Annotated in this window: 54 protein-coding genes (1 of these 54 cut by a window edge); 28 read left to right on the top strand and 26 right to left on the bottom strand. The window is 70.5% G+C overall.

What is annotated here, in order from left to right:
* Together HN013_RS08675 and HN013_RS08670 are read right to left on the bottom strand one after the other, a co-directional pair.
* A protein-coding gene (locus tag HN013_RS08675; protein ID WP_171164790.1) for a DUF5326 family protein crosses the window boundary here: on the bottom strand, positions 1-59 show its 5' portion. The gene continues 163 nt to the left of window position 1, outside the view; the window shows 59 of its 222 coding nt (coding positions 1-59); it begins with the start codon at positions 57-59; the stop codon falls past the left edge of the window.
* A gap of 319 nt (positions 60-378) precedes the next feature.
* Complete coding sequence (locus HN013_RS08670) at positions 379-696, bottom strand: cupin domain-containing protein (protein WP_171164788.1); 318 nt, start codon at positions 694-696, stop codon at positions 379-381.
* 81 nt (positions 697-777) lie between these two features.
* On the opposite strand from HN013_RS08670, the gene HN013_RS08665 reads away from it, so the two are divergent.
* Positions 778-1,158, top strand: coding sequence for a phage holin family protein (locus HN013_RS08665; RefSeq protein WP_171164787.1), 381 nt, complete (start codon positions 778-780; stop codon positions 1,156-1,158).
* 33 nt (positions 1,159-1,191) lie between these two features.
* Here the strand turns inward: HN013_RS08665 and HN013_RS08660 are convergent, their stop codons facing one another.
* Positions 1,192-1,458: a hypothetical protein gene (locus HN013_RS08660; protein ID WP_171164785.1), complete on the bottom strand. Its 267-nt coding sequence runs from the start codon at positions 1,456-1,458 to the stop codon at positions 1,192-1,194.
* 522 nt (positions 1,459-1,980) lie between these two features.
* Here HN013_RS08660 and HN013_RS08655 point away from each other — a divergent pair.
* Positions 1,981-2,877, top strand: coding sequence for a LysR family transcriptional regulator (locus HN013_RS08655; RefSeq protein ID WP_171164783.1), 897 nt, complete (start codon positions 1,981-1,983; stop codon positions 2,875-2,877).
* 42 nt (positions 2,878-2,919) lie between these two features.
* A complete protein-coding gene (locus HN013_RS08650; RefSeq protein ID WP_171164781.1) occupies positions 2,920-3,438 on the top strand; it encodes an NUDIX domain-containing protein in 519 nt (172 codons plus the stop codon).
* Between the two features lie 75 nt (positions 3,439-3,513).
* On the opposite strand, the gene HN013_RS33630 is transcribed toward HN013_RS08650, so the two are convergent.
* The 4 genes from HN013_RS33630 to HN013_RS08630 all read right to left on the bottom strand — a co-directional run bounded on the left by HN013_RS33630 (position 3,514) and on the right by HN013_RS08630 (position 8,565).
* The gene (locus HN013_RS33630) at positions 3,514-4,254 is read right to left on the bottom strand and encodes a pyridoxamine 5'-phosphate oxidase family protein (RefSeq protein ID WP_171164779.1); all 741 of its coding nucleotides are present in this window, start codon (positions 4,252-4,254) and stop codon (positions 3,514-3,516) included.
* Positions 4,255-4,270: 16 nt separating this feature from the next.
* The gene (locus tag HN013_RS08640; RefSeq protein ID WP_249374838.1) at positions 4,271-5,863 is read right to left on the bottom strand and encodes a globin domain-containing protein; all 1,593 of its coding nucleotides are present in this window, start codon (positions 5,861-5,863) and stop codon (positions 4,271-4,273) included.
* A 690-nt stretch (positions 5,864-6,553) separates the two neighbouring features.
* Positions 6,554-7,192, bottom strand: coding sequence for an HAD family phosphatase (locus tag HN013_RS08635; protein WP_171164775.1), 639 nt, complete (start codon positions 7,190-7,192; stop codon positions 6,554-6,556).
* Positions 7,193-7,332: 140 nt separating this feature from the next.
* Positions 7,333-8,565, bottom strand: coding sequence for an MFS transporter (locus HN013_RS08630; RefSeq protein WP_171164773.1), 1,233 nt, complete (start codon positions 8,563-8,565; stop codon positions 7,333-7,335).
* A 244-nt stretch (positions 8,566-8,809) separates the two neighbouring features.
* Between HN013_RS08630 and HN013_RS08625 the strand changes: the two genes are divergently transcribed.
* Both HN013_RS08625 and HN013_RS08620 read left to right on the top strand, forming a co-directional pair.
* On the top strand, positions 8,810-9,271 hold the full coding sequence (locus HN013_RS08625; RefSeq protein WP_171164771.1) for a MarR family winged helix-turn-helix transcriptional regulator: 462 nt from the start codon (positions 8,810-8,812) through the stop codon (positions 9,269-9,271).
* Positions 9,272-9,302: 31 nt separating this feature from the next.
* Positions 9,303-9,758 carry a GNAT family N-acetyltransferase gene (locus HN013_RS08620; RefSeq protein WP_171164769.1) on the top strand — a complete coding sequence of 152 codons (456 nt, stop codon included), beginning with the start codon at positions 9,303-9,305 and terminating at the stop codon, positions 9,756-9,758.
* An 80-nt stretch (positions 9,759-9,838) separates the two neighbouring features.
* Here the strand turns inward: HN013_RS08620 and HN013_RS08615 are convergent, their stop codons facing one another.
* The 3 genes from HN013_RS08615 to HN013_RS08605 form a co-directional block, all read right to left on the bottom strand.
* Positions 9,839-10,603, bottom strand: a complete 765-nt coding sequence (locus tag HN013_RS08615; RefSeq protein WP_171164767.1) for a TetR/AcrR family transcriptional regulator — start codon at positions 10,601-10,603, stop codon at positions 9,839-9,841.
* A 170-nt stretch (positions 10,604-10,773) separates the two neighbouring features.
* Positions 10,774-11,901: an aminotransferase class V-fold PLP-dependent enzyme gene (locus HN013_RS08610; protein ID WP_171164765.1), complete on the bottom strand. Its 1,128-nt coding sequence runs from the start codon at positions 11,899-11,901 to the stop codon at positions 10,774-10,776.
* A 164-nt stretch (positions 11,902-12,065) separates the two neighbouring features.
* On the bottom strand, positions 12,066-13,466 hold the full coding sequence (locus HN013_RS08605; protein WP_249374837.1) for a serine hydrolase: 1,401 nt from the start codon (positions 13,464-13,466) through the stop codon (positions 12,066-12,068).
* 142 nt (positions 13,467-13,608) lie between these two features.
* Between HN013_RS08605 and HN013_RS08600 the strand changes: the two genes are divergently transcribed.
* Both HN013_RS08600 and trxA read left to right on the top strand, forming a co-directional pair.
* A complete protein-coding gene (locus HN013_RS08600) occupies positions 13,609-14,043 on the top strand; it encodes a MerR family transcriptional regulator (protein ID WP_171164763.1) in 435 nt (144 codons plus the stop codon).
* A gap of 76 nt (positions 14,044-14,119) precedes the next feature.
* Entirely contained in the window at positions 14,120-14,485 is a 366-nt protein-coding gene (trxA, locus tag HN013_RS08595) for a thioredoxin (protein ID WP_171164761.1), read from the top strand.
* A gap of 60 nt (positions 14,486-14,545) precedes the next feature.
* Here trxA and HN013_RS08590 read toward each other — a convergent pair whose 3' ends face one another.
* A complete protein-coding gene (locus tag HN013_RS08590) occupies positions 14,546-15,982 on the bottom strand; it encodes a PLP-dependent aminotransferase family protein (RefSeq protein WP_171164759.1) in 1,437 nt (478 codons plus the stop codon).
* 74 nt (positions 15,983-16,056) lie between these two features.
* Between HN013_RS08590 and HN013_RS08585 the strand changes: the two genes are divergently transcribed.
* Positions 16,057-16,482, top strand: a complete 426-nt coding sequence (locus tag HN013_RS08585) for a carboxymuconolactone decarboxylase family protein (RefSeq protein WP_171164911.1) — start codon at positions 16,057-16,059, stop codon at positions 16,480-16,482.
* 166 nt (positions 16,483-16,648) lie between these two features.
* Positions 16,649-17,848 (top strand): MFS transporter, encoded by a 1,200-nt coding sequence (locus tag HN013_RS08580; protein WP_171164757.1) that lies wholly within the window; start codon positions 16,649-16,651, stop codon positions 17,846-17,848.
* Between the two features lie 31 nt (positions 17,849-17,879).
* Here HN013_RS08580 and HN013_RS08575 read toward each other — a convergent pair whose 3' ends face one another.
* Complete coding sequence (locus HN013_RS08575; RefSeq protein ID WP_171164910.1) at positions 17,880-18,302, bottom strand: MarR family winged helix-turn-helix transcriptional regulator; 423 nt, start codon at positions 18,300-18,302, stop codon at positions 17,880-17,882.
* Positions 18,303-18,492: 190 nt separating this feature from the next.
* Here HN013_RS08575 and HN013_RS08570 point away from each other — a divergent pair, with 190 nt between their 5' ends.
* Positions 18,493-18,870 (top strand): cupin domain-containing protein, encoded by a 378-nt coding sequence (locus tag HN013_RS08570; RefSeq protein ID WP_171164755.1) that lies wholly within the window; start codon positions 18,493-18,495, stop codon positions 18,868-18,870.
* 94 nt (positions 18,871-18,964) lie between these two features.
* Positions 18,965-19,309, top strand: a complete 345-nt coding sequence (locus tag HN013_RS08565; protein WP_171164752.1) for a glyoxalase superfamily protein — start codon at positions 18,965-18,967, stop codon at positions 19,307-19,309.
* A 166-nt stretch (positions 19,310-19,475) separates the two neighbouring features.
* Here HN013_RS08565 and HN013_RS08560 read toward each other — a convergent pair whose 3' ends face one another.
* The gene (locus HN013_RS08560) at positions 19,476-20,087 is read right to left on the bottom strand and encodes a TetR/AcrR family transcriptional regulator (protein ID WP_171164750.1); all 612 of its coding nucleotides are present in this window, start codon (positions 20,085-20,087) and stop codon (positions 19,476-19,478) included.
* A gap of 161 nt (positions 20,088-20,248) precedes the next feature.
* Between HN013_RS08560 and HN013_RS08555 the strand changes: the two genes are divergently transcribed.
* Positions 20,249-21,193: a beta-ketoacyl-ACP synthase III gene (locus HN013_RS08555; protein ID WP_171164748.1), complete on the top strand. Its 945-nt coding sequence runs from the start codon at positions 20,249-20,251 to the stop codon at positions 21,191-21,193.
* 88 nt (positions 21,194-21,281) lie between these two features.
* On the opposite strand, the gene HN013_RS08550 is transcribed toward HN013_RS08555, so the two are convergent.
* Positions 21,282-21,788, bottom strand: coding sequence for a MarR family winged helix-turn-helix transcriptional regulator (locus HN013_RS08550; RefSeq protein ID WP_171164746.1), 507 nt, complete (start codon positions 21,786-21,788; stop codon positions 21,282-21,284).
* An 87-nt stretch (positions 21,789-21,875) separates the two neighbouring features.
* On the opposite strand from HN013_RS08550, the gene HN013_RS08545 reads away from it, so the two are divergent.
* Both HN013_RS08545 and HN013_RS08540 read left to right on the top strand, forming a co-directional pair.
* Positions 21,876-22,763 (top strand): EamA family transporter, encoded by an 888-nt coding sequence (locus HN013_RS08545; RefSeq protein WP_171164744.1) that lies wholly within the window; start codon positions 21,876-21,878, stop codon positions 22,761-22,763.
* Between the two features lie 17 nt (positions 22,764-22,780).
* Positions 22,781-23,425, top strand: coding sequence for an NAD(P)-dependent oxidoreductase (locus HN013_RS08540; protein WP_171164742.1), 645 nt, complete (start codon positions 22,781-22,783; stop codon positions 23,423-23,425).
* Here HN013_RS08540 and HN013_RS08535 read toward each other — a convergent pair.
* Positions 23,419-23,796, bottom strand: coding sequence for a hypothetical protein (locus HN013_RS08535; RefSeq protein ID WP_171164740.1), 378 nt, complete (start codon positions 23,794-23,796; stop codon positions 23,419-23,421). The genes HN013_RS08540 and HN013_RS08535 overlap by 7 nt on opposite strands.
* Positions 23,797-24,125: 329 nt before the next feature.
* Here HN013_RS08535 and HN013_RS08530 point away from each other — a divergent pair, with 329 nt between their 5' ends.
* Entirely contained in the window at positions 24,126-24,539 is a 414-nt protein-coding gene (locus HN013_RS08530) for a hypothetical protein (RefSeq protein ID WP_171164738.1), read from the top strand.
* On the opposite strand, the gene HN013_RS08525 is transcribed toward HN013_RS08530, so the two are convergent.
* Positions 24,540-25,136, bottom strand: coding sequence for a helix-turn-helix domain-containing protein (locus tag HN013_RS08525; RefSeq protein ID WP_171164736.1), 597 nt, complete (start codon positions 25,134-25,136; stop codon positions 24,540-24,542).
* A 74-nt stretch (positions 25,137-25,210) separates the two neighbouring features.
* On the opposite strand from HN013_RS08525, the gene def reads away from it, so the two are divergent.
* Positions 25,211-25,873, top strand: coding sequence for a peptide deformylase (def, locus tag HN013_RS08520; protein ID WP_171164734.1), 663 nt, complete (start codon positions 25,211-25,213; stop codon positions 25,871-25,873).
* Positions 25,874-25,882: 9 nt separating this feature from the next.
* On the opposite strand, the gene HN013_RS08515 is transcribed toward def, so the two are convergent.
* On the bottom strand, positions 25,883-26,236 hold the full coding sequence (locus HN013_RS08515) for a VOC family protein (RefSeq protein ID WP_171164732.1): 354 nt from the start codon (positions 26,234-26,236) through the stop codon (positions 25,883-25,885).
* Between the two features lie 193 nt (positions 26,237-26,429).
* Between HN013_RS08515 and HN013_RS08510 the strand changes: the two genes are divergently transcribed.
* Together HN013_RS08510 and HN013_RS32830 are read left to right on the top strand one after the other, a co-directional pair.
* Positions 26,430-27,074, top strand: coding sequence for a hypothetical protein (locus tag HN013_RS08510; RefSeq protein WP_171164730.1), 645 nt, complete (start codon positions 26,430-26,432; stop codon positions 27,072-27,074).
* A gap of 342 nt (positions 27,075-27,416) precedes the next feature.
* Positions 27,417-27,776, top strand: coding sequence for a hypothetical protein (locus tag HN013_RS32830; protein WP_249374835.1), 360 nt, complete (start codon positions 27,417-27,419; stop codon positions 27,774-27,776).
* A 1,358-nt stretch (positions 27,777-29,134) separates the two neighbouring features.
* On the opposite strand, the gene HN013_RS08500 is transcribed toward HN013_RS32830, so the two are convergent.
* Positions 29,135-30,340, bottom strand: a complete 1,206-nt coding sequence (locus HN013_RS08500) for an MFS transporter (RefSeq protein WP_171164728.1) — start codon at positions 30,338-30,340, stop codon at positions 29,135-29,137.
* Positions 30,341-30,432: 92 nt separating this feature from the next.
* Here HN013_RS08500 and HN013_RS08495 point away from each other — a divergent pair, with 92 nt between their 5' ends.
* The gene (locus HN013_RS08495; protein ID WP_171164726.1) at positions 30,433-30,804 is read left to right on the top strand and encodes a MerR family transcriptional regulator; all 372 of its coding nucleotides are present in this window, start codon (positions 30,433-30,435) and stop codon (positions 30,802-30,804) included.
* 811 nt (positions 30,805-31,615) lie between these two features.
* Here the strand turns inward: HN013_RS08495 and dnaB are convergent.
* The gene (dnaB, locus tag HN013_RS08490) at positions 31,616-34,312 is read right to left on the bottom strand and encodes a replicative DNA helicase (RefSeq protein ID WP_212764134.1); all 2,697 of its coding nucleotides are present in this window, start codon (positions 34,310-34,312) and stop codon (positions 31,616-31,618) included.
* Positions 34,313-34,834: 522 nt separating this feature from the next.
* Between dnaB and HN013_RS08485 the strand changes: the two genes are divergently transcribed.
* Positions 34,835-36,175, top strand: a complete 1,341-nt coding sequence (locus tag HN013_RS08485; protein ID WP_171164724.1) for an MATE family efflux transporter — start codon at positions 34,835-34,837, stop codon at positions 36,173-36,175.
* Between the two features lie 210 nt (positions 36,176-36,385).
* Here HN013_RS08485 and rplI read toward each other — a convergent pair whose 3' ends face one another.
* The 4 genes from rplI to rpsF all read right to left on the bottom strand — a co-directional run bounded on the left by rplI (position 36,386) and on the right by rpsF (position 38,128).
* Positions 36,386-36,832 (bottom strand): 50S ribosomal protein L9, encoded by a 447-nt coding sequence (gene rplI / locus HN013_RS08480; RefSeq protein ID WP_171164722.1) that lies wholly within the window; start codon positions 36,830-36,832, stop codon positions 36,386-36,388.
* Positions 36,833-36,850: 18 nt separating this feature from the next.
* Entirely contained in the window at positions 36,851-37,087 is a 237-nt protein-coding gene (gene rpsR, locus HN013_RS08475; protein WP_004950692.1) for a 30S ribosomal protein S18, read from the bottom strand.
* An 81-nt stretch (positions 37,088-37,168) separates the two neighbouring features.
* The gene (locus HN013_RS08470; RefSeq protein WP_171164720.1) at positions 37,169-37,756 is read right to left on the bottom strand and encodes a single-stranded DNA-binding protein; all 588 of its coding nucleotides are present in this window, start codon (positions 37,754-37,756) and stop codon (positions 37,169-37,171) included.
* 81 nt (positions 37,757-37,837) lie between these two features.
* The gene (gene rpsF, locus HN013_RS08465; protein WP_004950685.1) at positions 37,838-38,128 is read right to left on the bottom strand and encodes a 30S ribosomal protein S6; all 291 of its coding nucleotides are present in this window, start codon (positions 38,126-38,128) and stop codon (positions 37,838-37,840) included.
* Between the two features lie 303 nt (positions 38,129-38,431).
* On the opposite strand from rpsF, the gene HN013_RS08460 reads away from it, so the two are divergent.
* From HN013_RS08460 to HN013_RS08450, 3 genes are all read left to right on the top strand, one after another.
* Positions 38,432-38,770, top strand: a complete 339-nt coding sequence (locus tag HN013_RS08460) for a hypothetical protein (RefSeq protein WP_171164718.1) — start codon at positions 38,432-38,434, stop codon at positions 38,768-38,770.
* A gap of 101 nt (positions 38,771-38,871) precedes the next feature.
* Complete coding sequence (locus HN013_RS08455) at positions 38,872-39,990, top strand: peptidoglycan bridge formation glycyltransferase FemA/FemB family protein (RefSeq protein ID WP_171164715.1); 1,119 nt, start codon at positions 38,872-38,874, stop codon at positions 39,988-39,990.
* Positions 39,991-40,047: 57 nt separating this feature from the next.
* Positions 40,048-41,079, top strand: coding sequence for an alanine racemase (locus HN013_RS08450; protein ID WP_171164706.1), 1,032 nt, complete (start codon positions 40,048-40,050; stop codon positions 41,077-41,079).
* Between the two features lie 33 nt (positions 41,080-41,112).
* Here HN013_RS08450 and HN013_RS08445 read toward each other — a convergent pair whose 3' ends face one another.
* Positions 41,113-42,603: a glycosyltransferase family 87 protein gene (locus HN013_RS08445; RefSeq protein WP_171164704.1), complete on the bottom strand. Its 1,491-nt coding sequence runs from the start codon at positions 42,601-42,603 to the stop codon at positions 41,113-41,115.
* 144 nt (positions 42,604-42,747) lie between these two features.
* Entirely contained in the window at positions 42,748-45,408 is a 2,661-nt protein-coding gene (locus tag HN013_RS08440) for a transglycosylase domain-containing protein (RefSeq protein WP_171164702.1), read from the bottom strand.
* Between the two features lie 385 nt (positions 45,409-45,793).
* Between HN013_RS08440 and HN013_RS08435 the strand changes: the two genes are divergently transcribed.
* The 3 genes from HN013_RS08435 (at position 45,794) to HN013_RS08425 (ending at position 48,920) form a co-directional block, all read left to right on the top strand.
* Entirely contained in the window at positions 45,794-46,387 is a 594-nt protein-coding gene (locus tag HN013_RS08435) for a PadR family transcriptional regulator (protein WP_171164700.1), read from the top strand.
* A gap of 49 nt (positions 46,388-46,436) precedes the next feature.
* The gene (locus tag HN013_RS08430) at positions 46,437-47,519 is read left to right on the top strand and encodes an inositol-3-phosphate synthase (RefSeq protein ID WP_171164699.1); all 1,083 of its coding nucleotides are present in this window, start codon (positions 46,437-46,439) and stop codon (positions 47,517-47,519) included.
* Positions 47,520-47,588: 69 nt separating this feature from the next.
* Complete coding sequence (locus tag HN013_RS08425) at positions 47,589-48,920, top strand: MFS transporter (protein WP_171164697.1); 1,332 nt, start codon at positions 47,589-47,591, stop codon at positions 48,918-48,920.
* 18 nt (positions 48,921-48,938) lie between these two features.
* On the opposite strand, the gene HN013_RS08420 is transcribed toward HN013_RS08425, so the two are convergent.
* A complete protein-coding gene (locus tag HN013_RS08420) occupies positions 48,939-50,408 on the bottom strand; it encodes a CCA tRNA nucleotidyltransferase (RefSeq protein ID WP_171164695.1) in 1,470 nt (489 codons plus the stop codon).
* A gap of 208 nt (positions 50,409-50,616) precedes the next feature.
* Between HN013_RS08420 and HN013_RS08415 the strand changes: the two genes are divergently transcribed.
* The gene (locus HN013_RS08415) at positions 50,617-52,935 is read left to right on the top strand and encodes a DUF6049 family protein (RefSeq protein WP_398978863.1); all 2,319 of its coding nucleotides are present in this window, start codon (positions 50,617-50,619) and stop codon (positions 52,933-52,935) included.
* Between the two features lie 46 nt (positions 52,936-52,981).
* Entirely contained in the window at positions 52,982-55,186 is a 2,205-nt protein-coding gene (murJ, locus tag HN013_RS08410; RefSeq protein WP_171164692.1) for a murein biosynthesis integral membrane protein MurJ, read from the top strand.
* Positions 55,187-55,237 lie beyond the last annotated feature (51 nt).

Raw genomic sequence — 55,237 nt, 5'->3', positions numbered from 1 at the left:
GGCAGGGCGATCCACTTCACCCACCACGGCAGTCCCGCGAGTATCCCCTTCTGAGCCATGTCGTTCCCTGCTCTCCGCTTCGCGCGTCGTTGTCGGATCACGGCCGCCGTGCCACGCCGCCGTCCACAGCGCGAGCGGCTGGCGGGTCGTGTGCCACCGGTGTCACCGGCCGTCCGGAGCGGTCACCCCGGCCTGCTTCGATGCTAGGGCGGTCCGGGGGTCGCATGGGGGCCGCGGAGCCCCTGTACGTCCCTGAACCTTCCCCTACGGGATGGGAGGGCGGAACCCTGAGCCTTCCGGACTCTCGGCTCTCCGGAACCGGCTCCCGGGGCCTCAGTTCCCGAGCCCTCGGCTCCTGGACCCTCAGCTCCCGGGCTCTCAGCTCTCCGGCGGGGAGAAGACGACCAGGACCCTGAGGTCCTCGCTGATGTGGTGGAAACGGTGGGCCGCACCGGCCGGGACGTAGACGACGCTGCCGCGTCCGACCTCCGTCGTCTCGTCCCCGACGGTGATCGACGCCCGGCCGCTCACCACCAGGTACACCTCATCCTGGGCATGCGGCCCCTGCGGGTCGGTGTCCCCCGCGTCGAGCGCGTAGAGGCCGACCGACATGTTCCGCTCACGGAGGAACTGGAGGTACGCCCCGTTGTTGGCGGCCCGCTCCGCCTCCAGTTCGTCCAGCCGGAACGCCTTCATCCGTTGTCTCCTCCTCCGGGCGCCGGCCGTGCCGCCGATCGCCGATCACACCTGTCGGTCCCGTCTGCCACGATCTCACGTATGAAGAATTTCGTAGTCAAGACGATCGCCAATGCGGCGGCCCTCGCAGTCGCGATCTGGCTGCTCAAGGGCATCACCCTGGCCGGTGAGACGACCGCGGCCAAGGCGATCACGCTGCTCGTCGTGGCGCTCCTGTTCGGCCTGGTCAACTTTGTCGTCAAGCCGCTCGTCAAACTGCTGTCGTTCCCGCTCTTCATCCTCACGCTCGGCCTGATCACCCTGGTGATCAACGCGTTGATGCTGCTGCTGACCAGCTGGCTCGCCGACCGCCTCGACCTCGCCTTCCACGTGGCGGGCTTCGGCGCGGCCCTGGTGGGCGGCGTGATCATCTCGATCGTGGCGTGGGCGATGCACGTGATCCTGCCGGACGACAAGGACTGACGGGCTCCCGGGCAGGACATGGGCCCGGACGCGTCACCTGCCGTCCGGCGGCAGGTCGTACCCGACCGTGTTGGCGGCCAGCTCCTCCGGGGTGATCTCCGTCGCCCAGCCCTCCGGCGGCTCCTGGTACGGACTGCACGCCCCGCAGGCGGCGCAGGTCCAGCGGCCGTGGATGCCGTGCACGATGGCACCGCAGCCGGCGCAGGTATCCGTGGTGTAGTACGGCGGTTCACCGGGCAGGGCCGGTGACCGCCATGGGTACGGAGGTTCCGGGGAGGCGCCGGCGGAGAACTCTTCCATGCGCCCCAGACTGCCACGGGCGCACCCCGGCGCACACCTTGTCGGCGAGACGGCCAGGGGCCGCGGAAGGCGGATCGGAGGGGGAGTCCTCCTGCCCCTCTTTCCCCAAAAGCCCGATTCTTTCCTCGAAAACCCAAAAGCCCGAAAGCCCGAAGACCCGGCAACCAAAGGGAACGGTCGACAAGAAGACCTCACGGACCGGGTCAATCATCGACAAAGGGACGTAACGCCAAGGAGGTTCCGGACCCGGCGGAAGAAGAAGGAAGAAGTCGATACCGGTGACAGCTCCGCCACAGGCCCCGGAAACCCCCGCCGAGCAGGCGGTTGAAGCAGCTCAGGGCAGCATGAGGCGGCTCAAGCCTCCCCCCTCATGGCTTGAGCCGCCGCGGCCCCGCACGAGGAAGGACCGCGCGACCAAGGCTAGTTGACTCTACGTCAGTGTCCAATCACCCTGGCGACACAGCCCTATCGACTTATTTATAGTTGCTCTACGGTCGGTGGCGGACCACCCGGGGAGACGGCATGGATCTGACCCTGTTGCGCACCTTCGTCACCGTCCACAGGGCGGGTTCCTTCACCCGGGCCGCCGCGCTCCTCGGCCTCTCCCAGCCCGCGGTCACCGGCCAGATACGCTCGCTGGAACGCCGGCTCGGGCACCCCCTCTTCCTCCGCCGGGCGCGCGGCGTCACGCCCACGACGCTCGGCGACGAACTGGCCCACCGCATCGCCCCGCACGTCGACGCCCTGCTGGAGATCACCGAATCCGGGCTGGACGATCAGTGGTCGCACCGCACCCTGCACCTCGCCGGGCCCCCGGAGTTCACCGCGTTACGCGTCCTGCCCGCCCTCAGCCCGCTGATCATCCAGGGCCTCACCGTGCGCGCCGCCCAGGGCATGTCCGAACCGCTCTTCGAGGGGCTGTCCGCCGGCCACCACGAGCTCGCCATCACGACGTCCCGCCCCCGGGGCCGCCTGCTGTCCGCCACGCCCCTCTGCGACGAGGAGCACGTGCTGATCGGCGCGCCCCGCTGGGCCGCCCGGCTCGGTGGGGCGGCCGTGGTCCGCGACAAGGGGGTCACCGTCCTGGAGCATCTGCCGGTGGTCGAGGTGGACGAGAGCCTGCCGTTCGTCACCCGCTACTGGGCCACCGTCTTCGACAGCAAACCGGTGGCCATCGGAGCCGTGATCGCCCCCGATCTGCGGGCGGTGCTGTCCTGCGTGGCGGCGGGCGCGGGCATCGCGGTGCTGCCCCGCTACCTCTGCGAGGACGCGCTCGACACGGGTGAGGTCGTCGCCCTCCTCAATCCGCCCGTTCCCCCGCTGCGCACCTACTTCCTGGTGATCCGCGCCGGCACGCTGGCCCACCCCCACCTGTCCCGCGCACACGAGTGGCTGCTGCGCGCCGCCGTTTCCTGGTGAGGAAGGGGTTTCGCAACGGCCGTGGCGCGGCAGATGTCGCTTATGACCGTACGACCGGTGGTCAAACGCACCGCCCGTGCCATCCTGCTCGAAGGCGACCCGCACTCCGGCGACCTCCGTCTGATCCTCATCAAGCGCACCAAGCCCGGCCAGGCCCCCTACTGGATCACCCCCGGCGGAGGCGTGGAGCCCGGCGACGAGACCGTGATCGCCGCACTCCACCGCGAGGTCGACGAGGAGCTGGGCGCGAAAGTCGTCGACGTCGTCCCGGCGTTCGTCGACACGGTGGTGCACTCCCCCGACCCCGACGACCCCGACGACATGACCGTGCCCGGGGGCGTGAAGATCCAGCACTTCTTCGTCTGCCGGCTGGCGTCGATGGACCTCTCCCTGCGGCACGGGCCGGAGGTCGACGAACCGCGCGGCACCTACGAGGTGGTCCGGGTGCCCTTCACCGCGGAGGGCATCACGTCGGTGGAGGTCGTGCCGCCGTCACTGCGGGCCTACCTCAGCGCGAACGTCGAGGGGGTACGGGGCCTGCTGGCCGACGACCTCGGATGAGGCGCGAGGCGCTTTCCGGGGAGGGGAGGGCAGGGGAGGGGAGAGCAGGGTCAGGGTCCGGCCCGGGCAAACCCCTCAGGGGCGGTCGGCCGACACCCCGAAGAAGTCCCCGCCCGGGCGGCGGCCGTCGCCCGGACCGGGAGCGCCGCCGGGCCGGTCCGCCCGGTCCCGGCCGTCCGCTCCCTGCCCGCCCCGCTCCCTGCTCAGCCGGGGAATGTGCTTGGAGCAGTGGATGTACGCCTCCTCGACGGTGACCTCCACCCAGACCCCCGCCCGACGGCCGGGTACCTGCTCAACGGGCAGACCGGGGTGGGTGGTTCGTATGGCGGCGTCCTCCACCACTCTGGCGCGCCCGTTGACGTGGAGCCCCACGCGGTCACGGAAGAAGTCGACGAGCAGGATGCCGACGTGCGGGTTCTCCTCGATGTTGCCCAGGCTGGCGAGGACCCCGTTGCCCCGGTACTCGGGGTAGGCGAGCGTGCGCTCGTCCAGTACCCGGAGGAAGCCGGGCGGACCGGCCCGGAAGCTGCTGTCGCACGCGCCGTTCCCGGCGGCGGTGGCCAGGAAGAACATGTCCTGCCGGGCCACGAACTCCCGCATGGCGGTGTTGAGATGGCCGAGCGTGCGTTCGGCGTAGAAGCGGTCGGCCCGTTCCGCGGTGCCGAGCCGCTGTTGCATCGCGCGCTCGCCCGCACCGCCCGGGCGGGGTGCCGGGAGGGACGGGGCGGCGGTGCGGTCCGCGGCCGGGCCGTCCGCCACCGGTCCTTCCGCGGCCGGGCCGTCCGCCGCCGTGTCGCCCCGGTGCGCCGTCGTCATCGGACCTCCGCCCGCATCAGCCCTTCGCCTCCGCGAGGAGCCCGTCGATCGAGTCGTGACGTATGCGGTGGGACGGGATACCGATCCCGACCAGGGTGTCCACACCGCTGCGGATCATCGCCGGCGGCCCGGAGAGGTAGGCGTCGTAGCTGTTCCAGGGGCCGTGGTCGCGGACGACGTACGGGAGTTGACCGCTGAGGGCACGCGTCGGACCGTCGGAGACGACCGGCCGGACGGAGAGCCAGGGGTGGGCCCGGTCCAGCTCCCGCATGGTGTCCATGTCGTAGAGGTCCCCGTCGTGCCGGGCGCCGTAGAAGACCTCGACCGGGCGGGTGCCGCCGTGCTCGGCGACGTCCTCGACCAGCGCCTTGATCGGGGCGATGCCGGTGCCGCCGCCCAGGCACAACAGGCCGTTGTCAGTGGTGTGGTCCACAATCATGGAACCGGCGGGAGGACCGAGGCGCAGGACGTCCCCGGGGCGGGCGCGATGGACCAGGGCACCGGAAACCCAGCCGGCGGGAACGGCTTTGACGTGGAAGGAGAGCAGACCGTCCGGACGGGGGGCGGCGGAGAAGGAGTAGTGCCGCCATATGCGCGGCCACCAGGGGGTTTCGACGCTGGTGTACTGGCCGGCGAGGAAGGGGTACGGCTGGTCGGGGCGCAGGGTGATCACGGCGATGTCCGGCGTGCGCAGCTCGTGTCCGACGATTTCGGCGTGCCACCAGGGCGGGGACGTCAGTTCGTCCTCGGCGGCCGCGTCGATCATGATCTGCGAGATCGCCGTGTAGACCCGTACCCAGGCGGCCTCCGCCGCCTCGTTCCAGGTGCGGGTGGCATAGCGGGTGAGAGCGCCGATGAGGCTCTCACCCACGGCGGGATAGTGCTCGGGCCGGGTGCCGTACTTGCGGTGGCCGCGGCCCAGCCGGGAGAGGTACGTGGTGAGGGCCGCGGTGTCGTCGGCGTGCCGGGCCGCGGTCAGCAGGGCCTTGAAGAGCCGGTCGCGCTGGGCGTCCATGGCCGGGGGGAAGAGGGGACGGAGAGCGGGGTGGTGGAGGAAGAGGAGGGCGTAGAAGTGTGAGACGACCTTGTCGGCGATCGGCTCGATCTCGGCCAGGGTGCCGCGGATCAGAGCGCTGTCAGAGGAGGTGGCGGTGTCACTGTCATGGGGGGAGAGGGCCGTGTCGCTGTCGTGCGCTTCGGCGGAGTCGGCGACTCCCGCGTCGTTTTCGGCGCCGTGGGACGCACGGGCGGTGGTGGTTGCCGCGTCGGGCCGGGTTCCGTCCGGGCCGTCCAGTCCGCGGGTGGCCAGGGGGGCGCCGAAGCCCTTGAGTTCGTGCCACGGCCGGGGTGTGGGCCGCCCCGTCTCCGACTCGGCAGAGCGCTCAGGACCAGCCGGTGCGGACGGGCCGATGGGCGGCCGGGCGGTGGGTAGGGCGGTCGTCGGAGCGGTTGGCGTTGGGGGTGCTGCTGGGACCGTGGGGGCTGTTGGGGCCGTCGGTAAGTCGAACGGTAACCCTGTCGACAGGCCGGTCGGTAAGCGTGTCGACAGGCCGGTCGGCATATCAACCGCCGTGTCGACCGCCATGTCGACCTGCATGTCGACCGGCATGTCGGTGGGACCGTCTGCGGGTGGCTCCGGGTGTCCGCCGGGCCGCTGGGCACCGTCGTCGCCCCCTGGGCCGGGCCGGGCCGCCCATGCACCGACCCCGGGATCAGTGCCGATGCCGGTGCCGGTGCCTCCGTCGACGCCCGCGCCCGCCCCCGTTCCCCCACGGCCCCGCCCGCCACCCGCGCGTCTGCCGCCCTGCACCGCGCCCACGGCGTCCGGGCGGCGGTGCGGGGAGCTGTCCACCGTTCCCTCTCCCTGTGGCGCGGCGGTGACCGCGGGATCAGGAGCGGCGGGGTTGCGTGCCACAGGTTTACCGGGCGGGGTGAACCAGCCCCAGTCGCCTCCCCTGCCCTGCGTGCCGCCTTCGGGCGACGGGCGGCTCGGAGCGTCCATTCGTCTCTCGCCTCGACCATCTCTCGTCGGTCCGCGCACCCCGGCCGGACCGGACGGTGCTCGCGATCCCCCTTGGGATGACGGGGTGTTCCCCTGCGCGCAGCATGCCACCCCTTGCCCCGGCCCCGACTGATTTGCCGAACTCCACGCGAAGGGTGATGGGTTGCGGTTATGGTTCCCGGTTCGAACGGACTGATGGGCGACATCTGGACGGGCATCCGCACGGCACCGGCCCCGACAGCCGGATGCGCACCCCGTACAGCCCTCGTACGGCCCCCCGCGCGCGCCTCCGCGCTTCTATGCGGGCCGGTCTCCGACCAGGGCGTAAGCCTCCCTGAGATCACGGCCGTTGTACCCGAACGAGGCGACGTCCCGGACGTGGTGGTCCGCGTTCACCGCGACCGACACAGGCACGGCGGCGAACAGCCGGGCGTCGGACATCGAGTCGCCGTACGCGACGCAGTCGGCGCGCTCCAGGCCGTAGGCGGCGCAGAGCTCGTCCGCGATCCGTACCTTGGATCCGGCGTCCAGGATCCCCGCCGGGTCCACCGGGCTCCGGAACGGCACGTCCGGCCACAGCGAACCGTGCGCGGCGTGCGCACCCCAGGTGAGCAGGCGTTCCACGAAGAAGTTGGGCGACAGCGAGATCACCGCGCACCGCTCGCCCCGGGCCGTGATGTCCGCCCAGACGTCCTTGATCCCCTCCAGCCAGGGGGCGCTCTCGAAGGCGGCGGCCACCACGGCCTCCGTCAGCGTCTCTCCCCAGAGCGCGCGGGTGGCCGTCGCGAAGCCCACCGAGGTGAGCCGTCCCGCGGCGAAGTCCCGTTCCAGGGCGTCGATCTCCTTCTCGCAGCCGAGCTGCCGGGATATCTCGATCGCCGCCGCGGAACCGTGGATCAGCGTGCCGTCGAGGTCGAACAAGTGCAGTCTGCTCATGGCACGAAGCGTAGGCGTCGCGGCAGGGACCGCATCCGGATAAAAGTCGCGACCAGGGCACGCCAAGAGGCCGGGCCCCCTCCGGAGGAACCCGGCCCCTCGTCCCGTACAGCCGTGCAGCCGTACGGCATGGACCGCTCTCACCGCCCCACCGCGACCGCCTCCTGATCACCCACGGCGACGGCCTCGGACGACCGGGCCGCGACGCGGCTGCCCCGGATCGTCCCGCCCGCCCGCCGCTCCAGGGCGGCGGAGACGAGGGCGAGCGCGAGGGCGCCGGCCGCCATCGCGGCACCGACCCAGTTGGGCGCGGTGTAGTCGAACCCGGCGGAGATGACCAGACCGCCGAGCCAGGCCGCGATGGCGTTGCCCAGGTTGAAGGCGCCGATGTTGAGGGCGGAGGCGAGGGTCGGGGCGTCGGCGGTCTGGTCGAGCACCCGCTTCTGCAGCGGCGGCACGGTCGCGAAGCCGAAACCGCCGATCAGCGGGATGGCGACGGCCGCCGCGATCTTGCTGTGCGCGGCGAGCGGCATCAGGGCGAGCGCCAGGGTGAGCCCGCCGAGGGCAGTGAAGAGCATCGGCATCAGGGCCCGGTCGGCGAACCGGCCGCCGATGAGATTGCCGCCGAACATCCCGACGCCGAAGAGGACCAGCAGCCAGGTCACGGAGGAGGGCGCGTACCCGACGACGTCCGTCAGCAGCGGGGCCATGTAGGTGCTCAGGGTGAAGACGCCGCCGAAGCCGAGGACGGTCATGGCCATCGCGAGCAGCACCTGGGGGTTGCGCAGGGCGGCCAGTTCGCCGGAGATCCGCGTGCGCTCGGGGCGCGGCAGCGGCGGAACGAGGGTGGCGATGCCCAGCATGGCGAGCAGTCCGAGGCCGGCGATGACCGCGAAGGTGACGCGCCAGCCCGCGCCCTGGCCCAGCATGGTGCCGAACGGCACACCGACGATGTTGGAGACCGTCAGCCCTGTGAACATCATCGAGATGGCGGCCGCCTTCTTCTGCGGGGCGACCAGCCCCGCGGCGACGATGGCGCCGATGCCGAAGAACGCGCCGTGGGCGAGCGAGGCGACGATCCGGCCGGCGAGCATCACTCCGAAGACGGGCGCGAGGGCGGACAGCGCGTTGCCGGCCGTGAACAGGCCCATCAGGGAGATCAGCATCTTCTTGCGCGAGATCCGGCTGCCGACGATCGCCAGGATCGGCGCGCCGACGACGACACCGAGCGCGTAGCCGGTGGTCAGCCAGCCGGCGACGGGGATGGAGACGCCGAAGTCCGCCGCCACCTCGGGGAGCAGGCCCGAGGTGACGAATTCGGTGGTGCCGATACCGAAGGCGCCGATGGCGAGCGCCAGCAGGGCGAGGGGCATGAGGGGTCCTTGGGTCGGGGGTGGTCCGCCACACCTCGTCCGACGCACGGGGTGCATGCACGAGGTTCCAACAGGCGCCCACAATAATTGCAGACGCTTGTTACTTGCAAGCGCGGGCTATTGCAGGAGGGGGCTATCCTGGTCGTGACGGTGCTGCCGGGCCGCCCTCCGCGGCCGCAGCGGCCGCATCCGCGTGAGCCATCGCGTCGTCGACGGACGGACGACCGAACGGAAGGAGGGCTTCATGAGCCGCACCCTGGACCCCGCCCTGGCCGGCCTGGCGCAGGGCTGGTGCGCCCTCTCCGCGCTGCACGGCCGGATCGAGGCGCACATCGAGCGCGCGCTCCAGGCGGGGCACGGCCTGAGCGTCCGCGAGTTCTCCGTCATCGACGTGCTCAGCCGGCAGCACAGCGGCGAGGGCGGCCACCTGCGCATGAACGAGGTGGCCGACGCGGTCGTCCTCAGCCAGAGCGCCACGACCCGGCTGGTCAACCGCCTGGAGGACCGCGGGCTGCTGACCCGCTACCTCTGCCTCACCGACCGCCGCGGCATCTACACCGACGTCACCGACGCCGGGCTCGCCCTGCTCGCCGAGGCCCGTCCGACCAATGACGCGGCCCTGCGCGAGGCGCTCCACGACGCGGCCGCGCGCCCCGAACTCGCCCCGCTGGTCGCCGCCGTGGAATCCCTCGCTCCGGCCTCGTGAGCACCGCCGGTCCGCGCATAAGGTCGCGATCATGAGTGATGACATCGAGTTCCGGCACGCGACCGCCGACGACATCCCGGCCATCGTGGCCATGCTGTCCGACGACCCGCTCGGCGCCCTGCGCGAGTCCCCCGGCGACCTGGCCCCCTACCGAGAGGCCTTCACCACGGTGGAGGCCGACCCCAACCAGCACCTGATGGTCGCCGTCCGGGACGGCCGCACCATAGGCACCCTCCAGCTCACCGTCATCCCCGGGCTGTCCCGACGCGGCGCCAGACGCGCGATCGTCGAGGCCGTCCGGGTCCACGCCGACGAGCGCGGGGAAGGCGTCGGAAACCAGCTCATGCGGTGGGCCATCGAGGAGTCCCGCCGCCAGGGCTGCGTCCTGCTCCAGCTGACCTCGGACGCGACCCGGGTGGACGCACACCGCTTCTACGAGCGGCTGGGATTCGAGGCGTCGCACCTCGGCTTCAAGTACCGGCTCTGACCTGTCAGTCCGGGGCACTCCTGATGGCCGATGCGCCCCGAAGACTCAAGGCCGCGCCCGAAGGCTAGGGGCCGCGCCCCCTAGGACGAGACCCCCTCCCGCACCCGCCGCCGATGCGCCTTCTGCCGGCACGCCCCACCGCAGTACCGGGCGGGACGCCCCGTCCGGGCGACGGGAACGGCCTCGCCGCACACCGGACACCCCGTTTCGTTACGCGGAACCGGCCGGACGGGCGGGAGTTTCGTCACGTTGCGTCCCGGGCGGAGGCTGTCGCACACCAGCGCCGTCATCCGGCCCGGCTCCCCGTGGGCGCCTCGCCGCTGCTCCATCGAGAGACAGCCCAGCAGCAGGACCAGCACGTCGTCGAGGCTGACGTCCCGCCGTACCGCACCGGCGAGTTGGGCTCGTTCCAGGAGGACGGACAGTGCCTCGCGGAAGTCCCGCTCCACGCCGGGGGACGGGTCGAACCGCCCCTCGGCGCTCGCCTCCAGGGCGTCGCACAGCCCCTTGTTCCGCGCCGAGAGCCGGACCACCGACGCCAGGTAGCGGAAGAACACCGGCCCGGCGTCCGGCGCGCCCGCCAACTCCCGTGCGGTATCCGTGAAAAGCCGTACACGGTCGACGATCGTCGCCCTGAACAGGGCTTCCTTGGACGGGAAATGCCGGTAGACGGTGCCCGCACCGACGCCGGCCCGCCGTGCGATCTCGCTCAGCGGCACGGCCAACCCCGCTTCCTCGAAGGCGGATCGGGCCGCCTGGAGCACGAGCTGACGGTTGCGGCGCGCGTCGGAACGGAGCGGGGCGAGCCGGCCGTCGGAGGGGGCAGGCAGGGGGATCCGCGGCATGGCGGGGGCCTCACGAAGGGAGCGGTGGAAGCGGGATGCGGATTCCGATTCTAGCGAGGCGGCCGGAGTGGGGGCGTTCCGCCGCCCCGCATCGACAAAGGAGCTGAAACAGGCACAAAAAAGCGGCTGGTGCGCATCACGCGCACCAGCCGCAGCGAAAAGGACCGGAGCTACTCGGACACCACCACGTCCCATTCCGCCCCCGCCGCCTCCAGCACCTCATCGGTATCCGCGACCGCGACGCCGAGCGTCCGCAGCCCGGCCGCGAGGGCCGTCAGCGAGGCCAGGACGGTGTCACGGGACGCCGCCCTCCCGTAGTGGTTCACCCGGATCATCTCCTTGGCGAGCGCTCCGCCGCCCGCCTGGAGCGGCACGGAACCGTCGGCCGCCAGGGCCGCCGCGACGATCTCACGGGCGTCGACGCCGTCGGGGGCGCGCAGCGTGGTGGCGACGGGGGCCGCGTGCGCGCGCAGGGTGACGTACGGGGTGAGGCCGCCCAGCGCCCGGATACCCGTACGGGTGGCGCCCCGGGCCGCCCGGTGGCGGGTGATCACCGTGTCCAGCCCGTCGGCCTCGATCCGGTCGGCGGCCTGCTCCAGGGCCAGCATCTCCAACTGGGCGGGGGCGTGCGGCAGCACCGCGCGCCCTCCGTCGAGCCAGCGCTCCTTCCAGTCCAGCAGGGACAGGTACGAGCGCCTGGGCGCCTGCTCGTTGGCCTCGATCCGCTCCCAGGCCCGGGCGCTGACCGACACCGTGGACACGCCCGCGGGCCCGGCCATCGCCTTCTGGCCGCCGATGACGCACAGGTCCACGCCCCACTCGTCCGTGAGCAGCGGCTCGGCGGCGACGGATGCGACCGCGTCCAGCATCAGCAGCGCGCCGTGCTCGCGCACGACCCGGCCGATCTCCGCCACGGGGTTGGTGTTCCCCGTGGCCGCCTCGGCGTGCACGAGGCTGACGAAGTCGATCTCCGGGTGGGCGCGCAGCGCCTCGGCGATCGCGTCCGGGCCCACCGCGCCGCTGAACGGCGCCGACACCGTGACCACATCGGCACCGCACGAACGCAGCCAGCCGCCGAACGTCTCGCCGTACGGTCCGGTGACCACGTTGAGCGCGGTGCTCCCGGGGCGCACGGCCGAGCGGATGCTCGCCTCCAGCGGCAGCAGGGCCTCGCCCTGCATCGTGACGACCGTCTCGCGCGTGCGCATCAGCGCGGCGATCTTGTCCTCGACGCGGGCGAAGTCGTCCGCGCCCAGCGGCGCGAGGTCGAGCAGGTCCGGTGCGGTGTTCGCGGTCACGGTGCCTTCCAGGATGTGGTGGCGCCGCGTCGCGACGCCCGCCGGTCTCTGTCCCCGACCCTACGCCGGGCCGCATTCAGCCGTGCAGCCGTGCAGCCGTGCAGCCGTGCAGCCGTGCAGCCGTGCAGCCGTGCAGCCGTGCAGCCGTGCAGCCGTTCGATCGTTCAGCGCCAGCCGCCCTCGTCCACCCCGCCCGGGACGACCTCACCCGGCCCGTACGGCTCGCGGGTCAGGACGAACGTGCCGATGTCCAGGTGGCTCACCGTGCCGTCCGGCCGCCGGACCACCGTGAGCGTCTCGCCCGCGTAGTAGCCGTCGAGGCCGGTCCACGTCCCGTCGGCCTCGGGCCGGAAGCGCGCGGCGCGGCCGCCGTCACCGAGCGACGCCAGGTCGAGCGTCCGGTCCGCCCGCAACCGGAGCGCGAGCGGGGTGGCGCCCCAGTACCAGGGGCCGGTGATCTCCAGCAGGGCCGCGTCCGTGCCCTGCGCCGGGCGCCACGGACCGGGAATCCGCGGCTCCGCCTCCGCCACGGTGCACACCATCTCCGCGGCCAGCGACACGACCTGGTGCATGGAGGTCCGGTTGGCCAGCGTGACCGCCGCGACGCCGTCCCGGGGGCTCGCCCAGATACCGGCGCCGAAGCCCGGCATGGAACCGCCGTGGCCGAACAGGACACGACCGTCCGCCCGTACCGACTGGACGCCGAGGCCGTAGGACCCCGTCCAGTCCGCGTTCTGCGGATCCACCGCGGGCCGCCGCATCTCGTCCAGGGTCGCGGACGACAGCACCCGGTCGTCGCCGGACGCCAGGAAGGCGGCGAACCGGCCGAGGTCGGCGGCCGTCGACCAGAGCTGACCGGCAGGCGCCATCAGGCCCGTGTCCACGGCCGGTTCCGGAAGGACGGCGTCCGCCCAGGGGTGCACGGCCCAGCCGTCCGCGTGCGGGGCCTCGGGGGCGTACGTCGTCCGCTCCATGCCGAGCGGCAGCAGCACCTCGCGGCGCAGGACCGCGTACCAGTGCTCGCCGCGCAGCCGCTCGACGAGCGCGCCCAGCAACGCGTAGCCGGGATTCGAGTAGTGGAACAGCCGGCCCGCCGGGTGCGCCCGGGCCCGCTCGCCGAAGACGTCGGACGGCTCCGGCCGCAGCGCTCCGTCCGTCCGCTCCCACCAGGGGCCCCGCGCCTCGGCGGCCAGCCCCGCGGAGTGGGACAGGAGCTGCGCGACGGTGGCGTCGGCGCCCTCGGCCGTGTCCAGGTGCTTGCCGACCGGGTCGGCGAGGTCGAGCAGGCCCTCGTCCCGCAGCCGCATGACGAGTACGGCGACCAGCGGCTTGGTGATCGACCCGATGCGGTACTGCGTCCGCAGGGGGTCGGGCTCCCCGCCGTTCACCTCCCCGCGCCCGGCGGCCCACACCGTCCGGCCGTCCCGTACGACGGCCGCCACCAGGGAGGGCGCACGCCCCTCGGCCTGGGCGGTGGCGACGCGTTGCAGCAGGGCACGGCGGGTCGCGGGCAGGAGACCGGTGAACCGGTCCGTTTCCATGAAGTCCTCATGTGAACTGGTCATTTTCCGCAGCCTAGGCAGTGATCCGCAGCCGCCGCACGCCATGAGGTACCGCGCCGCATATCCATCAACGCCCGACCGCCGCGCCGGGACCGCCCGACAGGGGCTGGCCTTGACGCGCGCGTCAAGGTTTACGGTCGGGGCCATGCGCATCGGGGAACTGGCCTCGCGGGCCGGCATCAGCACGCGTGCCCTGCGGCATTACGAGTCGCTGGGGCTGCTGCGCGCACGCCGCGCGGGCAACGGGTACCGGGACTACGGCGAGGACGACCTGCGGCTGCTGCGGCAGATCCGCACCCTCCAGGACTTCGGCTTCGGCCTGGAGGACACCCGGCCGTTCGTCGAGTGCCTGCGGGCCGGGCACCCCGCGGGGGACTCCTGCCCGGCGTCCCTGGAGGTCTACCGCCGCAAGCTCGCCGAACTGGACGAGGTCGTCGAGCGGTTGCGGCAGGTCCGGGCGGAGGTGGGCGCCCAGCTCGCCCGCGCCGAGCTGCTGGCGGAGGCCGACCGCCCGGGCGGCCCGCCGCCCCTCTGCGCGCTCACGCCCCACGAGGTCCCCGAGGTCCCCGAAGCCCCTTAGGGGCCTGCCCATCAACTACCCGACCCATCAACCATCACCCGCCACCGGAACTCCGGCACGAACGGGAGACCACCCCATGACCGCCCTCCAGGCATCAGCCGTCCCCACCGTCCCCACCGTCACCGACGCCACCTTCCACGACGAGGTGCTCGCCTCCGAACTGCCCGTCCTCGTCGAGTTCACCGCCGCCTGGTGCGGCCCCTGCCGCCAGCTCGCGCCCGTCCTCGACGAGCTGGCGACGGAGGAGGCCGGCCGGCTGAAGATCGTCCAGATCGACGTGGACACCAACCCCGCGACGCAGGCGGCCCACAACGTGCTGTCGATGCCGACCCTGCTGCTGTTCCGTGCGGGCGAGCCGGTGAAGTCCCTGGTCGGAGCCCGTCCCAAGCGGCGGCTGCGGCAGGACCTCGCGTCCGAACTCCCGTGGATCGCGCCGCGGTAGCCATTGGATCGCCCCGCGGTAGCCACCGGACGCCACCTCCCCCGCCTGCCCCGGCCGTCGTCACCCGCGCACGGCCGGAAGGGTCCGGCACAGCGCGTCCAGCGCGTCGCCGAAGGCGTGGTCGGGCGGCGTGGCGTAGCCGATGACGAGGCCGTCGTACGGTGCGTCGGGGCTGTCCGGGTGCCGGTACGGCGCCAGCCCCTCCAGCTCCAGCCCGCGCCGCGCCGCCGCCCGGACGACCGACGCCTCCGAACCGGGCGGCAGCCGCAGCACGGCGTGCAGCCCCGCGGCGATGCCCGACACCCGCAGGTGCGGCGCGCGCTCGGACAGGGTGGCGACGAGCCGGTCGCGACGGTCCCGGTAGCGCTGCCTCATACGGCGCACATGGCGGTCGTACGCGCCGGAGTCGATGAAGTCCGCGAGCGTGAGCTGGTCGGTCACGCCGGTCCACGCCTCGCGCTCCCCCTTGAGCGCCAGGACCTCGTCCACCAGGTGCCCGGGCAGCACCATCCATCCCACCCGTAGCGCGGGTGACAGGCTCTTGCTGACCGAGCCGAGGTAGACGACCCGCTCCGGGTCCAGCCCCTGGACGGCGCCCACGGGCTGCCGGTCGTAGCGGAACTCCCCGTCGTAGTCGTCCTCCAGCAGGATCCGTCCGCTGCCCGCCCGCACCCAGTCGACGACCTGGGAACGGCGGCGCGGATGCAGCGGCCCGCCGGTCGGGAACTGGTGGGCCGGGGTCAGCAGAGCCGCCCGCACGCCCTTCGCCGACGCCAACCGGTCGGTCCGGGCGCCGTGTTCGTCGACGGACAGGGGCAGGGTACGGATCCCCGCGGCATCCAGGATGCCGCGGTGGTACGCCAGGCCGTACGCCTCCACGGCCAGCGTGCCGCGCAGCAGACCACCGGACAGCAGCCGCAGCGCGTGCGCGAACCCCGCGCAGACGACGATGCGCTCCGGATCCGTACGGACCCCCCGGACCCGCGCGAGGTAGTCGGCGAGCGCGCGCCGCAGCTCCGGCCGGCCGCGCGGATCGCCCGGGCCGAACGCCTCGTTGGGCGCCGCGTTCAGCGCCCTCCGCGCCGAGACGGCCCAGGCGCTGCGCGGGAAGGACGCCGCGTCCGGCTGCCCCTGCACCAGGCTGAGGACGGGCCGCCGCGGCCGCGCCGGCGCGGCCGGCCGACGGGGTACGGGCTCCCGCGCCGCCGCACGCGGTGCCACGCTCGTACCGGCCCCCTGCCGGGCGACGAGCCAGCCCTCGGCGACCAGTTCGGCGTACGCCTCGGCGACCGTGTTCCGGGCCAGCCCGAGGTCGGTCGCCAGCGAGCGGTAGGGCGGCAGCCGGGTGCCCGGGGTGAGGCGGCCGGTGCGGATCGCCTCCCGCAGCGCCCGCGTCAGCCGCGCCCTGCGGCTGCCGTCGCCCGACAGTTCCAGGTGCAGGTCGGCACCGGTGACCGGCGATCCGCCCAGTGCGGGATTGACCCAATTTTCCGGCATGGAAATGAACCATACCCGTGGTCTCCGGGGCTCCTACGGTGGAACACATGACAGAGATCCACAGCACCGAACGCATGGACTTCCACGCCGTCGCCCCGAAGGTCTACAAGGCCGTCCTGGCCCTCGACGCCGCCGCCCGGGCGGGCCTCGACCCGGTCGTCCTGGAACTGGTCCAGATCCGCGCCTCGCAGCTCAACCGCTGCGCGTACTGCATCGATTACCACACCTCGGACGCCCGGAAGGCCGGCGAGACCGAGCAGCGCGTCTATCAGCTGAGTGCCTGGGAGGACTCGGTCCTGTACACGGCCGGGGAGCGGGCGGCGCTGGCCCTCACCGAGGCCGTCACCCTGCTGCCGGGCGGCGTCCCGGACGACGTCTACGAGCGGGCCGCCCAGCACTTCGGCGAGGAGCAGCTCGCCCAGCTCATCGCCGTCATCTTCACGGTCAACGTGTGGAACCGGATGAACGTCACCACGCGCAAGACGCCGGGCACCGAGTAGGAAGCGCGCGCCCGCGGTTCTGCGGGCCGCGACACGTTCGCACGACCGGCGCAACCGGCACGACCGACGACGGCGGGGAGGCCCATCCCCCGGGGCCTCCCCGCCGTCGTGTCTTCATCGCCCCCTGCCCCCCACCGCACCTCTCCGTCGAAATGGAGCGACACCCATGACCGCGGTCGATTCCCCGCCCGTCAGCACCGACCCCGTCAGGTCGTCGCTGAAGGGGTGGCTCGCCGTCCTGGCGGTAACGCTGGGCATCTTCTCCCTGATGACCTCCGAACTCCTGCCCGTAGGCCTCCTCACCCCGGTCGCGTCCGCGCTGGACGTGTCCGAGGGGACGGCCGGCCTGATGGTCACCGTCCCGGGCCTGGTCGCCGCGGTCTCGGCGCCGCTGGTCACCGTCGCCACCGGGCGCGTCGACCGGCGCCTGGTCCTCGGCGTGCTGATCGGCATCGTGGGCGCGGCCAACCTCGCCTCCGCCTTCGCCCCGAACTTCACCGTCGTCCTGATCGCCCGCTTCCTCATCGGCGTGAGCGTGGGCGGATTCTGGGCCATCGCCGGCGGTATCGCCCTGCGGCTGGTGCCGGAGCGGCACGTCGGCCGGGCCACCGCCGTGATCTTCGGCGGGGTGGAGACCGCCTCCGTCCTGGGCGTGCCCACGGGCACCTTCCTCGGCGACCTCAGCGGCTGGCGCACGGCCTTCGCGGTCGTGGGCGGCCTGGGCCTGGCCGCCCTCGCCTGCATGCTGTTCCTGCTCCCGCCACTGCCCGCGACCACCAGCGTCACCCTGGCCGAACTCCCCCGCCTGCTCCGCGCCAACGGCGGGGTGCGGATCGGCGTCGTCGTCACCTTCCTCGTCATCACGGGCCACTTCCTCGCGTACACCTTCGTCCGCCCGGTGCTCCAGGACGCGGACGTCGACGGCGGCCGCATCGGCGCCCTGCTGCTGGTCTTCGGCGTCGCCGGGATCATCGGCAACTTCGTCGCGGGAGCGCTGGTGGAGCGGCACACCCGGCGTCTCGTCATCGGCATCGGCGTCGTGCTCGCCGCGGCCATGGCCGCCCTCGTGCTGACCCGCGCGGGCGGTACGTCCGGGGCGGCCGCGCCCCTGGTGTTCTGGGGCCTGGGCTACGGCGCCGTGCCGGTGACCCTCCAGACCTGGATCCTCAAGGCCGCGCCCGACGCGACGGAGGCCGCGTCCTCCGTCTACGTCGCGATGTTCAACCTCTCCATCGCGCTCGGCGCGCTGTTCGGCGGCTTCGTGGTCGACGGCACGGCCGTCACCGGTGTGCTGTGGATCGGGGGCGGGCTCACCGTGCTCGCGTCGGTACTGATGCCGCTGGCGACGCGGCGGGCCGACGGCTGAGGACGGCTCCGGGTGAGGCGGGCGGCCCCGCTCACCACACCGGGCGCAGGGGCGGCGGCGTGTCGCCGCCCAGCAGGTCGACGAGCCGGGCCAGTTCGTCCCGGAGTACGGGCATGTCGGGCCCGCCGGGGCGGTCGACGAGCTCGGCCTCAAGGCCGTGCATGACGCGGCCGGCGACCGCCAGGTGGGTGTGCGCCGCCTCCGTCAGGACCACCAGCTTGCGCCGGCCGCCGGCCGGGTGCCGCTCCCTGCGGACGTACCCCGCCGCCTCCAGGTGGTCGACCAGCTGACCGGCCGCCTGCTTCGTCACCCCGAGCCACTCGGCGAGCTCGCTGGCCGTGGCACCCCGGCCGCGCAGGAGCTGGAAGGTCATGCCGTGGATGGGGCGCACGTCCGCGTAACCGGCCTCCGCCAGGCGCGCGTTGAACTCGCCCAGCAGCAGCTGGAAGCCCATGCCGAGCAGGAAGGTCAGCTCCAGCCCGGGGAACGGTGCGTCGGCGGCGGGGGTGCCGGTCGGTTCGGCGGTCGGGTCATCGGTCACGCATTCATGCTGACACAGCCGAGTAAAGCTGCTTTACTTCCACCTCAGAGCGAGTAAAGAAGCTTTACTCACTCCTTCCGCACGTCCCGCCCGAGGAGAAGCGATGCACGTCGTCACCCCGTCCCCCGACCACACGACCACCACCCCCAACGCCGTCATGACCAAGCTCGCCACCCCCAGCCTGGGCAGCACCGAGCTCAGCAGCTGGCGCGTGCGCATGGAGCCGGAAGCCGCCGGCCCGGAGCACACGATGGACCGCGAGCAGCTGTGGACGGTGCTCACCGGCGCGCTCTCCTTCACCATCGAGGGGACGGCCCGGACCGTGCCCGCGGGCGACACGGCCGTCCTCCCGGCCGGCATCCAGCGCCGGATCCGCACGGTCGGGGAGGGCCCCGCCGAGGCCGTCGTCGCCATGCGGTCCGACGGGCAGGTGTCCGTGGCAGGCGAAGCCGGGCCGCGCTCCCTCCCCTGGACGGTCTGACCCCGGGCGGCCCGCCCCGGGACGGACTGCCCCGCGGCAGCCTGTCCCGGGGCAGTGCGATCCATAAACCCAACTCCTGTGCGAGTATGGCCAGATGATCGAACAGGCCATCCCCATCCTCCGCGTCGCGAACGCCGCGCGGGCCGTCACCTGGTACGCGCGACTGGGCTTCACGCAGCAGTGGGAACACCGATTCGAGCCCGAGCTCCCGGCGTTCGTCGAGGTCGCACGGGGCGACGTGCGGCTGTTCCTCTCCGAACACGAAGGGGACGCCCGGCCGGGCACCCTGGTCTACCTGTGGGTCCACGACGTCGACGCCGTCGCCGCCGAGTTCGGCGTGGAGCCGAAGAACACGGACTGGGCCCGCGAGGTGGAGATCAGCGACCCCGACGGCAACCGACTGCGGGTCGCCACCTCGACGGAGGACGGGGAGGACTGAGGACTGACGGGCCAAGCGCGCTTTCGAGCGCGCTTTCGGCCGTTCGTCGCGCCGCGGGGGGGCGGCGGCGATGCCGTGGACGGGCCGGCCACGACCGCCCGGTACGCGGAGAACCCCTCGTCGACGCGGAGCCCCCCTCCCGGATGCGGAACGCGAGCGTCCGCAGTCAGCGCGCCGGTGCGAGCAGCCGGTCCAGGGCCCGGCGGGTACGCCCCGGCGCCTCCCGGTCGCCCATCAGCTGGATGGCCTGGTTGAGGCCGGTGTAGAGGCCGATGAGCTCGAAGGCGACCTGCTCGGGATCGGTGTCCGCCGCGAGGTCGCCCGCCTGGACGGCCAGCCGCAGATCATGGATCAGCCGGCGCCGCCAGAACGCGTAGAGGCGGGCCACGGCGTCCCGCACCGGGCCGCCCCGCGCGTCGAACTCCACCGCCGCGGTGGTGAAGATGCAGCCGCCGGGGAAGGCGCCGCGTTCGCGTTCGAGGTATGTGATCCACAGTTCACAGAGGGCCCGCAGCCTGGCCAGCCCGGGCGCGGCGTCCGCGGCGGGTTCCCAGACCGTCCTGCTGAAGGTCTCGGAGGCCCCCTCCAGGGCCGCGAGCTGCAAGGACTCCTTGGTGCCGAAGTGCCCGAGCACGCCCGCCTTGCTCATCCCCAGATCCGTGGCGAGCCGCCCGATGGTCAGCCCTTCCAGCCCCTCGACCGAGGCGATCGCGACGCTGCGGTCGATGATCCGCTCCCGCGTCCTGCGGGTCTCGGCGACGGACTTGCGTGGGCTCATGGCGTCATCGTATCCGCCGTACCCCTTTTAGCTTCCGACCGATCGGTTGCTATATTTCCGCCACTGCGGTGCCCGTCACCGCATCGCCGCCCCTACTGGACGGTCCCACCACCGCGCCGATCACCCGATCCACCCGCCCCACCACGCCGAGGAGAACAACCATGCCGGGCTCCCGCATCACCGGACTGGGCCACTACCAGCCGTCCCGCGTCCTGACCAACGACGACCTGGCGGGCATGGTCGACACCGACGACGCCTGGATCCGCCGGCGCACCGGCATAGCCACCCGCCGCATCGCGGCCGAGGACGAGTCCGTCACCGACATGGCCGCGGCCGCGGCGGGCAAGGCCCTCGCCGCGGCGGGGCTCCGGCCGGCCGACATCGGACTGATCACCGTCGCCACGTGCAGCGCCATCGACCGCTGCCCGTCGACGGCCGCGCAGGTGGCCGCGCGCCTCGGCATCCCGTCGGCCGTCGCCTACGACCTCAACAACGGCTGCGCCGGCTTCTGCACCGCCCTCGCCTCGGCCGACCACTCGGTGCGCGCGGGAGCCGCGCGGCACGCGCTGGTCATCGGCGCGGAGAAGATGTCGGACCTCACCGACTGGACCGACCGCAGCACCTGCGTCCTGCTCGGGGACGGCGCGGGGGCGGCCGTGATCAGCACGGCGGAGGAGGAGGGCATCGGGCCGGTCGTCTGGGGCTCCGACCCGGCCCGCGGGGACGCCGTGCGCCTCCTCGACGACTGGCACCCCCGCTTCGCACAGGAGGGACAGACGGTCTTCCGCTGGGCCACCACGGAGCTGCCCGCCGTCGCCCGGGAGGCCTGCCGGCGCTCCGGCGTCGAACTGTCCGACCTCGCCGGGATCGTCACCCACCAGGCCAACCTGCGCATCATCGAGAACATCGTCGGCCAGCTGGGCCTGCCGGAGCACACGGTCGTCGCCCAGGACGTCGTCGACTCAGGCAACACCTCCGCCGCGTCCGTGCCGCTCGCCCTGTCGAAGCTGGTCGAGCGGGGGGAACTTCCGGCCGACGGGCCCGTGCTGCTGATGAGCTTCGGCGGGGGACTGTCGTGGGCGGGACAGGTCGTCCGCTGCCCCTGAGCCCGTCGCAGGCCCGCCGTTCCGGAGCCCGTCGCGGGCCCGCAGCCCCTGAGCCCGTCGCAGGCCCGCCAGGTCGGCCCCCGGGCGCTCAGCGGGCCTCCGCGGCCGCCCCTTCCACCGCCTCCAGCAACTCCCGCAACATCCCGGCGAGTTCCGCCTGCCGCTCGCCCGTCAGCGCGCCCAGCAGACGCCTCTCGGTCGCGAGGTGATCCGGCAGCGCCCGGTCGATGAGCTCCAGCCCCTCGTCCGTCAGCGAGACCTGCACACCCCGCCCGTCCGCCGCGTCGGGCGTACGGAGCACGAGACCGCGCCCTTCCAGCCGGTCGAGGCGCTGACTGATCGCCCCCGAGGTCACCATGCCCGCCCGCATCAGCTCCGTGGGCGTCAACCGGTGCGGCGGCGCGCTGCGGCGCAGCGTGGCGAGGACGTCGAAGGAGGCGCCGTCGAGCCCGTGGGCGCTGAAGGTGCGCCGCAGCTCGACGTCGATGGCCCGCTTCAGCCGTCCAAGCCGGCCGATCACCGCCATCGGAGAGACGTCCAGGTCAGGGCGCTGATCGGCCCACTGTTCAAGGATGAGGTCGACGTGATCTGCCACGTCCTCAGCCTAACAATGCCTTAGCAGTGAGGTACCTCACCACCACACCTTCCCCTAGATAGCTTAGCGCTGAGCTACATTGGCTTAGTGCTAAGCAAAAGGACCGGAGTTCTGCTCCTCACGGCGCTCGCCCCCGCCCTCTGGGGAACCACCTACTACGTCACCACCGAGTGGCTGCCGCCCGGCCGCCCGCTGCTCGCGGCCGTGGTCCGGGCTCTCCCGGCCGGACTCGTCCTGGTCGCCGCCACCCGGCGGCTGCCGCGCGGCGACTGGTGGTGGCGGGCGCTGGTCCTCGGCACCCTCAACATCGGCGCCTTCTTCGCCCTCCTCTTCATCGCCGCGTACCGGCTCCCCGGCGGCGTCGCGGCCACCGTCGGCGCCGTCCAGCCGCTCCTCGCCGCCGGGCTCTCCGCCGGCCTGCTCGGCGGGCGGCTCTCCCCCCGGACCCTGATCGCCGGGATCGTGGGCGTCGCCGGGGTCAGCCTGCTCGTCCTCCGGGCCGACGCGCGGCTCGACGGGCCCGGCATCGCCGCCGCCCTCGGCGGGGCGCTCGTCATGGCGACGGGCGTCGTGCTCAGCAAGCGCTGGACCTCGCCCGCGCCCCTGCTCGCCACCACCGGATGGCAACTGGTCGCCGGCGGACTGGTCCTCATACCCGTGGCCCTCCTCGTCGAGGGCCCGCCGCCCGCCGGCCTGACCGCCGCGAACCTGACCGGCTACGGCTACCTCGCCGCCATCGGGACCGCGCTCGCCTACGCCCTCTGGTTCCGCGGCATCCGCGAACTGCCCGCCACGGACGTCACGTTCCTCGGCCTGCTCAGCCCGCTCGTCGCCACGGCGCTCGGCTGGCTCGCCCTCGGACAGCGGCTCACCGGGCTCCAGGTCCTGGGCGGCCTCGTCGTCCTCGGCGCCCTCGTCGTCGCACAACTGCGGCCCGCACCGGCCCGCGACGCCGCCACCGTCCCTTCCCGCTGACACCAGGAGAGAACACCATGCGCATCACCGTCTTCGGAGCGGCCGGCAACGCGGGCAGCGGCATCGTGACCGAGGCGCTGTCCCGCGGCCACCGGGTCACCGCCGTGGTCCGCGACCCCGCCCGCTTCGACCGCCTGCCCGCCGCGGCCCTGCACCGCACCGGCGACGCCGCTGACCCCGGCGACACGGCGCGGCTGAGCGCCGGCCAGGACGTCGTGGTCAGCGCGGTCCGGCCCGCCCCGGGCAGCGAGCAGGACCTCGTCACCGCCACCAAGAGCCTGCTCGCCGGCGTCGCCGGAACCGGCGCCCGCCTCCTCGTCGTCGGCGGCGCGGGCAGCCTCACCGTCCCCGGCGGGAACGGCCGGACCGTCCTCGACGACCCCGCCTGGGTACCGGACGCCTGGCGGCCCATCGCCCGGGCGAGCACCGACCAGTTCACCGTCGTCCGCGCCTCCGGCCCCGACGTCGACTGGACGTACGTGAGCCCGCCCGCCGTCCTGGACCACGGCGAGCGGACGGGCCGCTACCGGCTCGGCGGCGACGAACTGCTGGTCGACGCCGTCGGCAACTCGGCCATCTCCTACGAGGACTTCGCGGTGGCCCTCCTGGACGAGACGGAGCATCCGCGCCACCGCCGCTCACGGTTCACGGTCGCCTACTGAAGCTCCAGCCACTTGCGCACCGACGGCACCCGGTCCATGCGCCGCACGACGTCCGTCTTGGCCGCCGCGTCCAGATTCTCCGGCAGCCCCTCGAACGTCGCCGGAAGGACGTCGAGCAGGCTCAGGATCTGCTCACCGGTCCGGACGGTCAGCAGCAGCCGGCACCTCCACTGCGGAGACACCTCGGGCCGGTGCGCGAGCCGGTGCTCGAACGCGGGGCACAGACAGTGCGTCGCCTCCGCGGCGATGTGCTTCCGGAGCCAGTCGACCGCGAGCCGCTGGCTGAAGTCGTACGCGGCGGCCTCCTGCTCCAGCAGAAGGAGACGGCCGGTGTCGACGGCCCGAACGGTGCGGGGAATGGCTGGGGTCATGCCGGGATGGTTCCACGAGGGGTGAGGGGCAGGTCGGCGGGGCGGCCCCTGATGACCTCGTGATGACCTCGGCGGATCCCTTACGGGGCAGGCCCCGGGCAGCCCCTGAGACCGGCCCGGCGACGTCTCGTTCACGGGGACGACGAACGGACGCCGAGCGGGACCGAGCATGGGAACGGCCCTTGGGAAAGCGGAAGTTCCGCCGCGGTACCCGGGCGGCCCGCACTGACCGCCCCACCGGCCGGGGACGATCCGCGCCGCGCCCGGGAGCCCGGCGCAGGACAGAGAAAGGGTCCTCATGAACCCCCCGCACGTCGCACTCCGCCGCGATGTCCGAGCCGGCCCTGAGCCATCCGCACATCCGCAAGGCGTTCCGCAGCACCAAACTGCTCGTCAGCGCCTACGCCGGCCTCAGCGTCCTCACCCTCGCCACCGTCATACTGCTCCGCGACCACCACGAGGTGGTGACCGACGCCGTCCGGGTCCGCACGACCATCGTCGCCGTGACATCCCTGCTCATGATCTCCTTCGCCGCCCGGACGGCCCGTGGCCACAGTCGCTCCTACCTCCGCCTGCGGATCGCCTCCGCCGTCATGCTCGTCGCCATCGCGGTCATCGTCGCGCTGCCCGGCGCCTTCCCGGCATGGCTGAAGGTCGAACAGGGGCTGTGCGGCGTCCTCCTGCTCCGCGTCGTCCTGATCGTGAACGGCAAGCGGATGCGGTCGGCGTTCGCCGCCCGGTAGTCAGGCCCGGTCCGTCGCGTCCGCCTCGCCCGCCTCGTCCGTCGCGTGGGGCAGCAAGGGGAACAACCGGGTGATGAGGGCCACCGGCCGGGCACCCTCAGGCCGCGCCAAGGGGCGTTGCTCGCGGTCCTGGTACGGGGCGAGCGCCCGGCGGACGGCGTCCGCGACCCTGCTCATCTCCTCCGGCGTCAGATAGGCGACGGCGCTGAAGGCCTCGTCATGGCGCCACTCGGCCGGCGCTTCGTCGCGTCGGGCAAGCCACCGCTGCCAGCTCTCGTCCTCCAGCCCGCGGGCCAAGTCACCGAACTGCTCCTCCGCGAGCGTGCCGTGGGTGAGGCCGTCCCGCCTCAGACGCCAGGGGCGCGCACGCCCCCCGTGATGAGGGGCCTCCTCGATGCGTCCATGGCGCGCGAGCTGCCGAAGATGAAACGAGCAGAGCCCGGAGCTGTAGCCCAGCCGGGCAGCCGCTTCGGTCGCCGTGACGGTTCCGACCTCGGCCAGCAGCTCCAGCAGGGCCGTACGGACCTCGTGCTCACGCAGTTCGTCGCCCACGTCGCTCGCGCGGCCGGGCAGGGCGTTGAGGTCTTCGTCAGTCACTTTGCAAAGTCTGCTACTTTGCAAAGGGCTTGGCAAGCGGCTTGCGCAGAACTTGCGCAGAAGGGGAGACAGCGATGGCCGTCCATCACGACCGATCCCGTCCCGTGGACCGACGAGTCCACGTACAGGGCCGACCCGTCGACTCGTACCCCGCCCTCCCCCCGGAGGTGGCACGAGGGTCGGTGCGCCGGATCACCGTGGTGGGCGAGGAAATCCTGAGCCGGCCGTGCCGGGAGGTGACCGAGTTCGGCACCCCCGAACTGTCGGCGCTGATCGACGACATGTTCCTGACGATGCACGTGGCCGACGGCGCCGGCCTGGCCGCCAACCAGGTGGGCGTCGATCTACGGCTGTTCGTCTACGACTGCCCCGACGACCACGGAGTCCGGCACGTCGGCCACATCATCAACCCCGTCCTGGACCTGCCCGACCCGCGCGGCCGCCGGCTCATCGACGACTCCGAGGGCTGCCTCTCCGTGCCCGGCGCCACCATGGAAGTCCCCCGTACCGACCGTGCTGTCGTTCGCGGCCTCGACAAGGACGGCAACCCCCTCCTCGTCGAAGGAACGGGTTACTTCGCACGGTGCCTGCAGCACGAGACCGACCACCTCCTCGGCCACCTCTACCTCGACCGGCTGTCCAAGCGGGACCGCAAGGACGCACTGCGTCAGATGGCGGACCGCCGCGAGCACGTCTTCGCCCAACGCGAGCTCAGGGCCGCCCGGCTGAGCCGGTAGAAGCCTCACTCACTGACGCCGCCGGCCGAGGACACAGAATTCGTTGTCCTCAGGATCCGCCAGGACAACCCACGACTGGTCACCCTGGCCAATGTCCACCCGCCGTGCACCAAGAGCCGACAGACGAGCCACCTCGGCGTCCTGGTCATCCGGCCTGAAGTCGAGGTGCAGTCGGTTCTTCACCGTCTTGCCCGCCTCGACCCGGACGAAGAGCAACCCCGGCAGACGATCCGGCTCCGGACGAATCTCGAACTCATCGGCAGACGAGTCGACCACAACCCAGCCGAGCGCCTCGGCCCACCACTGACCCAAGGCCACCGGATCCACCGAGTCAACGATTACCTGCTCCCATTCCAAGGTCATCCGCAGAGCGTAGACCGGGTACGTCGCGCTGTCTCGCGTTGTACAAGGACGGATTTCGTCGCCGGCGCGACAAAATCCGGGACTCGCACAAGGGGTCCCGGCCCATCCGGAGACCTCAGGGACCCTGGCACAAGCTGCACACCCTCCTCAACCAGATCACGAATGACCCGAGGCCGAGACAAGGAGGCCCCCAATGACGGAAGACGCCGTGAGCCGGGCACGCGCGGAGGCATCGCGCGGGAACTACACCTCCATGGCCCACCTGGCGCGGGCACTGTACGAAACGGGGCTCGGGCCCCGCGAGGTCATGCGGGAGTGCTACGGCACCGATTTCCCCGAGGAGTTCTTCCTCCTCGCCGAGAAGGACCCGGATACGCTGGATCTGCTCATCGACTTCACCAACCAGCCCTGGCAGCTGGCCATCCCCCTGTCCCAGGGCGGCCCCCCACCGGAACCGGACAGCCGGGACTGGATCGAACGCCGGGCCTTCGCCTACGATCCGCAGCTCGTCCCGCTCGCCCTGCCCCTGGGTGCGGACACGCCCCTCAACGGCCGGGTCATCTGCTACCACCTGGACGAACTCAGCGCCGACCGCCCCACCGTTTTCGGCATCTGGAAGACCATGAGCATTGACGACGAGATCAAGCGCTACGACGTCTCCCTGCTGGAGATCATTCACCGGCACCACGCCGACCACCTCCGCCTCCTCATTCACCAGAGACATCTCCCGTCCAACCGCGGAACGGGCTCGGTGGGCGCAGCGGATATCGGAGAGGCTCAGGAGCTTCTGAACCGGATCGAGGCCCTGCAACGAGCCCTCCACCATGATCTTGGATAGTGGATCTCGAGTCAGCGTTTGGCGGGAGATGCCGGAAGGGTGGCGATCCGGTTCAGGGAGCGGTGCTGGTCGAGGCAGAGGCGAGCGAAGGTCTTCTTGGGCAGTTTGTGGCGGGCTTGGTGGCGGATGCCGCCGGTGGCTCTGGCGACGGCCTGGGTGAGTGGTGGTGCGGGGGCGGGGCGTTCGTCGAGGCGTAGCGGATGGCCTCAATGGCGGTGTCGAGAGCCTTGGCTGCGTGCTGGACGGTGGTTTGGTGCCGGCGGATGAGTCGGTGCATGTAGGGGATATCAATGCGGTCGCTGCACGGCCCCGGTGAAGCCGCCGCCGTCGCAGGCGCCAGGCATGCGCAGGGTCACCGCCGTCATCGCGGCCAAGAAGCAGAAGCTGGCCCAGCACAGGCCGGCGATCACCGAGTCCCGTTCGGCCCAGGACTCGGCGAAGGCCCCGCCCGACGACAAGGAGGCGCAGGGCAAGGCGGCCGACGCGGAGAAGATGAACGCGGCCAAGCCCGGCGAGACGATCGACGACCTCAAGAACCTCCTGATGGGCATCCTGGCCAAGGCCGCCAGCGCCATCACGGAGATCGCCAAGGACCCGATCGGCTTCCTGGGCAACCTGGTCCGCACGGTGGACGCGGGCCTGCAGCAGCTCATCTCGTCCGCGCGGTCAAGGGAATCGTCGACATCGTCTCGTTCATCTTGAACCAGGGCGCCCAGATCGCGGACTTCGTCAACGCGGTCCTGGACGCGGTGGTGGCGATCGCCAACGGGGGGGGCAGGCGTCCCGAAGATGGTGGAGACGGCACTGGTGGCGAGCATTCCCCTGCTGACCGGTTTTTTGGCTTCGCTGCTGGGGATCGGCGGCCTGTCCAATAAGATCAAGCAGGTCTCCAGAAGGTCTCGCGGTCGGCCAACCGCGCCATCGACAAAATCGCCAGATTCATCACCAAAGCAGGATATGCCTTGCGCCTTCTGTGCACCCCTGCTCTCTGCCATAGGCCTAGTAATCAGAAACCGCTGATCGCCGACTGAGTGAAACTGGGGAGTGCCGTGTGAAGCTACAGAAACTGATCAAACGGGCTTGTGCGTCAGATTTCCGGACAGCCGTTTCAGCCCTGGGTGTTCTTGAAGAGAGGATCAGCCCCCAGGGCGCCGCATTCACGGAAGAGGCCGTCGCGGCAATCCCGATGCTGCTGGATGCAGCCATGCGTTCAAAGGTGTCCATCCGGGGAGAGATTCTCAACTATTTGGGCGAGGCGTACGAATATACGTTGGGGACGTGGCAGTTCCGGTGGGACGATGAGCCGGCCAGGCGGCATCACTTCACCGAGATGGTTGCGTGGGAGAAGTCGATCTCAAAGAGCTACAGGGACTCCATTGCATCGGTAACACCCCTTCTCGGGGCGGATAATAGCGAAGCGGTGCGAAGCTCGGCAGCCTACCTGCCATCGAACGCAGGGTTCGGTAAGGGCCCGCTCGATCACCAACGTCCCCGACGGTCGCGACTGGTCTGTGTGCTCGACCATCACTTCCAGAGCTGTCTCCACCCACGGTCATCGAGTACAAGCCCGCGACCGGCACGCTCAGCAACGATCGCAGGGACGAATGGGTGACCAAACCATCTCGGCGGAGTCGTCGCACACCCGCAGGGCCCGCTGGTGGCAGTCCACTCACGATCCTCCACCACCTGGCCGCTACTGCGGCGCAGGCTTATGGTCACCGCCCTACCAGCCGTCAACACCCCCAGCATCGCGGGAACCTGCCCGCCGCAAGCCAAAGTCCCAGCAACGAGACCCTGGCAGAACGTGCTCCCGACCTCATCACCCGAAAGGGTTAACGACCTGACCTGCGAGTCTCATGACCACTTCACAAAGTGCAATCCGCATGAAGTTCGATCCGAGATTATGAAGCGAGATTTGAGACCCTGCACAAAGTGTAGGGTCTCGGTTTCGATGACATGTTGATCTTTAGTGACCTGCGGTTTTGCTCGTTGTCTCACCGCAGGGTCCTGAAGGACAGTCTCAAAGTCATGGCATTTCTTGGGTCGCGGGCAGCGGTGGTTTAGCGGCTGCCGAGTTCTCCCTTGGTGAACCCGTGTTTGCGTGCCGTGAGCACAGTGGCGAGTGCAGGGACGAGCAGTGCGAGCGCGACCCAACTCAGCCAGGATGCATCCAATCCGCTGAGGACGAGGCCTCCGATGATGCCACCACCGGCGATTCCGACGTTCCATCCGGTGGTGAGGAGTGCTTGGGCGACATCGCCGGCGTCGCCTGCTGCTTCGGCGACTGCGGTCTGCAACAGCGTGGAGGTGCCGCCGAACGCGAGCCCCCAGAGCGCCGCGCTGGCGTAGACGAGCGTAGGCGCGCCGGAGAAGATGCCGAGCAGCAGCGTGCATGTCGCGAAGAGCGCACACGCGAGGATCATGAGGAGGCGCAGGTGCCGATGGACGAGCGCTCCGGCGATCCAGATGCTCACCAGCGACACCAGGCCGAAGGTGAGCAGCACGGCGTCGACTTGACCTGCCATGCCGAGCGGCGTGAGGAACGGGGCGATGTAGGTGTAGAGGATGCTGTGGGCGAGCACGAACGTGAGGGTCACGAGGAGCACGGGCGCTACGCCGGGAATGCGGAAGGTACGGGTGAGCGGGAGCCGTGAGCCCTTGGGCTGTCCGGGGAAGCTCGGCACCGCCGCGATGACCCACACGATCAACGCGAGCGTGAGGACGGTCATGATCCCGAACGCGTATCGCCACTCGACGAGCTTGGCCAGAAGCGCCGCAGCAGGAACTCCGACGGACAGGGCAACGATTGCGCCCGCCATCGCGATCGCCATTGCCTTGCCGCGCTGATGTGGGAGAACCATCCGTACCGCGTACCCGGCCAACAGCGCCCAGAGCAACCCGCCGACGATGCCGCCGAGGAACCGGGCGGCTAGCGTAAGTGCGAAGCTCTCGGAGAGCGCGGTGACGGTGTTGGCGATCGCGAGTCCTGCGATCGCCACCAGCAGCAAGTGTCGGCGCGGCCAGCCGATCGTCGCCTTGGTGAGCGGGATCGCGGCGAGGATCGCCCCGATCGCGAAGACGGTGACGCTCTGCCCGGCAGTGCTCTCGCTCACACCCAGGTCTCGGCTCATCCCGGGAAGCACCCCGGCGGGCATCGTCTCGGTCAGGAGCGTAATGAACCCGGTGGTGGCCAAAGCCAGAAGACCCGCCAGCGGGAGCCGGGCGTTCGTTATCGAGCGAGGTGGCAGAGTATCTGATCGTGTCATGGCCTTATGATCAAAGGGTGACATCAGTGTGAGGGTCAAATCGGTGTCCGCTGAGTCACACAACGCCAGCCACAGAGGGCGAGGAGAGGGATATGCGGATCGGTGAGCTGTCGACGCGCACCCGGACTCCGATGAGGTTGCTGCGCTACTACGAGGAGCAGGAACTGATCGAGGCAAATCGACTGCCCAACGGATACCGGGACTATGAGGAGTACGTCGTTGACCGGGTTCTCCAGGTACGAGGCCTGCTCGACGCAGGGCTGCCCACACGGATCATCAAGCAGATCCTGCCCTGCCTGAACACCCCCCGCACGATCCACATGCCCTACGTCACGCCAGACATGGTCGCAACGCTCGAACACGAACGCGACCGCATGGCCGAAAAAATCGAATGCCTCACCAAGAACCACCAAGCCATCACCGACTACCTCGACGCCGTACGCCGCAATATCCGAGCCTCCTAACCGATGCCGGGTCTGCTGAGCCTATTGCCAGCCACTCGGTCAGCTTCTCCGCATCCGCGACCGGACACTCCCGAAACCCGAAATGCTTCCGGGTCTTTCGTACCCGCCACCGTTCCCATAGAACGAGTAGCTGTAGGCGAAGCACAGTTCAGACAACCCGGTCTCAAACAGACTTCATGACCCGGACTACCGCCCGAGCCAACCAAACGAGTGAAGCCTCTGAACTGCTGTCCTGTCGAAGTGCATCTGTCAGCTGACGAGCCGTTGACCTGCCGGAATGCCAGGTCGTTCGAGAAGGCGGCAGCCCTGGATTCTCAAGTTCCCTGGCTTTCACGGAAGTCGCGGTCTCGATAGAGGCAGAGCCCCCGGTAGAGGGGGTCCTGGGTTCCAATGGCGATGCCCGCGGTACGACGTGAACTGCCGCACCGGGAGCCCCGACTCGAACCGAACCCGGGACACAGCCTCCAGCACGAACTTCCGCAGCCCGTCCGCCCTCACCGTCAGCCCACCCGACATCGACCAGACCCAGGTCCATCGCTACCCCCGGCTCCGCGTACCTGCCGAAAACGACCGTGACAGGTACAGCGAGAACCGGACCAGGAAATGAGATCAAACCCCATGTACGGGGCAAACGTCCCTGCTCAGCGCGTGACGCAATGAGAATCCGACAGCGCGAACGAGAAGCAATGAGAATCCGACAGCTTCAGTGCGACAGGACAACTGCGAGTCTCACGACAGTGGCATTTCTGCCATCCACCTGCCAACTGCCGTGAGATTCTGCCAAGGCTTTTGAGACCCTACAAAAGAGGCCCTACGTCTGCGCCATGTCCACGAACCGCGAGTAGTGCCCCTGGAAGGCCACTGTGATCGTGGCCGTCGGGCCGTTACGGTGCTTGGCCACGATCAGGTCGGCCTCACCGGCACGGGGGGACTCCTTCTCGTAGGCGTCCTCGCGGTGCAGCAGGATGACCATGTCGGCGTCCTGCTCGATGGAGCCGGACTCACGGAGGTCGGAGACCATCGGCTTCTTGTCCGTCCGCTGCTCGGGGCCTCGGTTCAGCTGGGAGAGGGCGATCACGGGGACCTCCAGCTCCTTGGCGAGGAGCTTGAGGTTACGGGACATGTCGGAGACTTCCTGCTGCCGGCTCTCGGGGCGGCGGGCGCCGCCCGACTGCATCAGCTGGAGGTAGTCGATGACGACGAGCTTCAGGTCGTTCCGCTGCTTGAGGCGACGGCACTTCGCGCGGATCTCCATCATCGACAGGTTCGGGGAGTCGTCGATGTAGAGGGGGGCGTTGGAGACGTCGGGCATACGGCGGGCGAGGCGCGTCCAGTCCTCGTCCGTCATGGAGCCGGAGCGCATGTGGTGCAGGGCGACGCGCGCCTCGGCCGACAGGAGTCGCATCGCGATCTCGTTGCGGCCCATTTCGAGGGAGAAGATGACGCTCGGCAGGTTGCTCTTGATCGAGCAGGCGCGGGCGAAGTCCAGGGCGAGGGTCGAGTTGTGCGTGGGGACCATCGACCGGGTGGCCAGGTACATGTGGTCCGCGTTGTCCACCTGAACACAGCGGACGGGGACGCTCGCCACCTCCCGGACCTCCGCGATGAACCGCTGCCCAGTCCTGGGACCGGCCGGTCGACGCCGCTCGTCGTGCACACGCTGCTTGCGTTCCAGAGCGAAGACGTCGTCGGCGGGGGTGAAGGTGATGACATGGAGGACGGATGACTTCGGAGAGCGTCCCTCGACGCTCCTGGTGTGCCTTCCGTAGCGGTATCCAAGGCCGGCGATCAACTCGCAGAAGCCGTCGGCGAGCGCCTCACTCGTGACGGCGAACTGTACGGATCCTGTGCTGTTGACCGTTCCATCCGTGTCCAGCAGACCGGCGAGCAGCGCCCGCCGCTGTTCCACGGAGGCCCGCAGGTAGTCCTGGGGGATGTGCTTGTCACCCAGGACACCGAGAGCGCGCAGCGTCACGAGCAGGCTGCCGTGGCTCCGCGTGCAGGGCGCGCATCGGGGCGTGGCGTACGGCGAGGAGCACACCGCGCCGCAGTCGACGCACACCGTCCGCGGAACCGGTTCGGAGACCGTCCGGGCCTTCCCTCCGCACGACTGGCCGCAACTCCGCACGTGGGCGACCTTCGGAACGAAGGTCGTTCCGCAGACCACACAGGACCGCTCGGGCAACTGCGGCTTCTCCACGTCATGGCTCAGTGCGTAGGTGATCGAGTCGCCGATCTGTCGCACTTGGATGCCGTCCCGCGCGACGCGACGCAGGATCTCGGGGTCTGCCGTGGTGATGCGCGCGGCATCGCTGTGGCCGTCGCCCAGCCACGCGCCGAGCGTGTACGGCGGGACGACGAGCTCCCGGTGAGGGAGGTCGAGAGCGGCCGCGTTCCGCACCGAGTGATTCATCCGCCGGTCGGTGCCGCAGCGCACCGTCTCGGCGATCTCCTTGGTCGTCCTGACCGAGGCGAAGGCCGTCCGCTCACGCCCGCGCTCCTGGGCAGACCTGCGGGAGGCCCGGGTGTCGGTCAGCCACTGGTGCTCCGCGTCGGCGACGACCGTCGTCCCGTCGTCGAACACGACCTCGTAGCAGGGGCGGTCGGTCATGACGTCCGTGGCGGCGACCACCCGCGTCGGCTTTCCGTCGGCGCCGACCAGGAATTCCCCGACCCGTACCTCGCCCATCGTCGTCCACCCGGTGGGAGTGGGCAGGGGCGTGTCGAGGGCGAGCGCCTTGCCCATCGCGGGACGGGCCGCGATGACGATCATCTGGCCGGGGTGCAGACCGTTGGTCAGGGCGTCGAGATCGGTGAAGCCCGTGGGGACGCCGGACATCTGGCCGCTGCGGGAGCCGATCGCCTCGATCTCGTCGAGCGCGCCCTCCATGATGCCGGACAGCGGGAGGTAGTCCTCGCTGGTCCGCTGCTCGGTGACCGCGTAGATCTCGGCCTGTGCGTTGTTGACGATGTCGTCGACGTCGCCGTCGGCCGCGTATCCCATCTGGGTGATGCGGGTACCGGCCTCGACCAGACGGCGCAGGACGGCGCGCTCGTGGACGATCTCGGCGTAGTACTCGGCGTTGGCGGCGGTCGGGACGGTCTGGACCAGGGTGTGCAGATAGGCCGCGCCACCGACGCGGGAGATCTCGCCGCGCTTGGTGAGCTCGGCGGCCACGGTGATCGGGTCGGCCGGCTCGCCCTTGGCGTAGAGGTCGAGGATGGCCTGGTAGACGGTCTCGTGGGCGGGCCGGTAGAAGTCGTTGCCCTTGAGGACCTCGACGACGTCGGCGATCGCGTCCTTGGACAGCAGCATGCCGCCCAGAACCGACTGCTCGGCGTCGAGGTCCTGCGGCGGGACGCGTTCGAAGCCGCTGTCCTGGGAGCCCTGCCAGGAGCCCCCCTCGTCACCGTCGCGCTGCTCGCCACGGCCCTTGCCCTCACCCCGGCGGGAGCGGGGGAACGGCAGGCGGTCGCCGGGGCCCTCGTCGCCCCATGGGCCGTCCATGGGCTCGTGGACGCTCACCCTGCCACCTCCTCCCGTCCGCGGCGCGGACCTCGCCGCGCACCTCTTTCTTACGGCACGGCTCCGACAAACAGGACGCCCGACTCCGCTTACCGCACGGCGAGTCCGAAGCGGTTTCCGAGGTTCCGCGCGGAGCCCGGACGGGGTGTCCGGAGGCGCGGGACGGAACGGAAACGGACGGCGGGCGCCGGTCCACGGTAGGCCCGCGGGCACCGTCAGCCAATCTGGTTATCCACAGGACGTGTGGATGAACGGCCCCATCCTGTGGAGAACCCCCCCGATCCTGTGCACGAGCCGGGGGAAACCGCTGTGGACAAAACCTCACCCCACCTTGAGCACCCAGTCTGACCTGCACTTTTACGATCCACCGGCTGTTGAGGAGAAAAAGTTTTTCCCGGGGGGCCGGATCGCGACAAACGGCGCAGAGAAGATCACACCTCGCCGACACAGGTAAGCATCACATGGCCCTTGCACTTATTACCTGTGGAAGATTGAATAGCACGTGTGAGCGAAGCACTCGCGCGCGAGCCGCGCACTTCCCGGCGGCACGACCGCGAGATACTCGCCCTGGCCGTGCCGGCCTTCGGCGCACTGGTCGCCGAACCCCTCTTCCTGATGGTCGACACCGCCATCGTCGGCCACCTCGGCACGGCCCAGCTCGCCGGTCTCGGCGTGGCCGGCCCCCTCCTCACCACCGCCGTCGGCGTCTTCGTCTTCCTCGCCTACGCCACCACCGCCGCCGTCTCCCGGCGCGTGGGCGCCGGCGACCTACCGGCCGCCATCCGGCAGGGCATGGACGGCATCTGGCTCGCCCTGCTGCTCGGCTCCGCCGTCGCCCTCGCGGTCCTGGCCGGCGCCCCTGCCCTCGTCGACCTCTTCGGCGCCTCCCCCGAGGCCGCCCCGCACGCCACCACCTACCTGCGCATCAGCGCCCTGGGCATCCCCGCCATGCTGGCCGTACTCGCCGCCACCGGCGTCCTGCGCGGCCTCCAGAACTCCAGGACCCCGCTCTACGTGGCCGTCGCGGGCTTCGCCGCCAACGCGGCGCTCAACCTCGCGTTCGTCTACGGGGCCGGCTGGGGCATCGCCGGCTCGGCCTGGGGCACCGTCGCGGCCCAGGCCGCCATGGCCGCCGCCTACCTCACCGTCGTCGTCCGGGGCGCCCGGCGGCACGGCGCGTCGCTGCGCCCGGACGCCGCGGGCATCCGGGCCTGCGCCCAGGCCGGCGTACCGCTGCTGGTCCGTACGCTCGCGCTGCGCGCCGTGATGATGATCTCGATCGCGGTCGCGGCCCGGCTGGGGGACCAGGAAGTGGCCGCTAACCAGATAGTGACGTCCCTGTGGAACCTGCTGGCCTTCGCCCTCGACGCCATCGCGATCGCCGGCCAGTCCATCATCGGCCGCTACCTGGGCGCCGACGACGCCGACGAAGCGCGTGCTGTCTGCCGCCGCATGGTGCAGTGGGGCATCGTCACGGGCGTGGTGCTGGGGGGCCTGGTGGTGCTCTCCCAGCCGCTGTTCACGCCGCTGTTCACCTCGGACGCGGACGTACGGGACCTCCTGGTGCCCGCCCTGCTGGTCGCCGCGATCAGCCAGCCGGTGGCCGGGGTCGTCTTCGTCCTGGACGGCGTGCTGATGGGCGCGGGGGACGGCCCCTACCTCGCCTGGGCGATGCTGGCGGTGCTCGCGGTCTTCGCGCCCCTCGCCCTGCTCGTCCCGACCCTGGGCGGCGGGCTCACGGCGCTGTGGGGGGCGATGACCGTGATGATGACGGCGCGGCTGGTGACCCTGTGGCTGCGCGTACGGTCCGGTCGCTGGATCGTCACCGGGGCGGTCCGGGGCTGACGCCCTACCCGGTTCGGAGCTGACGCCCTACAGAGACGCCCTGCCCAGGGACGCCGCCCTACCCAGGGACCGCCCCACAGGGACGCCCCTCAGAGACGCCGTTCGGAGCCGTTCAGAGCCGTTCAGAAAGGTCCCTGGAACGGAGGAAGGACCGCACCCCGAGAGGCACGGCCCTTCCTCACGCCACACCGCACGGGCGTGGCGTTCCGCTTACGCGGCGATGACCTCGACGCCGAGCTTGGCGACGACGTCGGCGTGCAGGCGCACGGACACCTGGTGGGCACCGAGGGTCTTGATGGGCGAGCCCACCTCGACACGGCGCTTGTCCACCTCGGGACCGCCCGAAGCCTTGATCGCGGCAGCGATGTCGGCGGGGGTCACGGAGCCGAACAGACGGCCGGCCTCGCCGGCGCGGGTGGCCAGGCGGACCTTGACACCCTCCAGCTGACCCTTGACCTCGTTGGCCTGCTCGATCGTGGCGATCTCGCGGATCTTGCGAGCGCGGCGGATCTGAGCGACGTCCTTCTCGCCACCCTTGGTCCAGCGGATCGCGAAACCGCGCGGGACCAGGTAGTTGCGGGCGTAGCCGTCCTTGACGTCCACGACGTCGCCGGCGGTGCCGAGGCCGGAGACCTCGTGGGTGAGGATGATCTTCATTGCTTGGTCACCCTTCCCTTATCGCGCGGACGAGGTGTAGGGCAGCAGCGCCATCTCACGGCTGTTCTTCACGGCCGTGGCGACGTCACGCTGGTGCTGGGTGCAGTTGCCGGTCACGCGACGGGCACGGATCTTGCCGCGGTCGGAAATGAACTTCCGCAGCATGTTCGTGTCCTTGTAGTCCACGTAAGCGGTCTTGTCCTTGCAGAAAGCGCAGACCTTCTTCTTAGGCTTGCGCGGAGGCGGCTTAGCCATTGTCTCTCTCCAGTGTGATCAAGAAGTTTTTGTGCTGTCGCCCTTCGGGCCGCCGCGGGGACGGCCCGGGCCCCGGAGGGCCTAGAAGGGCGGTTCGTCGGAGTAGCCACCGCCGCCGGAGTTGCCGGAGCCGCCGCCCCAGCCACCTCCGCCGCCGCCCTGCTGGCCGCCGGACGGAGCGCCGGTCGCCCAGGGGTCGTCGGCGGGAGCCCCGCCGCCGCCCTGCGGAGCGCTGGGACCGGAGCCCCAGCCGCCGCCCTGGCCGCCGCCGTTGCCGCCGCCATAGCCACCCTGGCCACCGCGACCGGTGGTCTTGGTGACCTTCGCCGTCGCGTTCTTCAGGCTGGCGCCGACCTCTTCGACGTCGAGCTCGTAGACCGTGCGCTTGACGCCCTCGCGGTCCTCGTAGGACCGCTGCTTCAGCCGGCCCTGCACGATGACGCGCATGCCGCGCTGGAGCGACTCGGCGACGTTCTCCGCCGCCTGCCGCCACACCGAGCACGTCAGGAAGAGGCTTTCGCCGTCCTTCCATTCGTTGGTCTGGCGGTCGAAGGTGCGGGGAGTGGACGCGACACGGAACTTCGCGACCGCCGCACCGGACGGGGTGAAGCGCAGCTCGGGGTCGTCGACGAGATTGCCGACGACCGTGATGACGGTCTCGCCTGCCATGGGTGAACCTCTCGGCGGGTGTGCTGCTGGCTGCTTGCTACTCGTTGCGATACAGCCCGATTACCTCTGAACCGAGGGGGTTCAGTGGGTCTCGGGACGGAGGACCTTGGTCCGGAGGACCGACTCGTTCAGGTTCATCTGGCGGTCGAGCTCCTTGACGACCGCAGGCTCGGCCTGCAGGTCGATGACCGAGTAGATGCCCTCGGGCTTCTTCTTGATCTCGTAAGCGAGACGACGACGGCCCCAGGTGTCGACCTTCTCGACCTTTCCGTTGCCCTCACGGACGACGGAGAGGAAGTTCTCGATCAGGGGAGAGACAGCGCGCTCCTCCAGATCGGGGTCGAGGATGACCATCACCTCGTAGTGACGCATGTGGAACCCACCTCCTTTGGACTCAGCGGCCACGGTCGATCCGTGGCAGGAGGGTCGTGATGCGTGAACAACGGTATCGGCTGACACTGACACTGAGGCCGATGCCAACAGCTCAGACGATCAGCGGGAAGTCCCTGGGTCGCCCCCGGGACCGAAGCCGGGTCTGGGCAGATACCGATGCAGACCGTCCAGAGTACCCGCTCCACGGCGTCCGGTTGAAATCCGGCCGCCGGGGCCCGCACCCTGGACGCATCGGGTGTGACCGGCGCTACACGGCGCCGCCTGCCTTCAGGAGGTAGCCCCATGACACAGGCAGTCCGGCGGACTCCCTCGCCGAGGAATCCCCGAGCACTGATCAACTCGGTGCTCAACAGTGACGGCAAGCCGCATCCCCGGGAGAACACCCTGGTCGCGGTGACGGTCGTGCTGGGCCTGCTGGCCTTCATCTCCTCGGCCTTCGACAACCTGCACCTGCTCAGCTCGTGGAGCGGCCTGGTGGGCATCCTCACCGGGGCCTGGGGCCAGTTCGTCTCCGCCACGACGGGCGAGCGGTTCCTGCTGATCATCGGCCTGGGCGCCGCCTCCATCGGCTTCTTCCTGGGCATGGCCCACGGCGGTCTCTTCGGAGGTGTGATCGGATAGCGGACCGTACGCCCAAACGGGGCGCTCCCCGGTCGCAGTAGGCTTCGGCGCGAGAGCCGGAGCCCCGACCCTGGGGACACACCTGCCGAGGAGCGCCCCGCATGAGCCTGACCCTGAGGACCATCAGCCGACAGCAGCATCTGGCATATATCCAGAGCCTGCGCGCTGCCAGTCACATGCAGGTGCCGGCCTGGGCGGACGTGAAGTCCGAGTGGCGCTCGGAGAGCCTGGGCTGGTTCGACAAGACGGGTCAGATGGTCGGCGCGGGTCTCGTGCTCTACCGCCAGCTGCCGAAGATCAAGCGCTACCTGGCCTACCTCCCCGAGGGCCCGGTGATCAACTGGTACGCCCCGAACCTGGAGGACTGGCTCCAGCCGATGCTGGCGCACCTCAAGAAGCAGGGCGCGTTCTCGGTGAAGATGGGCCCGCCCGTGGTGATCCGCCGCTGGGACGCCAACGCGATCAAGGCCGGCATCGCCGACCCGGACGCCAAGCGCCTGCGCGACGTCGAGCCCACGTTCATCGAGCCGCGCGCCTTCGAGGTCTCCGACAAGCTCCGCCGCATGGGCTGGCAGCAGGGCGAGGAGGAGGGAGCCGGCTTCGGCGACGTCCAGCCGCGCTACGTCTTCCAGGTGCCGCTGGAGAACCGTTCCCTGGAGGACGTCCACAAGGGCTTCAACCAGCTGTGGCGCCGCAACATCAAGAAGGCCGAGAAGGCCGGTGTCGAGGTCGTCCAGGGCGGCTACGAGGACCTCCCCACCTGGCAGCACCTCTACGAGATCACCGCGGAGCGCGACAAGTTCCGCCCGCGTCCCCTGAGTTACTTCCAGCGCATGTGGACCGCCCTCAACACCGAGGACCCCAACCGCATGCGGCTGTACTTCGCCATCCACGAGGGCGAGGCCGTGGCCGCGGCGACGATGCTGATCGTCGGCGGGCACGTCTGGTACTCCTACGGCGCCTCCGCCAACCACAAGCGCGAGGTCCGGCCGTCCAACGCCATGCAGTGGCGGATGCTGCGCGACGCCTACGCGCTCGGCGCCAGCGTCTACGACCTCCGCGGCATCGGCGACTCGCTGGACGAGAGCGACCACCTCTTCGGCCTCATCCAGTTCAAGGTCGGCACGGGCGGGCAGGCGGCCGAGTACCTCGGCGAGTGGGACTTCCCGCTCAACAAGCTGCTGCACAAGGCCCTCGACATCTATATGTCGCGCCGCTGATCCAGACGTTGATCCAACAGCTCCATCCACACTCAGGGAAAGGTTCCGGGACCGGCCATGGCGCTCACGCTCTACGTCGACACCCAGCGCTGGCGGGCACACCAGCAGTCCGTCCTCCAGCAGTTCCCGGGCATCGTCCCGGTCTGCAAGGGCAACGGCTACGGCTTCGGCCACGAACGCCTCGCCGAGGAGGTCACCCGCTTCGGGACCGACATCCTCGCCGTGGGCACCACCTACGAGGCGGCCCGGGCCAAGGACCTCTTCGGCGGTGACCTGCTGGTGCTCACCCCCTTCCGGCTCGGCGAGGAGCCGGTGCCGCTGCCCGACCGGGCCATCCGCTCGGTCTCCTCGGTCGAGGGGGTGCGCGGCCTGGTCGGCGCGCGCGTCGTCATCGAGGTCATGAGCAGCATGAAGCGGCACGGCATCAGCGAGGAGGACCTGCCCAAGCTGCACGCCGCCATCGAGGACGTGCGCCTGGAGGGCTTCGCGATACACCTGCCCCTGGACCGCGCCGACGGCACGACCGGCGTCGACGAGGTCTCCGCGTGGATGGAGCGGCTGCGCGCCGCCCACCTGCCGCTGCACACCATGTTCGTCAGCCACCTGAAGTCCGACGACCTGGCCCGGCTCCAGCAGATGTACCCGCAGACCCGCTTCCGGGCCCGTATCGGCACCCGGCTGTGGCTCGGCGACCACGACGCCACCCAGTACCGCGGGGCGGTCCTGGACGTCACGCGCGTCTCCAAGGGCGACCGCTTCGGCTACCGCCAGCAGAAGACGGCCGGTGACGGCTACCTCGTCGTCGTGGCCGGCGGCACCTCGCACGGCGTCGGCCTGGAGGCGCCCAAGGCGCTGCACGGGATGATGCCGCGGGCCAAGGGCGTCGCCCGCGCGGGCCTGGCGACCATGAACCGCAACCTCTCGCCCTTCGTCTGGGCGGGCAAGCAGCGCTGGTTCGCGGAGCCCCCGCATATGCAGGTCTCGATCCTCTTCGTGCCGAACGACGCCCCCGCCCCGCAGGTCGGCGACGAGCTGGTGGCCCATCTGCGGCACACCACCACCCAGTTCGACCGGTTGCTCGATCACTGATCCACCCCCGTGGTGACCGGCCCGGAGCGGCGGCTAGGCCGTGCCGCCGCTCCCGGTGCCCCATTGGACCCGCATGGCCTCCGGACGTTCCTCGGTCCGACCGGCCCCGCGTGCCGTGCCGAGGACGAACGCGTCCGGCGCTCCGTCCAGCACTCCACCGGACGGGTCGTCCGAACCGTCCCGCCGTATGACGTCGCGGTCGGGCCTGAGGACGTCGCGCACCACCATCACGCACAGGTACAGCGTCCCCAGCAGGTGCAGCACGATCGCCAGCTGGTAGCCCTCCGGCGGCAGCCCCTGGTGCTTGTCGCCGTCGCCCGTGTACGCCAGGTGGAACCAGATGGCGAGGAAGTACAGCACCTCGCAGGTCTGCCAGATCAGGAAGTCCCGCCACTTCGGCCGGGCGAGCACCACCAGCGGGATCAGCCACAGCACGTACTGCGGCGAATAGACCTTGTTGGTGAGGACGAACAGCGCCACCACGAGGAAGACCAGCTGGGCGAAGCGCGGGCGCCGCGGCGCGTACAGGCAGAGGGCGCCCAGGGCCAGCGCGCCCAAGGCCATCAGCACCGTCGCATAGGTGTTGACGTCCTCCAGCGGGTCCCCCGTGCGCTGGGAGACGAGCAGCCAGAGCGACCCGTAGTCGACCGGGCGTTCCTGGCTGAAGGTGTAGAACTTCGCCCAGCCGGTCCTGATGGGGGCGGTCGGCCCGTCGATCACCAGCATCAGCGGGACGTTCACCACCAGCCAGGCGATGACGGCCGCGGACACCGAGGTCCTGAACTCCTTCCACCGCCCGGCCCGCCAGCACAGGAGGAACAGCGGCCACAGCAGCAGCACCGGATACAACTTGGCCGCCGCCGCCAGACCGATGAGCAGCCCCGCCGTCCCGGCCCGGCCCCGGGACCAGGCGAGCATCGCGCCGGCGGTCAGCGCCACCGCGAACAGGTCCCAGTTGATGGTGGCCGTCAGCGCGAAGGCGGGGGCGAGAGCGACCAGCAGTCCGTCCCAGGGCCGTCGCCGGTGCGTCCTGGCCGTGCAGTACGCGATCACGACGGCGCAGACGAGCAGCATCCCCGCGTTCACGAACCAGTAGAGCTGCGCCTCGTGCTTCGAACTGCCGCCAGGTGTCAGCAGGGCGGCGACCTCCATGAAGAGCCCGGTGAGGACCGGATACTCCAGGTAGTCCATGTCCCCCGCGGAGCGCGGGATCTCGTCCAGGTACGGGATGAGGCCCTGGTCGAAGCCGCGTCCCGCGAACAGGTGCGGGATGTCGGAGTAGCAGGCGTGCGTGTACTGGGTCGTGGCACCGAAGAACCAGCCGTGGTTGTAGCACGGGAGCTTCTGCACCATGCCCAGTGCGAACATCCCGATCATCACCAGCACGATCACCCGCACCGGCGTGCGCCACCCGCCGGGCAGCGCACGCCGCCCGGCCGGGCCGCCGACGAGCTCGCTGCCGGCCGCGGCCACCTTGTCCTCCTGGGTGGGCCGCACCAGTCGGCCGTCCCGCACGCTCCTCATGCGCCCATCCTGCCGTACGGGCCGGGGGCCCGCCCGAACCCGGGGACATGCTGTGGACAAGGCGGCGCTTGTGGAAAAACCGGGGGCCCTCCCGGGTGAACGGGAGGGCCCCGAGGCCGACGGACGCGTCACCGCGCCCTGTGCTCAGCCGAACGGTCCGCCGAAGAGGCCGCCGCCCTGGCGCCGGTTCTGGCCCGGCGGCCCCTGGTCGTCACCGGTGTCCCCGTCCTGGCCGCCGGGCCCGCCGGGTTCACCTCCCGTGGTGCCCTCCGGACCGCCGCCCGGTCCGCCGTCGCCGTCCTTGTGCCCGTGGTCACCGAGCCGGCAGTGCGCGTCCAGCAGCCCGCAGGACTTGCTGGGCTTCGGCGACGGGGACGGAGGCGCCGACGGCGACGGGACCGCGGACTCCGAGGGAGAGGCGGAGGGCGACGCCGAGGGCGCCGGGACGGGGGAGGGGCTGGCGCCGTCGCCGAAGATCTTCTCCCCGATGGGCTGCGGCGGGTCGAACTGCCGCACCGGAGTGCCCTTGAGGGCCTTGCCCATGTAGTCGGACCAGATCTCCGCCGGGAACGACGCGCCGTGGATCGTGGGCTTCCCGCCCACTCCCCGCATCGACAGGAACTCCTGGTTCTTGGCGTTGGGATTGACGCGGTACATGCCGATGGCCGTGGAGAGCTGCGGCGTATAGCCCGCGAACCACGCCGAGCGGTTCCCGTCCGTCGTACCCGTCTTCCCGGCCACCGGCCGGGCGCCGAGCTTCGCCGCCGTACCGGTGCCCGCCTCGACAACCGTCTTCAGCACGTCGGTGACGTTGTTCGCGACATTGGCGCTGAACGCCTGGGTGCTCCGCTTCTCGTGGCGGAACGCCGGCTTGCCGTTCTTCTCCACCTTCTCGACCGAGTACGGGTCGATCTGCCGGCCGCTGTCCGCGAAGGTCGCGTAGGCACCCGCGAGCCGGATCGCGCTGGGCGCGGAGGTGCCCAGGGAGAAGGTCGGCGTGATCGAGGCGAGCTGCTCCTTGTCCAGCCCGGCGGCCAGGGCCGCCTCCCGGACGAGGTCCGTGCCGACGTCCATGCCGAGCTGGATGTAGGGGGTGTTCACGGAGAACTGCATGGCCGTGCGGAGGCTGATGAGGCCCTTGTCCTCGTCACCGTCGTTCTTCTGGTGCCATTCCCCGCCGTCCTGGTCGTGCCAGACGGATCCGTTGTACATCCGCAGGGTCAGCTTGTTGTCGCCGTTGTAGATGCTCTCCGGCGAGACGAGCGTGCGCTGGGTGTCGCTCTGCTGCGCCCCGAGGGTGGGATTCCGCTTGCCGTGGGTCATGGCCGCGGCCAGGACGAACGGCTTGAACGTCGACCCCACCTGGACGCCGGTGTAGTCGGCGTTGTTGGTGAAGTGGGTGAGGGCGTTCTCGCCGCCGTAGATGGCGACGATCCTCCCGGTGCCCGGTTCGACCGAGGCCCCGCCGAACTGCACGTACTTGTCGACGTCCCGCATATCGGGCTTCAGGTTCGCCTTGCGCACGGCCTCGACCGACTTCGACAGGGCGTTGATCTTTTTCCGGTTGAAGGTGGTGTAGATCTGATAGCCGCCCTTGTCCAACTCACCCTTGCTGATCGTGGAATGGGCGGTGATGTAGTTGTCGGCGAGGTCCGTGAGGTAGCCGATCTGACCGGCGCGGTTGGTGGCGGGCTTCGGCTTCTGCGGCTGCGGGAAGCCCTGGCCGACCCACTTGTCCCGCTCGGCCGGCTCCATGTGGCCCACCTGCACCTCACGGTCCAGCGTCCACTTCCACCGGTCCATGGCCCGCTTGGTGTTCTTCTCCGGCGTCGCGGCCGGCCCCTGGCCCCCGTACGGGTCGTACAGGTTCGGCCCGTTCAGCGTCGCCGCCAGATAGGCGCTCTCGCTCGGCGTCAGGTCCGAGCAGTCCTTGTCGTAGTAGGCGCGCGCCGCGGCCTGGATCCCGTAGGCCCCCCGGCCGTAGTAGGCGGTGTTGAGGTAACCGGCGAGGATGTCGTGCTTGTCCTGGGTGGCACCCACCTTGACCGAGATCAGCAGCTCGGTGGCCTTGCGCTTGAGCGTCTGCTCCTGGCTCAGATAGGTGTTCTTGACGAACTGCTGGGTGATCGTCGAACCGCTCTGCGTCTCGCCGCCCTGTGCCATCTTCACGACCGCCCGGGCGATGCCCATCGGGTCGACGCCCCAGTCCTTGTAGAAGCTGGCGTTCTCGGCCGAGATCACCGCGTTCTGCATCGACTTGGGGATCTGGGAGATCGGCACGATCTGCCGGTTGAGACTGCCACCGCCGGCGACGACCATCTGCTTGCCGTCGGACCAGTAGTAGACGTTCTTCTGCACCTTCGAGGCCAGCTGGGCGCTCGGCACCTGCACCACGGCCAGAGCCACGCCCACCGTGCCAACGATCAGCCCGGTGAACGACGCGAAGGCGCCCGCGACCAGCCGCCAGGACGGGACCCAGCGCCGCCAGCCGTCCCGGCCCGCCCGCGGATAGTCGACCAACCGCTTCCTGCCCGGCCGCCCGCCCTCCCGCCGGGAGCGGCCCGCGCCCCCGGCTCCGGGGCCGGGAGGGCGTCTGCGGCCTCCACCCCCACCGCCGCGCCGGTCCGCGCGCCGGGCTTCGGCCCGGCCCCCGTACCGGGGTTCCTCGGCCCGGCTCCGGCCGGGCAGGGCGGGACCGCTACGTGGTGCGGCGCGGCGGCCGGGCGGCGGCTGCTGCGCCGCCCGCCGGGCCGCGGCTCGTCCGCCGCCCTGCGGCTGGGGCGGCTTACGGCGATGCTCGCTCATCGAACGACTACTTCCTCGGGCAGGCGCTATCGCCTGGAAGCGGCAGGTGGCTTGCGTTCCCCCCGGTGCGAACCGGCCCCCTGAACGGCCGGGCGCACTGCATCCGGGACGAGGACGCCGAAGGGTGTCACCCGGTTCCCGGTGGTCTGCATGGCGCACAGAGTACGCACGGTCAAATCCCGACTACTGGGGATGTTCACTCCAATTCAGGCCGCCCGTGTCCCACGAACCGGTGATGTGACCTCGTTCACCGTTCCTCCTCTTGTCGACTCAGGACGCTCGCTCTATCGTCTGGATGTATCGAGTCGATACATCAGCTCGGCATAAGGGACCAGTAAAGACGCGGGAGCAAAGGACTAGGCTGTGGGGGACAAGGAGGCGAAACATGAGCAGACGCTCCGGCATCCTCGAGTTCGCCGTCCTCGGCCTGCTACGCGAGTCCCCGATGCACGGCTACGAGCTGCGCAAACGACTGAACACCTCGCTCGGGGTGTTCAGGGCGTTCAGCTACGGCACTCTCTACCCCTGCCTGAAGGCCCTGGTGGCCAACGGCTGGCTGGTGGAGGAGCCCGGGAGTGCTCCCGACGACGCGAAAGCGGCGTCCCTGGCCGGACGGCGGGCGAAGATCGTCTACCGGCTGACGGCAGAGGGCAAAGAGCACTTCGAGGAATTGCTCGCGCACACCGGTCCGGACACATGGGAGGACGAGCACTTCGCCGCCCGCTTCGCGTTCTTCGGACAGACCTCGCGGGACGTACGGATGCGGGTCCTGGAAGGGCGCCGCAGCCGGCTGGAGGAGCGTCTGGAGAAGATGCGCGCTTCCCTGGCCCGCTCCCGGGAGCGCGAGCGACTGGACAGCTACACCCTCGAACTCCAGCGCCACGGGATGGAATCCGTGGAACGCGAGGTGCGCTGGCTGAACGAGCTGATCGAGAGCGAGCGGGCCGGGCGTGACAAACGCACCGGTCCGGACCAGTGAGCCCTGCACACAGCAGGGCTTCGTCGAGAACGAACAGGGAGCAACCGGAATGGGTTCGGTTCGCGTAGCCATCGTCGGCGTGGGCAACTGCGCCGCCTCGCTGGTGCAGGGCGTCGAGTACTACAAGGACGCCGACCCGAACGGTCGCGTGCCGGGTCTGATGCACGTGCAGTTCGGCGACTACCACGTGCGGGACATCGAGTTCGTGGCCGCTTTCGACGTGGACGCCAAGAAGGTCGGTCTCGACCTCGCGGACGCCATCGGCGCCAGCGAGAACAACACGATCAAGATCTGCGACGTGCCCGCCTCCGGCGTCACCGTGCAGCGCGGCCACACCCTGGACGGCCTCGGCAAGTACTACCGCGAGACCATCGAGGAGTCCCCCGAGGCCCCGGTCGACGTGGTCCAGATCCTCAAGGACCGTCAGGTCGACGTCCTCGTCTGCTACCTGCCGGTCGGCTCCGAGGCCGCCGCCAAGTTCTACGCGCAGTGCGCCATCGACGCCAAGGTCGCGTTCGTCAACGCCCTCCCGGTCTTCATCGCCGGCACCAAGGAGTGGGCCGACAAGTTCACCGAGGCCGGTGTCCCGATCGTCGGTGACGACATCAAGTCGCAGGTGGGCGCCACCATCACGCACCGTGTGATGGCCAAGCTGTTCGAGGACCGGGGCGTCATCCTGGACCGCACGATGCAGCTGAACGTCGGCGGCAACATGGACTTCAAGAACATGCTCGAGCGCGAGCGCCTGGAGTCCAAGAAGATCTCCAAGACGCAGGCCGTCACCTCCCAGATCCCCGACCGCGAGCTCGGCGAGAAGAACGTCCACATCGGCCCGTCCGACTACGTGGCCTGGCTGGACGACCGCAAGTGGGCGTACGTCCGCCTCGAGGGCCGCGCCTTCGGTGACGTCCCGCTGAACCTGGAGTACAAGCTGGAGGTCTGGGACTCCCCGAACTCCGCCGGAGTCATCATCGACGCGCTCCGCGCCGCGAAGATCGCCAAGGACCGCGGCATCGGCGGCCCGATCCTGTCCGCCTCCTCGTACTTCATGAAGTCGCCGCCGGTGCAGTACTTCGACGACGAGGCGCGCGACAACGTCGAGAAGTTCATCAAGGGCGACGTCGAGCGCTGACGTCCGCACCACACAGGCCCTCGGAGGGAATCCCCCCGAGGGCCTGCCCCATGTGTGAGGCTGTGCGCCATGCCTGTTGTGCGTGATCTCCGCATCCTGCTCCAACTGCGCGATTTCCGCCGCCTGCTGACGGTACGACTCCTCTCCCAGGCCGCCGACGGCGTCTATCAGGTCGCCCTCGCCGCATATGTCGTCTTCTCCCCCGAGAAACAGACGTCCCCCGCCGCCATCGCCTCCGCCATGGCCGTCCTGCTGCTGCCCTACTCGCTGCTGGGACCCTTCACCGGCGTGCTGCTGGACCGCTGGCGCCGCCGCCAGGTGCTGCTCCACGGCAATCTGGCACGCTCCGTGCTGGCCGTCGGCACCGCCGTGCTCATGCTCGGCGAGGTACCCGACGCGATCTTCTACGTCTCCGCCCTCTCCGTCACGGCCGTCAACCGCTTCGTCCTGGCCGGGCTCTCCGCCTCTCTGCCCCACGTGGTGGACAGCCGCGAGCGCCTGGTGATGGCCAACTCGCTCTCCCCGACGGCCGGCACCCTCGCGGCCACCGCCGGCGGCGGCATCGCCTTCGCGGTACGCCTCGCGGCCCCCGACGGAAGCGCCTCCGACGCCCTCGTCGTCCTCGTCGGCGCCACGCTCTACCTCTGTGCGGGGCTCAGCGCCCTGCGCATGCCCCCCGCCCTGCTGGGCCCCGACTCCTCCGGCTCCCTGCTCACACTCCGTACGGCGGTGGGGGTGACCATGCGGGGCCTGGTGGCCGGACTGCGCCATCTGGCCCATCGCCGCCCCGCCGCGCGCGCACTGGCGGCGATGACCCTGATGCGCTTCTGCTACGGCGCCCTCACCGTCACCCTGCTCATGCTGTGCCGCTACGCCTGGACGGACACCGACGCGGCCGGACTGGCCCTGCTGGGGCTCGCGGTGGGCGTCTCCGGGGCCGGGTTCTTCGCGGCGGCACTGATCACCCCATGGGCGGTCGGCAGGTTCGGCCGGCTTGGCTGGATCGTCGTCTGCGCCCTCGGCGCGGCCGTCCTCGAACCCGCCCTCGGCCTGCCCTTCGAACCCACGCCGATGCTGATCGCCGCCTTCGTCCTGGGCCTCGTCACCCAGGGCGCCAAGATCTCGACGGACACGGTCGTCCAGGCCTCGGTCGACGACGCCTTCCGGGGCCGGGTGTTCGCGCTCTACGACGTCCTGTTCAACGTCGCCTTCGTGGGAGCCGCCGCCGTGGCCGCACTGATGCTGCCGCGTGACGGCCGGTCGGTCGCCCTGGTCGTCACCGTCGCCGTGCTCTATGCGGTGACGGCCGCCGCACTGGCGGCCGGGGGCTCGGTTTCACGTGAAACATCGACGCCGGAGAGTGGAACCGGGCGCACCGACGACCCTCCACGTTTCACGTGAAACCGTCACGGGCCGCGATCAGCTCTGCGCGGCCCACCACTCCTTGAGGGCGGCGACCGCCGCGTCGTGCCCCATGGGCCCGTGCTCCAGCCGCAGATCCAGCATGTGCTGGTACGCCTTGCCGACCTGGGGACCGGGGGTAATGCCCAGGATCTGCATGATCTCGTTGCCGTCCAGGTCCGGACGGATCGAGTCCATCTCCTCCTTCTGCCGAAGGTCGGCAATGCGCTCCTCCAGCCCGTCGTACGCCTGGGAGAGCGCCTGAGCCTTGCGCTTGTTCCGCGTCGTGCAGTCGGAGCGGGTGAGCTTGTGCAGCCGGTCGAGCAGGTGCCCGGCGTCCCGGACGTAGCGGCGGACGGCAGAGTCCGTCCACTCGCCCGTGCCGTAGCCGTGGAAGCGCAGGTGCAGCTCGACGAGGCGCGAGACGTCCTTCACCTGCTCGTTGGGGTACTTGAGCTTGATCATCCGCGACTTGGTCATCTTCGCGCCAACCACCTCGTGGTGGTGGAAGGAGACCCGTCCGTCGCCCTCGAACCGGCGCGTCTTCGGCTTCCCGATGTCGTGCAGCAGAGCCGCCAGGCGCAGGATGAGGTCGGGGCCGCCACCCGGCTGGTCCCGCGGGGCCTCCAGGGCGATGGCCTGGTCGAGGACGGTGAGCGAGTGCTCGTACACGTCCTTGTGCCGGTGGTGCTCGTCGCGCTCCAGGCGCAGGGCCGGAAGCTCCGGCAGCACCAGGGCGGCCAGACCGGTGCCGACCATGAGCCGGAGCCCCTTGCGGGGGTGGTCGGAGAGGACGAGCTTGTTGAGCTCGTCCCGGACCCGCTCGACGGAGACGATCTCCAGCCGCCCCGCCATCTCCGTCATCGCGGTGACCACCTCGGGCGCCACCTCGAAGTCGAGCTGGGCGGCGAAGCGCGCGGCACGCATCATCCGCAGCGGGTCGTCGGAGAAGGACTCCTCCGGGGTGCCGGGCGTGCGCAGGATCCGCGCGGCCAGGTCCTCCAGGCCGTTGTGCGGGTCGATGAACTCCTTCTCCGGGAGCGCCACGGCCATGGCGTTCACGGTGAAGTCGCGGCGGACCAGGTCCTGCTCGATGGAGTCGCCGTAGGAGACCTCCGGCTTGCGGGAGGTCCGGTCGTACGCCTCCGACCGGTAAGTCGTGATTTCAAGATCAAATCCGGACTTGCGGCAGCCGACGGTCCCGAAGGCGATGCCGACCTCCCAGACCGTGTCCGCCCAGGGCCGGACGATCTTCAGCACGTCGTCGGGCCGGGCGTCGGTGGTGAAGTCCAGGTCGTTGCCGAGACGGCCGAGCAGCGCGTCCCGTACCGATCCCCCGACCAGGGCGAGGGTGAACCCGGCCGCGCGGAATCGCTGGGCGAGGTCGTCGGCCACGGGGGATACCCGCAGGAGCTCGCTCACGGCGCGGCGCTGCACCTGGCTGAGTTCGTTCGTCGGCACGGAGTGGCTGTTGTTGGCGTTCGGCACAACAGAAGAGGGTACGTGGCCGGGCGGCCATAGCCGTCCTCTATCGGCGGAGCGGTGTGAGGACCGTCATAAACCGCCACAGCCTGGGCATCGACCCGCTTCGGTGATCTTGGGCCCCGGTCCGCAGCACTTCGGCACGGCGCGTCTCGTTACCATTCGTGGACGCACATCCGACGACCACTGACGACGACGAGGGACGGGCGAGCGCGTGGCCGAGGCGGCAGAGTTCCAGGAGACGTTCCGGGGGACAGCGCCTCCTGCCACTTTCCCGCGGTTCCGGACCGTCGTGACCCTGCTCGCCGTGCTGCTGGTGTTCCTGGGCGTGACCCAGCTGCCGAACGCTCCTGCGGCCCACGCGGACGGCACGGGCTCCCGGACGGTCTCGGTCTCCGTCGATTCACTGACGCCCGTCGCCCCGACGCAGAACGACAAGATCACGATTTCCGGCACGGTCACCAACAAGGGCCGGTCGACGGTCAACGCGGGGCGCATCGGCCTACGGGTCGGGCCACTGCTCACGACGCGCAGCGAGATCGACGACATCGGCGACCGGACCGCCTTCTCCCCGGGCACCGACGGCGCCGAGCTGAGCGGCCACACGCAGAAGATCGGGAAGCTGCAGCCGGGCATCAGCCGTGAATTCACGCTGACCGTTCCCGCCAAGGACCTCAACCTCGACCGGGACGGCGTCTACCCGCTGGGCGTCTCGTTCTCCGGGCAGACCACCGACCAGCCCTACGAACGGGTGCTCGGCATCCGCCGGACCCTGCTGCCGTGGCAGCCGTCCGGCACCGACGGGAAGAAGACGCAGGTCACCTTCCTCTGGCCGCTGATCTCCAGCACCCACCTCACGGCCAGGACCGAGTCCGACCAGCAGCAGACGCCGATCTTCCCCAATGACGACCTCGCGGCCGAGCTGGCCCCGGGCGGCCGTCTCCAGCAGCTGGTCGCACTGGGCAAGAACCTCCCGGTCACCTGGGTGATCGACCCCGACCTGCTGGCCACCGTCGAGGCGATGACGAAGAGCTACCGGGTCGCCGGGCCCGACGGGAAGGACACCCCGGGGCGGGGCCAGGCGGTCGCCAATCAGTGGCTCGGCCAGCTCCAGAAGGCGGTGGACGGCAAGGAGGTCGTCGCCCTGCCCTTCGGCGACCCCGACCTCGCCTCGCTCGCCCACCACGGAGGCGCTCTCAGCCACCTCCAGTCGGCCACCGAACTCGCGGCCACGACCGTGGACACCATCCTCCATGTGAAGCCGCGCACGGACTTCGCCTGGCCGGTCGACGGGGCCGTCGATCCCTCCATCGTCGGCGTCGCCACCTCGGCCGGCGCCCACAACATCATCGCCCGCAGCGACAGCCTCCGGGAGCCGGACGGCTCCCCCTACGCCCCCACGGCGGCCCGCCCGATCGGCGGGGGGAACACGGCCGTCGTCGCCGACGCACGCCTCTCCACGGCCTTCGAGGGCGACCTGACGCGTGCGGGCGAGACCTCGCTCGCGGTCCAGCAGTTCCTGGCCCAGAGCCTGATGATCAACAAGCAGGCGCCGGAGAACGAGCGCAGCATCGTCGTGGCCCCGCAGCGCATGCCCTCCACCAGCCAGGCCCAGGCGATGGCCACGGCACTGGGCGGCCTGTCCGCCGGGCGCTGGACCCAGCCGCTCGCCGACCTGGGGGACGCAGCCAAGGCCAAGCCGGACCCCGCGGCCAGCCGGCGGGTGCCCGGCCCCGGCTCGTACCCGGATGCCCTCCGGGCCCAGGAACTGCCCAAGGAAGCCTTCGAGGCCATCAGGGAGACCCAGAAAGGCCTGTCCTCCTTCAAGACGATCCTGACGTCCCCGGACCGGGTGGTCATCCCCTTCGGCAGCGCGATCATGCGGGAGATGTCGACCTCGTGGCGCGGCAACCCAGCCGGCGCGGCCGAGTTCCGCACGGCGGTGGACTCGTACCTCGACACCCTCCGCAATCAGGTCAGCCTGGTGAAGAAGTCCGATCCGACCCTCTCCGGGCGCAGCGCGGTCCTCCCCGTGACGGTGAAGAACGGCCTCCTTCAGGGCATCGACGGTCTGTACCTTCAGCTGGAGTCCAGCCAGCCCAACCGCCTCAAGGTCACGGACAAGCAGCCGGTCAAGATCGACGGTGGACACAGCCAGTCGGTGAAGTTCGAGACGCGGGCGTACGCCAACGGTCCGGTAAAGGTGACGGCACAGCTCTACACCGCCGACGGCCAGCGGATCGGCAAGGAGATGGACTTCACTGTGCATGTCACGTCCATCACCCCTATGGTGCTGCTGGTCATCGCCGGTGGTGTCCTCCTCCTGGTCCTCGCGGGGCTCCGCATCTACCTCAAGCGCAAGCGGTCGGGTAAGCCCGACAGCGCCGGGAACGGGCCGGAAGCCGATGGCGAGGGCCCCTCGGACGACGGCGGGAACAACGGCGACGAGCCCGAGCGGCCGGGCGATCAAGCTGCGGACACCGGAGCGCGGAGCGGTGACCCCTCCCGCCCGGGTGAGAAAGTGGAACGTTGACGTGTCGTGGGGCCGGTCGGCCGCTGACGGATGAGGTGGGCTAGCGATGAACGCGCCGTACGACGGTGACCGCGGTCGGGGCGCGGGAGGTGACCGACGGGACCAGTACCCGCCGGCACCGCCCGGTGCCCAGGAGCCGCCGCAGCCGGGTCCGTACGCCCCTGATCCGTATCTGGGGGACCCCTACACCGGCCGGCTGCCCGCCGACGACGGCGCGGCACAGCAGGGCGGCCCCCACCTCCCCCCGCCACCCCCTCCCGCCCACCCGCAGCAGCACGGTCACCAGCAGCAGACCTGGCCCCCCGCGCCGGAGACCGGCGGGCCGTCCTACGCGTACGGCGACAACGACGCGACCCAGCTCATCGGCGCGGACGGCTTCCCGGACCGGACGACGACGCCCCCGCCGCCCCAGCGGGATGCCTTCGCGCACCTCTACCGTGACCAGCAGCAGCCCTACGAGCCGCCGCAGCGGCAGCCGGGGCAGCAGATCCCGGCGCCGGGCCAGTACCCGCCGCCGTCCGCGGCCGAGCACACACAGCCGATGGTGCCCGCCGTGGAGCCCCCGGCCGCCGAGCCTCTGGTGGAGCCGGAGCCCGTCCCCGCCGCCCCGGCGGCGAAGGGCGGCAAGGCGGCGGGGATGCTCAAGTCGAGCGCCCTGATGGCCGCGGGCACCATGGTGTCCCGGCTCCTCGGCTTCGCGAAGCAGGCCCTGATCGTTGCAGCCCTCGGCACCCAGGTACTGGCCGACACCTACACGGTGGCAAACCAGCTGCCGGCCATGGTCTTCTTCCTGACGATCGGCGGTGGCCTCAACTCCGTCTTCATCCCGCAGCTCGTGCGCTCCATGAAGGAGGACGCCGACGGCGGGGAGGCCTACGCGAACCGGCTGCTGACGCTGGTCGGCGTGATCCTCGGCGGCCTCACCCTGCTCACCGTGCTGGGCGCGGAGTACCTCGTTCCCTTGATGTCCAACAAGTTCGCCAACGAACCCGCCGCCAACTCGGTGACGGTCACCTTCGTCCGCTACTGCATGCCCACCATTTTCTTCATGGGCGTACACGTGGTGATGGGACAGATCCTCAACGCACGCGGCAAGTTCGGCGCGATGATGTGGACACCCGCCCTCAACAACATCGTCGTCATCGCCACCTTCGGCCTGTTCCTCTGGGTGTACGGCACGGCGGACAGCTCCGACCTTCAGCCCGGCACGATTCCGCCGGAGGGCATCCGGCTGCTGGGCATCGGCACCCTGCTCGGTCTGGTCGTCCAGGCCCTGGCGATGATCCCCTACCTGAGGGCGGCGGGATTCAAGATCCGACCGCGCTTCGACTGGCGCGGCCACGGACTCGGCAAGGCCGCGAAGCTCGCCAAGTGGACCATGCTGTTCGTGCTCGCCAACCAGGCGGGCAACTTGGTCGTCGTCCAGCTCGCCACCGCCGCCGGTACCGACGCCCGCCAAGGCGGCACTGGCATCACGGCCTACATCAACGCCCAGCTCATCTGGAACATGCCGCAGGCCATCCTCACCGTCTCGATCATGGCCGCCATGCTGCCGCGACTGTCGCGCTCGGCCGTCGACGGCGACACCAGCGCCGTCCGGGACGACATCTCGCAGGGCCTGCGCACCTCGGCCGTGGCCATCGTGCCCATCGCCTTCTCCTTCCTCGCCCTGGGCATCCCGATGTGCACCCTGCTCTTCGGGTCCGGCGGAATAGAGGGAGCCCGCTTCTTCGGTTACGCCCTCATGGGCTTCAGCCTCGGGCTGATCCCCTTCTCGGTGCAGTACGTCGTCCTCCGCGCCTTCTACGCCTACGAGGACACCCGCACCCCCTTCTACAACACGGTCATCGTCGCCGTGGTCAACGCCTCCTGCTCGGCGCTCAGCTACTTCCTCCTGCCCTCCCGCTGGGTTGTGGTCGGCATGGGCGTCTCCTACGGTCTGGCCTACGCCGTCGGTGTCGGTGTCGCATGGCGCAGGCTGCGCAACCGTCTCGGCGGCGACCTGGACGGCACCCGCGTGGTGCGTACGTACACCCGCCTCATCGGCGCGTGCATCCCCGCGACGCTCATCGGCGGAGCCATCGCCTACGGCATCGGCCAGGCCCTCGGCTACGGCATCGCCGGTTCGCTCGCCGCCCTGATCGGCGGCGGCGTGATGCTGCTCGCCGTCTTCTACATCGCCGCCAAACGCATGCGCGTGGAAGAGGTCACCGCCATGGTCGGCATGGTCCGCGGACGTCTGGGGCGCTGACCGGAGCACAACCATCACCCGTCGTCGTGTGTCGTGCAGGGCGACGGAGTG

It is taken from the genome of Streptomyces sp. I05A-00742, assembly GCF_013055795.1.
Lineage (GTDB): Bacteria > Actinomycetota > Actinomycetes > Streptomycetales > Streptomycetaceae > Streptomyces.
The sequence above is the reverse complement of the archived record's forward strand: the minus strand, read 5'-3'. Positions and strand labels throughout refer to the sequence as shown.

Excerpts from the sequence above, each read along its gene's own strand:
- HN013_RS08670 (WP_171164788.1), bottom strand. The coding sequence starts at position 696 with ATGAAGGCGTTCCGGCTGGACGAACTGGAGGCGGAGCGGGCCGCCAAC.
- HN013_RS08665 (WP_171164787.1), top strand. The coding sequence starts at position 778 with ATGAAGAATTTCGTAGTCAAGACGATCGCCAATGCGGCGGCCCTCGCA.
- HN013_RS08660 (WP_171164785.1), bottom strand. The coding sequence starts at position 1,458 with ATGGAAGAGTTCTCCGCCGGCGCCTCCCCGGAACCTCCGTACCCATGG.
- HN013_RS08655 (WP_171164783.1), top strand. The coding sequence starts at position 1,981 with ATGGATCTGACCCTGTTGCGCACCTTCGTCACCGTCCACAGGGCGGGT.
- HN013_RS08650 (WP_171164781.1), top strand. The coding sequence starts at position 2,920 with ATGACCGTACGACCGGTGGTCAAACGCACCGCCCGTGCCATCCTGCTC.
- HN013_RS33630 (WP_171164779.1), bottom strand. The coding sequence starts at position 4,254 with ATGACGACGGCGCACCGGGGCGACACGGCGGCGGACGGCCCGGCCGCG.
- HN013_RS08640 (WP_249374838.1), bottom strand. The coding sequence starts at position 5,863 with ATGCCGGTCGACATGCAGGTCGACATGGCGGTCGACACGGCGGTTGAT.
- HN013_RS08635 (WP_171164775.1), bottom strand. The coding sequence starts at position 7,192 with ATGAGCAGACTGCACTTGTTCGACCTCGACGGCACGCTGATCCACGGT.
- HN013_RS08630 (WP_171164773.1), bottom strand. The coding sequence starts at position 8,565 with ATGCCCCTCGCCCTGCTGGCGCTCGCCATCGGCGCCTTCGGTATCGGC.
- HN013_RS08625 (WP_171164771.1), top strand. The coding sequence starts at position 8,810 with ATGAGCCGCACCCTGGACCCCGCCCTGGCCGGCCTGGCGCAGGGCTGG.
- HN013_RS08620 (WP_171164769.1), top strand. The coding sequence starts at position 9,303 with ATGAGTGATGACATCGAGTTCCGGCACGCGACCGCCGACGACATCCCG.
- HN013_RS08615 (WP_171164767.1), bottom strand. The coding sequence starts at position 10,603 with ATGCCGCGGATCCCCCTGCCTGCCCCCTCCGACGGCCGGCTCGCCCCG.
- HN013_RS08605 (WP_249374837.1), bottom strand. The coding sequence starts at position 13,466 with ATGACCAGTTCACATGAGGACTTCATGGAAACGGACCGGTTCACCGGT.
- HN013_RS08600 (WP_171164763.1), top strand. The coding sequence starts at position 13,609 with ATGCGCATCGGGGAACTGGCCTCGCGGGCCGGCATCAGCACGCGTGCC.
- trxA (WP_171164761.1), top strand. The coding sequence starts at position 14,120 with ATGACCGCCCTCCAGGCATCAGCCGTCCCCACCGTCCCCACCGTCACC.
- HN013_RS08590 (WP_171164759.1), bottom strand. The coding sequence starts at position 15,982 with ATGCCGGAAAATTGGGTCAATCCCGCACTGGGCGGATCGCCGGTCACC.
- HN013_RS08585 (WP_171164911.1), top strand. The coding sequence starts at position 16,057 with ATGGACTTCCACGCCGTCGCCCCGAAGGTCTACAAGGCCGTCCTGGCC.
- HN013_RS08580 (WP_171164757.1), top strand. The coding sequence starts at position 16,649 with ATGACCGCGGTCGATTCCCCGCCCGTCAGCACCGACCCCGTCAGGTCG.
- HN013_RS08575 (WP_171164910.1), bottom strand. The coding sequence starts at position 18,302 with ATGGGCTTCCAGCTGCTGCTGGGCGAGTTCAACGCGCGCCTGGCGGAG.
- HN013_RS08570 (WP_171164755.1), top strand. The coding sequence starts at position 18,493 with ATGCACGTCGTCACCCCGTCCCCCGACCACACGACCACCACCCCCAAC.
- HN013_RS08565 (WP_171164752.1), top strand. The coding sequence starts at position 18,965 with ATGATCGAACAGGCCATCCCCATCCTCCGCGTCGCGAACGCCGCGCGG.
- HN013_RS08560 (WP_171164750.1), bottom strand. The coding sequence starts at position 20,087 with ATGAGCCCACGCAAGTCCGTCGCCGAGACCCGCAGGACGCGGGAGCGG.
- HN013_RS08555 (WP_171164748.1), top strand. The coding sequence starts at position 20,249 with ATGCCGGGCTCCCGCATCACCGGACTGGGCCACTACCAGCCGTCCCGC.
- HN013_RS08540 (WP_171164742.1), top strand. The coding sequence starts at position 22,781 with ATGCGCATCACCGTCTTCGGAGCGGCCGGCAACGCGGGCAGCGGCATC.
- HN013_RS08535 (WP_171164740.1), bottom strand. The coding sequence starts at position 23,796 with ATGACCCCAGCCATTCCCCGCACCGTTCGGGCCGTCGACACCGGCCGT.
- HN013_RS08530 (WP_171164738.1), top strand. The coding sequence starts at position 24,126 with ATGTCCGAGCCGGCCCTGAGCCATCCGCACATCCGCAAGGCGTTCCGC.
- def (WP_171164734.1), top strand. The coding sequence starts at position 25,211 with ATGGCCGTCCATCACGACCGATCCCGTCCCGTGGACCGACGAGTCCAC.
- HN013_RS08515 (WP_171164732.1), bottom strand. The coding sequence starts at position 26,236 with ATGACCTTGGAATGGGAGCAGGTAATCGTTGACTCGGTGGATCCGGTG.
- HN013_RS08510 (WP_171164730.1), top strand. The coding sequence starts at position 26,430 with ATGACGGAAGACGCCGTGAGCCGGGCACGCGCGGAGGCATCGCGCGGG.
- HN013_RS32830 (WP_249374835.1), top strand. The coding sequence starts at position 27,417 with ATGCGCAGGGTCACCGCCGTCATCGCGGCCAAGAAGCAGAAGCTGGCC.
- HN013_RS08500 (WP_171164728.1), bottom strand. The coding sequence starts at position 30,340 with ATGACACGATCAGATACTCTGCCACCTCGCTCGATAACGAACGCCCGG.
- HN013_RS08495 (WP_171164726.1), top strand. The coding sequence starts at position 30,433 with ATGCGGATCGGTGAGCTGTCGACGCGCACCCGGACTCCGATGAGGTTG.
- dnaB (WP_212764134.1), bottom strand. The coding sequence starts at position 34,312 with ATGGACGGCCCATGGGGCGACGAGGGCCCCGGCGACCGCCTGCCGTTC.
- rplI (WP_171164722.1), bottom strand. The coding sequence starts at position 36,832 with ATGAAGATCATCCTCACCCACGAGGTCTCCGGCCTCGGCACCGCCGGC.
- rpsR (WP_004950692.1), bottom strand. The coding sequence starts at position 37,087 with ATGGCTAAGCCGCCTCCGCGCAAGCCTAAGAAGAAGGTCTGCGCTTTC.
- HN013_RS08470 (WP_171164720.1), bottom strand. The coding sequence starts at position 37,756 with ATGGCAGGCGAGACCGTCATCACGGTCGTCGGCAATCTCGTCGACGAC.
- rpsF (WP_004950685.1), bottom strand. The coding sequence starts at position 38,128 with ATGCGTCACTACGAGGTGATGGTCATCCTCGACCCCGATCTGGAGGAG.
- HN013_RS08460 (WP_171164718.1), top strand. The coding sequence starts at position 38,432 with ATGACACAGGCAGTCCGGCGGACTCCCTCGCCGAGGAATCCCCGAGCA.
- HN013_RS08455 (WP_171164715.1), top strand. The coding sequence starts at position 38,872 with ATGAGCCTGACCCTGAGGACCATCAGCCGACAGCAGCATCTGGCATAT.
- HN013_RS08450 (WP_171164706.1), top strand. The coding sequence starts at position 40,048 with ATGGCGCTCACGCTCTACGTCGACACCCAGCGCTGGCGGGCACACCAG.
- HN013_RS08445 (WP_171164704.1), bottom strand. The coding sequence starts at position 42,603 with ATGAGGAGCGTGCGGGACGGCCGACTGGTGCGGCCCACCCAGGAGGAC.
- HN013_RS08440 (WP_171164702.1), bottom strand. The coding sequence starts at position 45,408 with ATGAGCGAGCATCGCCGTAAGCCGCCCCAGCCGCAGGGCGGCGGACGA.
- HN013_RS08435 (WP_171164700.1), top strand. The coding sequence starts at position 45,794 with ATGAGCAGACGCTCCGGCATCCTCGAGTTCGCCGTCCTCGGCCTGCTA.
- HN013_RS08430 (WP_171164699.1), top strand. The coding sequence starts at position 46,437 with ATGGGTTCGGTTCGCGTAGCCATCGTCGGCGTGGGCAACTGCGCCGCC.
- HN013_RS08425 (WP_171164697.1), top strand. The coding sequence starts at position 47,589 with ATGCCTGTTGTGCGTGATCTCCGCATCCTGCTCCAACTGCGCGATTTC.
- murJ (WP_171164692.1), top strand. The coding sequence starts at position 52,982 with ATGAACGCGCCGTACGACGGTGACCGCGGTCGGGGCGCGGGAGGTGAC.